Source organism: uncultured Nocardioides sp. (assembly GCF_947489365.1).
Lineage (GTDB): Bacteria > Actinomycetota > Actinomycetes > Propionibacteriales > Nocardioidaceae > Nocardioides.
This window is the reverse complement of sequence record NZ_CANLDB010000002.1, coordinates 167,822-225,492: the sequence shown is the minus strand read 5'-3', so window position 1 is coordinate 225,492 and position 57,671 is coordinate 167,822. Positions and strand designations below refer to the sequence as shown.

Sequence of the window (57,671 nt, the reverse complement as noted above, 5' to 3'; positions counted from 1 at the left end):
CGACCTCGAGAAGCGCGTCCGCGACGCCGTCGCGGCGCAGTTCCTGCTCGACGAGGTCGCCAAGAAGCAGGAGTTCGGGATCGAGCAGGCCGAGCTCTCCGAGCACCTCGTGCGCCGCGCGCAGCAGTCCGGGCAGGACCCGCAGGAGTTCGCGAACCACATGTTCGCGCACAACCACATCCCGGACCTCGTCCAGGAGATCCTGCGCGGCAAGGCCCTCGCCCTCATGGTCGAGTCCGCCACCATCACCGACGCCTCCGGCAACACCGTCGACGTCGTCAACCTGCAGCCCGACGGCACCGTCGCGGACCCGTCCGCGGTCGCCGACGACGCGGAGGGCGACGACGACGCCGTCTCCGAGTACGCCGTGGGCGGCTCCGCCGACGAGGCCGAGACCGCCGACGAGGCCACCGACGAGGCCACCGACGAGGCCACCGACGAGGCCACCGCCTCGGACGAGGACACCAAGGCCTGATCGTCCCCGGCATCCGGGTGGACACCTGTTCACCCGGATGCTGGGATGGGCGCGTGCCCACCCGCGAGCCCACCCTGCTCGAGGCCCTCTCCCTGGCCTCCGCGGTCGCCGACGAGCTCGTCGTCGGCACCGTCCGCGACACCCACCACGCCGTCGCCGACCGCCTGTACGGCGCGCTGCGGCGTCCGACCGGGGGTCTCGTGCGCGTGCCCGAGGCCGCTCACCGCGCCGTCTCGGCACCCGTGTACGCCGGCCTCGGCCTGGGTCTGCGCACCCTGGCCACGGGGCTCGGGGCCGTCGGTTCCCGCGGCATCGGGCCCCGCGTCGAGAGCGAGCGCTACGGCCGTCACCTGCGGGCCGCGGTCAACGGGCTGATCGGGGACCGTCTCCGGGCCGAGCGCCACCCGATGGCCATCACGATGTCGGTGCGCCGCTTCGGCCGCGACGTGGGCACGGGCCCCGAGGACCTGGCTGCGGCGTACCCGCGGGCGACCGGTCGGGTCGTCGTCCTGCTGCACGGGCTCTGCGAGGACGAGGAGCACTTCCGCCGCGGCCGGCACCGCCGCGGCACGACGTACGCCGAGGAGCTCGCCGAGCACGGGTGGACGCCCGTCCTCGTCCGGTACAACACCGGGTTGTCGCTGCGCGAGAACGGCGTGGAGCTCACCGCCCTGCTGCAGCGGCTCGTCGACCGCTGGCCCGTGCCGGTCGAGCGCGTCGCCCTGGTCGGGCACTCCATGGGCGGGCTCGTCGCCCGGGCCGCCTGCGCCGTGGCCACCGGCCTGGAGGCCGGATGGACCGCCCACCTCACCGACGTGGTCACGCTGGCGACGCCCCACCTGGGCGCCCCCCTCGCCGGCGGGGTCGGCCACGGCAGCCGGGCCCTGGCGCGCTACCCCGAGGCGGCCGCGTTCGCGCGCATCCTCGACCAGCGCTCCGTGGGGGTGCACGACCTCGTCAAGGGCCTGTCGGACGACGTCCCGCCGCTGCCGCGGGTCCGCTACCGGCTGGTCTCGGCGGCGCTGAGCACCTCCGAACGGGGCCTGCTGCGCAACGTCGTGGGCGACATGCTGGTGGGCCAGGAGTCGGCGTACGGGCGCCGCCACGGCCGCGAGCTCTTCCCCGGCGCGGAGGTCATGCACCTGTCCCGCGCGGGTCACTTCGACCTGCTCAACCACGCCGACGTCGCGGTGGCCCTGCGCCGGTGGCTCGCCTGAGCACGACCGCGGTGTCCGGGCCGCGATCCGCTGGCAGCGAACACGACCCCGGAGCCCGTGGGTAGCGGCGGGTCACGGGCTAGGGTCGGCGACGTGACGACGACATCCGAGACCACCGCACCGCGCATGGCGGGCGACGGCCTGAACATGCTGGACGACCACATCTACCAGCGGCTGCTCCGCGAGCGCATCGTGTTCCTCGGCTCCGAGGTCCGCGACCAGAACGCGAACGCGATCTGCGCCCAGCTGCTGCTGCTGTCCGCCGAGGACCCCGAGGCCGACATCTTCCTGCACATCAACTCGCCCGGCGGCTCGGTGGACTCCGGGATGGCCATCTACGACACGATGAACTACATCCCGAACGACGTCGCGACGGTCGGCATGGGCCTGGCCGCGTCGATGGGCCAGTTCCTGCTCTGCGCGGGGGCCAAGGGCAAGCGCTACGCGCTGCCGCACTCGCGGATCATGATGCACCAGCCGTCCTCCGGGATGGGTGGCTCCGCGTCGGACATCAAGATCCAGGCCGAGCAGTCGCTCCACATCAAGAAGGTGCTCCTCGAGCTCATCGCCGAGCACACCGGCCAGCAGGTCGAGCAGGTCATCAAGGACGCCGACCGCGACCGCTGGTTCACCGCCCAGGAGGCCCTGGAGTACGGCCTCGTCGACAAGGTCGTCACCAGCGCCCGTGAGGCCGCCGACGAGGGCCGCCCGGCCCGACAGGAGAGCTGAGGACATGAACTACTACATCCCGCAGTGGGAGGAGCGGACGTCGTACGGCGTCCGTCGGATCGACCCCTACGGCAAGCTGTTCGAGGAGCGCATCATCTTCCTCGGCACGCCGATCTCCGACGACATCGCGAACGCCGTCATGGCGCAGCTGATGTGCCTGGAGTCGATCAACCCCGACCAGGACATCTCCATCTACATCAACAGCCCCGGCGGCTCGTTCACGGCGCTGACGGCCATCTACGACACGATGCGCTTCATCAAGCCGGACGTGCAGACCGTGTGCCTCGGCCAGGCCGCCTCCGCGGCCGCGGTCCTGCTCGCGGCCGGCACCCCGGGCAAGCGCCTGGCGCTGCCCAACAGCCGGATCCTGATCCACCAGCCCTACACCGAGGGCACGTTCGGCCAGACCTCGGACATCGAGATCCAGGCCAACGAGATCATCCGCATGCGGACGATGCTCGAGGACATGCTCGCCGAGCACAGCGGCAAGGACCGCTCCGAGGTCAGCAGTGACATCGAGCGCGACAAGATCCTGACCGCCGAGCAGGCCAAGGAGTACGGCCTCATCGACGGCGTGCTCGAGTCCCGCAAGACCTCGATGGCGCTCGCCTGAGACTGGCCCGTCCAGGGCACGCTCCGGCCACGGTTGCTCCAGACCCCGTGTCGCCCGACGCAAGCGTCGGCGGCACGGGGTACGGTCGCCGGAGCGATTCGCACAGCCCCGGCGTCACGCGCGTCGGGCCGATTCGGAGGGTGACCACTCGTGGCGCGCATCGGTGACGGCGGGGACCTGCTCAAGTGTTCCTTCTGCGGGAAGAGCCAGAAGCAGGTCAAGAAGCTGATCGCTGGTCCAGGTGTCTACATCTGTGACGAGTGCATCGACCTGTGCAACGAGATCATCGAGGAGGAGCTCTCCGAGGGCAGCGAGGTCGGGCTCGACGAGCTCCCCAAGCCCCGCGAGATCTTCGAGTTCCTCAACTCCTACGTCATCGGCCAGGAGCAGGCGAAGAAGTCGCTCGCGGTGGCGGTCTACAACCACTACAAGCGGGTCCAGGCGACCGCGGCCGCGGCGGGCAAGCACAGCAAGGACGAGCCCGTCGAGGTGGCGAAGTCCAACATCCTCGTCATCGGCCCCACGGGCTGCGGCAAGACGTACCTCGCGCAGACGCTGGCGCGCATGCTGAACGTCCCGTTCGCCATCGCCGACGCCACCGCGCTCACCGAGGCGGGCTACGTCGGCGAGGACGTCGAGAACATCCTGCTCAAGCTGATCCAGGCGGCGGACTACGACGTCAAGAAGGCCGAGACCGGGATCATCTACATCGACGAGATCGACAAGGTCGCCCGCAAGGCGGAGAACCCCTCGATCACCCGTGACGTCTCCGGCGAGGGCGTGCAGCAGGCGCTGCTGAAGATCCTCGAGGGCACGACCGCGTCGGTCCCGCCGCAGGGCGGCCGCAAGCACCCGCACCAGGAGTTCATCCAGATCGACACCACGAACATCCTGTTCGTGGTCGGCGGCGCCTTCGCCGGCCTCGAGCAGATCGTGGAGCAGCGGGTCGGCCGCAAGTCGGTCGGCTTCACCGCCGCCATGCAGGGCCAGGCCGAGCGCGACGCCCAGGACCTGCTGTCGCAGGTGCGCCCGGAGGACCTCACCAAGTTCGGCCTCATCCCCGAGTTCATCGGCCGCCTGCCGCTGATCGCGAGCGTCAGCAAGCTGGACGAGGAGGCGCTCGTCGCGATCCTCACCGAGCCGCGCAACGCCCTGGTGAAGCAGTACCAGAAGCTCTTCGACCTCGACGGCGTCGAGCTCGAGTTCACCGACGAGGCCGTGCGGTCGATCGCGGAGAAGGCGATGGAGCGCGGCACCGGCGCCCGCGGTCTGCGCGCGATCATCGAGGAGACGCTGCTCCACGTGATGTACGACGTCCCGTCCCGTGGCGACATCGCCCGGGTGATCGTCAACCGCGACACCGTGATGGACGACGAGCCCCCGACGCTGGTCACCCGCGAGGTCGACACCAGCAAGAAGAAGAAGTCCGCGTAACCTGTCGAGACACCGGTGAGGTGGCCGACGGCCGCGACCACGACGCGGACAGACGAACGCCGCCCCTGCCTCAGGCAGGGGCGGCGTCGCCGCGTTCGGGGTCGCCCCGAGGGGCCGGGTCTCACTCGACGCCGATGGCGACCTCGGTCGACTTCACCAGCGCGGTGACCTTCGAGCCCTCGGCGAGGCCGAGGTCCTCGGCGGCGTCCTTGGTGATGGACGACGTGATGGTCTCGCCGCCGTCGAGGCGGATCTTGACGACGGCCATGGCCTCGCCGGTGGTCACCGAGACGACGGTGCCGGGGAGCTGGTTGCGGGTGGACAGCCTCATGCGGATCTCCTTCAGGGTGAGGGGCGGACGGCCCGAGAATCCGTCCCCGCTCAGGCGGGGTCGGCCAGGTGGGCCTCGACGACGATCTCGGTGAGCGAGTCGTCGACGTCGAAGGTGAGGTCGCCGGTGACGCGCCCGGAGGCGCGCAGGTCACGGGCGGCGGCCTCGGCGCCACGGACCAGGTTCTCGGGGCCGCGGACGGTCGCCGAGGCCAGCTCCGCGCGCATCGACGCCTTGGCCTGGGACTTGGCGCCCCGCATGCCGGCCAGCGCCGCGGCGGAGGCCTCGAGCACGCCCGGGGCCGCGGCGGCCGCCGAGCCCAGGTCGGTGCCCTTCGGCCAGGCGTGCTGGTGGATCGAGCCCTCCCGCCACCACGACCAGACCTCCTCGGTCACGTAGGGCAGGAACGGCGCGAGCAGCCGCAGGACCGCGTCCAGCGCCAGCGCGAGGGTGGCCCGGGCCGAGTCGGTCCCGGCAGCGGTGACGCTGTCGGCGTCGTCGCCGTACGAGCGCTCCTTGACGAGCTCGACGTAGTCGTCGCAGAACTCCCAGAAGAACCGCTCGGTGACCTCGAGGGCGGTGGTGTAGTCGTACGCGTCGAAGGCGTCGGTCGCCCGGCGGATCACCGTCTCGAGCCGTCCCAGCAGTGCGCAGTCGACGGGGTCGACCACGGCGAACGGGTCGGTCGTCGCACCGTCGACGCGGCCGAGGACGAACTTGGAGGCGTTCAGCACCTTCATCGCCAGCCGGCGGCCCACCTTCATCTGCGACTCGTCGAACGGCGAGTCGAGGCCCGGGCGGGCGGTCGCGGCGCGCCAGCGGACGGCGTCCGCGCCGAACTTCTCGAGGATGTCGGTGGGCACCACGACGTTGCCCTTGGACTTCGACATCTTCTTGCGGTCCGGGTCGACCACGAAGCCGGAGACGAGCGCGTGGCTCCACGGCGAGACGCCCTGCTCGTGGTGGGCGCGGACGACGCGGGAGAACAGCCAGGTGCGGATGATGTCGTGCGCCTGGGTGCAGAGGTCCATCGGGAAGACCCGCTCGAACAGGTCGGGGTCGGTCTCCCAGCCGCCGGCGATCTGGGGGGTCAGCGAGGACGTCGCCCAGGTGTCCATCACGTCCGGGTCGCCGAGGAACCCGCCCGGCTTGCCGCGCTGCGCCTCGTCGAACCCGCGCGGGGCGTCGGTCGACGGGTCGACCGGCAGCTCCGCCTCGGTCGGCATGAGCGGGTGCGCGTAGTCGGGCTGGCCCTCGTCGTCGAGGGGGTACCAGACCGGGAACGGGATGCCGAAGAAGCGCTGGCGCGAGATCAGCCAGTCGCCGTTCAGACCGCCGACCCAGTTGTCGTACCGGCTCTTCATGTACGGCGGGACCCAGGTGATCTCCTCGCCGCGGCCGACGAGCTCGGCGCGGAGGCCGCGGTCACGGCCACCGTTGCGGAGGTACCACTGGCGGGTGGCGACGACCTCGAGCGGCTTGTCGCCCTTCTCGTAGAAGTTCGCCATGCGCTGGGTCGGCTTCGGGTCGCCCTCCATCTCGGAGGTCTCCCGCAGCATGGTCACGGTCTCCTCGCGGGCGGAGAACACGGTCTTGCCCGCGACCCGCCCGTACGCCGCCGACGCCTTCTCGGAGGCCAGCCAGGCGGGGGTCTCGCGGGTGAAGCGGCCGTCGCGGCCGATGACCGTGCGGACCGGGAGGTCGAGCTCGCGCCACCAGGTGACGTCGGTGAGGTCGCCGAACGTGCAGCACATGGCGATGCCGGCGCCCTTGTCCATCTCGGCCGCGGGGTGGGCGAGGACGGGGACCTCGACGCCGTACACGGGCGAGGTGACGGTGGTGCCGAACAGGTCGGCGTACCGCTCGTCGTCGGGGTGGGCGATCAGCGCGACGACGCTGGCCACCAGCTCGGGGCGGGTGGTCTCGACGAAGACGGGCCCCTCGTCGGTGCCGGGGCGGCCGAAGCCGATGCGGTGGTAGGCGCCCGGGTAGTCACGGGCCTCGAGCTCGGCCTGCGCGACGGCGGTCTGGAAGGTGACGTCCCAGAGGGTGGGGGCCTCCTGCAGGTACGCCTCGCCGCGCGCGAAGTTGCGCAGGAACGCCCGCTGGCTGGCGGTCTGGGCCTTCTCGCCGATGGTCGTGTAGTGCTGCGCCCAGTCGACGGAGAGACCGAGGGTGCGCCACAGGTCCTCGAAGACCTTCTCGTCCTCGAGCACCAGCCGCTCGCACAGCTCGACGAAGTTGGGCCGGCTGATCGGCACCTGCTTCTTCGGGTCGGGCTTCTCGGGCGGGGTGAAGTCGGGGTCGTAGGCGAGCGAGGGGTCGCAGCGGACGCCGTAGTAGTTCTGCACCCGGCGCTCGGTCGGGAGGCCGTTGTCGTCCCAGCCCATCGGGTAGAAGACGGTCTTGCCGCGCATGCGCTGGTAGCGCGCGATGAGGTCGGTGTGGGTGTAGGAGAAGACGTGCCCGACGTGCAGGGAGCCGCTCACGGTCGGGGGAGGGGTGTCGATCGAGTAGACCTCGGCGCGCGGGCGGGTGCGGTCGAAGGCGTAGGTGCCGTCGGCGGCCCACTGCTCGGACCAGCGCTGCTCGAGCCCCTCGAGCACGGGCTTGTCCGGTACGGCGACGCCGCGGCTGGGCGGCGTCGTCGTGGACTGCTCGGGCTCGCGTGTGGCTGTCATGGGCACGATGCTACGCACCGGTTGACGTGTCCCGAAAATCAGTTCCCGCAGGTCGGGGGCGGTTTCTAGGCTCCGGGCATGGCCCGTTGGAGCTTCACCCGCGACCCGGTCGCCTTCCTCGACGCAGCCGGGGGAGTCCTGTCCGCCGACCCGCTGGTCGCGACCGTCGTCGCGACCGTCGCGGAGCGGTACGCCGCCCGGGCCGCGGACCCGGCCTGGACGCCGCCCGACGAGCTGCGGTGGTTCGCCACGGCGTTCGACGCGTCGGGCGCCGCGGTCGGCGCCGCCATGCGCACCCACCCCTCGCCGCCCCACCCGCCGTTCGTGCTGCCGTGCCCCGAGGAGGCCGCCGTGGCGCTCGCACGGACCCTGCACGACCGCGGGGAGGAGGTCGGCGGGGTCAACGGCGCCGCGCCGGCGGTGTCGGTCGTGGCCGAGGAGCTCGCCCGCCTGGGCGGGGCCCGCGTGGTCGAGGACATGGCCACGCGCATCTTCGAGGTCACCGACGTCGCCCCGATGGCGTCCCCACCGGGGCACCTGCGTCGGGCGCGGCCCGACGACGTGGCCGTCTGCTCGGACTGGTTCGACCGGTTCGACGCGGAGGCGGACGCCCAGGCGGGCCGGGAGCCGGGTCCGGCAGGTCGCGTCGACTCCCGACGGGTGCCGGAGCGTGTCGCCGCGGGCACGCTGTGGGTCTGGGAGGTGGACTCCGAGCCGGTGCACGCCTCGGTGCTGGAGCCCCCGGCGTACGGGATGTCGCGGGTGGCGCTGGTCTACACCCCGCCCGAGCACCGCGGCCACGGGTACGCCGCCCGGGCCGTCGCGGAGCTGGCCGCCGCGCGCCTCGGGGAGGGCTCGCGCGTCTGCCTGTTCGCCGACCGCGACAACCCCGTCTCCACCGGCGTCTACGAGCGGATCGGCTTCCGGGCCGCGGTCGACACCGCCGACCTCCTGCTGGTGCAGGACTGACGGGTCCTGGGGTCGAGGTGCGAGGGCCGCCAGGCCCGAGCCACGAGGTCCGGTGAGGGCATCGCGGTCGGGTGCGGGGGTCTCGTGGCTCCTCGCCGGGGCTCGGAGCACCTCGACCTCCGGTGGTGCCGGGGGCTCGGAGCACCTCGGCCTCCGGGGTGTCCGGAGATCGAGGTGTGAGGGCCGCCAGGCCCGAGCCACGAGATCCGGTGCGCGGACTGCGGCCCGGTGCGGCGGTCCTCCTAGACTCGGGGTGATGTCAGAGCAGCAGACGGCGCGGCCGGCCCAGACCCTCGGCGAGGCGTACGACGCCCTGCTCTCCCGCTGGCCCGAGACGCGGCTGGAGCCGTCGCTGGACCGCATCGCCGCGTTCGTCGAGCTGCTCGGCGACCCGCAGCGCGCCGCGCCGGTCGTGCACCTGACCGGCACCAACGGCAAGACCTCCACGGCGCGGATGATCGACGACCTCCTGCGTGCCGCCGGCCTGCGCACGGGACGCTTCACCAGCCCGCACGTCGAGAGCGTCACCGAACGCATCAGCCTCGACGGCGAGCCGCTGTCCGACGAGGAGTTCGTCCGGATCTTCAACGACGTCGCGCCGTACACGCACCTCGTGGACTCCCGGTCCGAGCACCCGCTGTCGTTCTTCGAGGCCGTCGTCGGCATGGCGTTCGCCGCGTTCGCCGACGCGCCCGTCGACGCCGCCGTCGTGGAGGTCGGCATGGGCGGGGCGTGGGACGCCACCAACGTCGCCGACGCCGACGTCGCCGTCCTCCTCCCCGTGGCGATCGACCACACCCAGTACCTCGGCACGACCACGGTCGACATCGCCCGCGAGAAGGTCGGCATCATCAAGCCGGGCTCGCTGGTCGTCAGCGCCACCCAGGACGAGGACGTCGCCGCCGTGATCGCCGAGCGGGTCGCCGAGGTCGGCGCCCGCCTCGTGCGCGAGGACGAGGGGTTCGGCGTCGTCGCCCGCACCCCGGCCGTCGGCGGCCAGGTCGTGACGATCGAGGGCCTCCACGCGACGTACGTCGACCTGTTCCTGCCCCTGTACGGCGAGCACCAGGCCCACAACGCCGCGGCGGCCCTCGCCGCGGTCGAGGCCCTGGTCGGCCGCACCGCCGACGGCGAGCCGCTGGCCGACGAGCTGGTGCGGGAGGCCTTCGCGACGTTCACCTCCCCAGGTCGTCTCGAGATCGTCCGGCGCAGCCCGACCATGCTGCTCGACGCCGCGCACAACCGCGCGGGCGCCGCCGCGGCGGCGGCCGCCCTCGACGACTCGTTCGCGTTCTCGCCCCTCATCGGCGTCGCCTCGGTCATGGCCGACAAGGACGTCGACGGCATGCTCGCCGAGCTGGAGCCCCACCTGGCCCACCTCGTCTGCACGCGGGCCTCGACCGACCGCGCGATGGACCCCGAGGCCCTCGCCGTGATCGCCCGCGAGCTGTTCGGCGACACCCGCGTCACGGTCGCGGACCGGCTGCCCGAGGCGATCGACCAGGCGGCCGCCCTCGCCGAGGCCGGGCAGGCCCTGGGGGAGGCCATGGGCTCCGGGGCGGTGCTCATCACCGGCTCCGTCGTCACCGTCGGCGAGGCCCGGGCGCTGCTGGGGCGGACCCGGTGAGCGACGCGACCGCCCCGGGCGACGAGGCCCGGACACCCCCGCAGGTCCCCCGCGCCGCCCAGCGCTCGCCGCGCCGCGGCATGTGCGCCGCCGTGCTGAGCCTGGAGTCCATCGCGCTCGCGCTGACCACCCCGGTGATGGTGACGCTGTCCGACGTCCCGCTCGGCACCGCCCTCGCCGTCGGCCTCGGGCTCGCCCTCGTGTGCATCCTGCTCGCGGGGGCGCTCCGCGCCGAGTGGGCGTACGGCGTCGGGTACGTCGTGCAGGCCGGCGCGCTGGCCCTGGGGCTCGTCGTCCCGGCCATGTTCTTCCTCGGGGCGGTCTTCGCCGCGCTGTGGACCGCCGCCGACCTGCTCGGTCGGAAGATCGAGCGCGAGCGCGCGGCAGCGTGGGCGGCGTACGAGGCCCGCGGTGGCGACGGCGCCTGAGTCGGTGTCGGGCCACGGGCCCGACCTGCCGGTCGCCGAGGCCCGCCTGGTGGCCCTGCTCGGGCGGGCCCGCGACCCCGCGGGCGGGTTCGGCTGGCTCGGCGACGACGGGCGGCTCCTGCCCGGCCGAGCGCCGGAGACCTGGATCACCGCCCGGATGACCCACGTCGCCGCGCTCGCCCACCTGCGCGGCCACGCCGGCGCCGACGACCTGCTCGACCACGGTGTGCGGGCCCTGCGCACCCTGCTGCGGGACCACGAGAACGACGGGTGGCTGCCGGCCGTCGGCGCGACGACGGCCGACAAGGAGGCCTACCAGCAGGCGTTCGTCGTCCTCGCGGGCGCCTCGGCGACCGGGGCCGGCCACCCGGACGGCCCGGTCCTCCTCGCCGACGCGCTGCGGGTCGCCGACGAGCGGTTCTGGGACGCGGACCAGCAGATGCCCCTCGACACCTGGGACGCGACGTTCACCCGCCTCGACGACTACCGCGGCGGCAACGCGGCGATGCACACCGTCGAGGCCCTCACCGCGGCGTACGACGTGACGGGGGAGGACCGCTGGCTCGACCGGGCGCTCGCCGTCGCGACCCGGCTCGTCGACGGCGTCGCGCGGGCGCACGCCTGGCGGTTGCCGGAGCACTTCGACCCGACGTGGGTCCCCGACCTCGACCACCACGTCGACGAGCCCGCCCACCCCTTCCGTCCGTACGGCGTCACCGTCGGTCACCTGCTGGAGTGGTCGCGGCTGCTGCTGGGGCTGCGGGCCGCGAGCGCCGCACGACCGGGCGGGGCCCCCGACTGGCTGCTGCCGGCCTCCCTCGCGCTGTATGACGCCGCGGTGGCGCGCGGGTGGGCGGTCGACGGCGCGAGCGGGTTCGTCTACACCACCGACTTCGCCGACCGGCCCGTCGTCCGGCTGCGGATGCACTGGGTGCTGGCCGAGGCGCTCGGCGCGGCCTGGGCCCGCCACGTCGCCACCGGCGAGGACGCCGCGCTGGCCGACCACCGCCGCTGGTGGGGCTGGGCCGTCGAGCACCTCGTCGCCCCCGCGGACGGGTCCTGGCGCCACGAGCTCGACGAGCACAACCGGCCCTCGGCGTACGTCTGGACGGGCCGACCGGACCTCTACCACGCCTACCAGGCCACCGTGCTGCCGCTGCTGCCCGCCGCGCCCAGCCTCGTCGGCGCCGTGCTCGCGTCGCGGCGCAGGTCGTGACGACACCGCGGAAATGCGTGCCTCCGGGGCTCCACCGGGCCTAGAGTCGCCGCCAGAGCCCCGCGAGCGGGCCCGCACGGGGGAGGTGCGACGTGGCGACGACCCGACTGCTGGGCTGCCTGCGGCTCGCGCTGGTGCTCGCGCTGACCGGGCTCGCGTCCGCCGCCGGCGTCGTCGGTGTGAGCGCCCCGGCCGCCGCCGACGTCTACGACCCGCTGACGCGCGTGCACACCGACCAGGTCGTCGGCGACGTGGTCACGGTCGGCAACGCCGTCCTCGTGTGCCCCCGGGACCCGGACGGCGCCCGCGAGGACTGCCTCGCGGCGAGCCGCCGCGACAACCAGCTCAACAACAACCGCTTCGCGATGCGGTACGCCGACGTCGACGGCGACGACTCGACGGTCAACTCGTCGAGCGCGGAGGTCCGGCTGCCGGCCGGATCGCGGGTCAGCTACGCGCGGCTGTCGTGGGCCGGCAACCGTGGGGGCCAGCAGTGCGGCGTCGGGGACCCGGGCGACTACCCGGAGGGATCGGCCGAGGAGAACGCGGTCCGTCTGAGGGTCGGCGACGCCGGTGGTGTCGACGTCGCGCCGCAGGACTACACCCGGGACACCTCGTCGGTCGGCTACTACAGCGCGGACGCGGTCGTGACCGACGCCTTCGCGGGCGTGCGCGCCGGGGACGACGGGCGCGACGTCCGGGTCACGGTCGGGGACGTGTTCGCCGCGGAGGGCCGCGGCTGCTTCGGCGGCTGGTCGCTGACGCTCGTCCACACCGCCGCCGACCCGGCCGGCCTCGGCTGCGACGTCCGTCGCCGGGAGGTCTTCGTGTACGACGGCCACGTCCGCCAGGGCGTCGGCGACGAGCCCCAGACGGTCACCGCGTCCGGGTTCCGCGTCGCGGGCGGCGGCGAGGTCCGCGCCGGCGTCACGGCGTACGAGGGGGACAACGGGCAGGTCGGTGACCGGCTCCGCGTGAACCGCACCGCCCTCGCCGACCCGGCCACCGACAAGGACGACAACTTCTTCGCCTCGACCGCCCAGGGCCGGGTCGAGCCCGACTACCCGAACAACTTCTCGGTCGACGCCAAGCGCGTCGAGGTGCCGCGCGGGGTGATCGAGCCCGGCGACACCGAGGCGACGCTGGGGGTCTCGACGGGGTCGGCCGGCGGCGCGGACGCGTTCCTGCTGCAGGGCCTGACCCTGTCGGTGCCCGTGCCCTCGCTGTGCCTCACCAAGACCGTCTCGCCCGCGGTGGCCAGGGCCGGGGACACCGTCACCTGGACCCTCGAGGTCAGCAACCCGAGCAGCGTCGACGTGACCGGCGTCGAGATCGACGACCCCGCCGTCGCCGACTGCGAGCAGACGGTGGGTGACCTGGCGGCCGGTGACTCCGAGACCGTCACCTGCACGTCCGTCGTGACCGAGGACCTCGTCAACGTCGCCTCGGTGACCGGTGCCGGCCCCGGCGGGTCCACGCTGACCGCCGTGGACCGCGCGGCGGTGGACGTCGTCGACCCCGCGGTGTCGCTCACCAAGACCGCCGTCGAGGACAGCGTCGTCGAGGGCGAGGAGGCGCGCTGGGCGATCACCGTCCGCAACGCGGGCGACACCGCCCTGGACGAGGTGGTCGTCGACGACCCGCTGGTGGCCGACTGCGACCGGGACCTCGGCCGCCTCGACCGGGGCGAGGAGCAGACCTACCGCTGCGCCGGCACGGTGACCGACGACCTCACCAACACCGCCACGGTCACGGCGTCCGCTCCCGGCGGCCCGGCGCTGAGCGCGTCCGACTCCGCCTCCGTCACCGTCGTGCCCGCCCCGATCGCTCCCGCCGTCGAGATCACCAAGACCGCCGTCGAGGACTCCGTCACCTCCGGGGACCGGGCGCGTTGGCGCATCACCGTCGCCAACACCGGCGCCGGGCCGCTGGAGGAGGTGACGGTCGACGACCCGCAGGTGGAGGCCTGCGACCGGACGCTCGGCACCCTTGCCGAGGGGGAGGAGCGGAGCCACACCTGCGGACGCACGATCCGCGAGGACGTCGAGAACGTCGCGACCGTCACCGCGACCGGCGACGGCGGCGCCCAGGTCACCGACACCGACTCGGCCACCGTGCGGGCCGAGGGTCCGTTCACGGTGACCGTCACCCCCGAGGCCGACCGCACCGTCCCGGAGGAGGAGGTCGACCTCACGGTCGAGCTCACCAACGGCGGCTCGGAGTCGGTGAGCGACCTGGTCGTGACCGCCGACGGCGCCACCGACTGCACCCGACGGCGCCCGATCGCCCTGCCGCCCGGGGCGTCACGCCGCTACGCCTGCACGGTCGAGGCGGGGGACGACGGCGACGACCTCGTCGTACGGACGACCGCCCTGGGGGAGATCGGCGGGTTCCCGACCCCCGCCCGGGACACGACACGCATCGAGGTCCTCGTCCCGGAGGTGTCCGTCGAGGTGGGTCGCGTCGCCGCGACCGACGGCACGGACGGCCGGACCGACGTGACGGTCTCCAACCCGGGCGAGACCCCGCTGCGCGGCGTACGCCTCGGGGTGGACGGCGCCACGCTCTGCCAGCTGCCGGGTGGCCGCCTCGCGGCGGGGGACACCGCCACGGTCACCTGCGGCGCCGCGAGCGGCGACGTGACCGCGCGCGTGAGCGCCCAGCCCGTCCTCGGCGACGTCGCGACGGGACCACGCGTCCGTGACACCGCCACCGCGGCCGCCCCCGGCACGCCCGGCTGGGAGGACGACGGCACCGGCGACCCCGCCGGCACCGACCCGTACGACCCGGTCGCGCCGTACGACCCCGAGGACCCGGGCTCCACCGCCCCCGCCGGCCTGCTGCCCGACACCGGCGCTCCCGGCCTCATGCTCCCCGTCCTCCTCCTCGGCAGCGCGATGCTCGGCGCCGGCCTGTGGCTCCTCCGCCGCCGTCGCCCCACCCGCTGACCCCCCACCGCCGAGTCGGCACGTCTGCGCAGCTGTACGGCGTCGAGTCGGCAGATCTGCGCAGCCGTACGTCGTCGAGTCGGCAGATCTGCGCAGCCGGGGGTGCGTAAACGTGCCGACTCGAGGTCTATGAGGTGCGCAGACGTGCCGACTCGAGGCCTGTGGGGTGCGCAGACGTGCCGACTCGGCCTACAGGGCGCGGTGGGGGACGGGGTCGTACAGGCCGGGGCGGGGGCCGGGGTCGACGGGGACCTCGCGGTCCTCGAGGCGGGACGCCGCCACGGCGGCGGCCGCGGTGGTGGCGACGTGCCAGTCCCAGGCGCTCGCGCCGAGCGCGCGTCCGGTGCGCACCGAGCGGACCCACGCCGTCAGGCCGATGCGGGTGGCGTCGGCGAAGCGGGCGGTCGCGTCGGCCGGGAGGCCCACCGAGGCCGACCCGCGGGCGAGGACCCGCACGGCCGGCGGCGCCCCGAGGGTGGTGACGCCGTCCGAGCCCAGTACCTCGCAGCGGATCTCGTGACCGCCCGGCGCGTGGTCGTCCACCTCGACCCGGGCGAGGGTCGCGCCCACGCGGACGGTGACGAGGGTCGGCTCCTCGGAGGTCAGGCGCACCGACGTCGGCGGCAGGCCGAGCAGCCAGGCCAGGGCGTCGAGCGCGGGCAGGAGCCCCGACCGCAGGCCCTGGCTCCGCTCCACGGACCGCACGAGCCGCACGCGGCCGACGTCCCCGTCGACGAGTGAGCGGCGCAGCGCCAGGTGGGCGGGGTCGTGGCGCCGGGTCAGCCCGACCTGCACGAGACGACGCCCCAGGGCCTCCTCCAGGCTCACCAGGGCGCGGACGTCGTCGGGGTCGAGCAACCGCCGGGGCTCGACGTACGCCGGCAACCCGCGCTCGAGGCAGGCGAACAGCACCGGCACGGGGTCCGTGCCAGCCACCACGACCGCGTCCAGGTCGGCGGCCACGACCTCGTTCGGATGACGGGCGACGGTCGCGCCGGCGTGCTCGGCCAGCTCCGCCAGACGCCGCTGGTCGCCGTCGTCCTGCACGAGCACGACGCGGGCGCCGGGTACGCCGCCCGCGAGGGCCCGCAGGTGCGGGACGCCGCCCGCGGCCGCGCCGAGCACGCCGACACGGAGGGGAGCAGCCGGCCCGTCGCGGGGGTCCGTGACGCCGCCGGTGAAGAGGGCATCGGTGCCACTCAGGGCGGTCACGGGCATCAACGTCCCCCCGGGACCTCGACTCAGCGAACAGTGTTCACTGTACGCGAGACGCGCGTGCGGCGGCGACGCCCAGAGCGGCCGCGCACCCGTCGGCGGACCTTGCGCCGCCCGGCACCCCGGAGCTGACCGACCGCACCCACGCGGTCAGGAGGATCCGGTGGGCCTCCGCCAGGTGGTCGGTCGTGGTCACCACCTCGGCCGAGCCCTCGCTGCCGTGCACCTCCCACCGCACGTCGGTCGGGTCGCCCGGCCCCCGCCGCAGCTCGAGGTCCACGACCGGGCCGTCCTCGGTCCGCGCGGACACCAGCAGGACGTCGTCCCCGCCCTCCGTGCCGGCGACCGTGACCGGCCGACCCACCAGCCACGCGACGGTGTCGAGCGCGTGCACGAGGCCCCCGTCCGGGTCGCGGCACGGTTCGACGCCGCGGACCAGACGCAGGCGGCCGAGGGCGCCCCCGGCGGCGTGGCCCCGCAGCTCACGGAACCGCGGGTCGTGACGGCGGGCGAAGCCCACCTGCACCAGCGAGCGCCCGGTCGTGTGCTCGGCCTCCCGGTCGGCGCGGAGGAGGGTCTCCGCCGCCCGGGGGTCCGTCGGGGGCTCGGCCACCAGGACCGGGAGACCCGAACGGAGCGCGGTGACGGCCACCTCGGTCGCGTCGACGCCGTCGCCGACCAGGACGCCGTCCACCCCCTGCAGGTCCTCGGGCAGCACAGCCCGCGCGGGCTGGGGCAGCCACACGCCCGGGACCGCGGACAGCAGGGCGTCGACGAGACCCGGCGTCCGCGGCCCGTCGCCGACCACGGCCACCGTGACGTCCGGGAGATCGGTGACGTGCGTCGGCTCGGTGACCCCCATCGGGTCATCATCACCCGGCTCCGGGCACGGCGATAGGGTGCGGCGCATGTCGCAGCGCACCCTCGTCCTGCTCAAGCCCGACACCGTGCGTCGCGGCCTGGTGGGGGAGGTGCTGTCGCGCTTCGAGGCCAAGGGCCTCTCCCTCGTCGCGATGGAGCTCCGCACCATCGACGCCGACCAGGCCGACCGCCACTACGCCGAGCACGTCGAGCGCGACTTCTACCCGCCGCTGCGCGACTTCGTCACCTCCGGCCCGCTCGTGGCGATGGTCGTCGAGGGCGACGAGGCGATCGAGGTCGTCCGCGCCCTCAACGGCGCCACCGACGGCCGCAAGGCCGCGCCCGGCACCATCCGCGGCGACCTCTCGCTGTCGAACCGCGAGAACCTCGTCCACGGCTCCGACTCCCCGGAGTCCGCCGAGCGCGAGATCGGGCTGTGGTTCCCCAGCCTGTGAGCTGACGCGGCTCCGGGCTCGGGGCACCTCGACCTCCGTCGTGGTCGGGGCCGTCACTCGCCCCGCCGGGTCTCGTGGCTCCTCGCTAGCGCTCGGAGCACCCCGACCTTCGGTCGGTGCTGGCGGCCGATGTCCGGCTCACCGGGTCTCGAGACGCCCGGTCGCGACCTCGTTCCTCGGTCGCGCGGGCTCGTCGACCTTCGGCTGCCACGGTCCTCGCTCGTTCCTCGCGCGGACCTGCAGCCTCCCGGCGCGCCTCCCGGGCCCGGCAGCCCCGCGTTCCTACTGTCAGGAGCGGACCCGTGCGCGCGGGTCCGACTTCCCCACTCCTGCACCCTGCGAGGCAGCCAGAACATGCCGAACAGCTTCATCGGCCGGGACATGGCCGTGGACCTCGGGACCGCCAACACGCTGGTCTACGTCCGCGGCAAGGGCGTGCTGCTCGACGAGCCGAGCGTCGTCGCGCTCAACGACACCACCGGCGAGATCCTCGCCGTCGGCCACGAGGCCAAGCGCATGATCGGCCGTACGCCGGACAACATCGCCGCCATCCGCCCCCTCAAGGACGGCGTCATCGCCGACTTCGAGGCGACCGAGCAGATGCTGCGCTACTTCATCCAGCAGGTGCACCGCCGTCGCTACTTCGCGAAGCCACGGATGGTCGTCTGCGTCCCCAGCGGCATCACCGCCGTCGAGCAGCGGGCCGTCAAGGAGGCCGGCTACCAGGCCGGCGCCCGCCGGGTCTACATCGTCGAGGAGCCCATGGCCGCCGCGATCGGCGCCGGGCTGCCCGTCCACGAGGCCACCGGCAACATGGTCGTGGACGTCGGCGGCGGGACCACCGAGGTCGCCGTCATCTCGCTCGGCGGCATCGTCACGTCCATCTCGGTCCGCACCGCCGGCGACGACCTCGACGCCGCCGTGATCGCGTGGATGAAGAAGGAGTACTCGCTCCTGCTGGGCGAGCGCACCGCCGAGGAGATCAAGACCACCCTGGGCTCGGCCTTCCCGCTCCCCGCCGAGCCGGAGGCCGAGATCCGCGGCCGCGACATGGTCTCCGGCCTGCCGAGGACGGTCACCGTGTCCTCCGCCGAGGTCCGTCAGGCCATGGAGGAGCCGCTCTCCGACATCGTGGACGCCGTCCGCGCGACGCTGGACTCCACGCCGCCCGAGCTGGCCGGCGACATCATGGACCGCGGCATCGTGCTCACGGGCGGCGGAGCGCTGCTCCGCGGCCTCGACGAGCGGCTGCGCCACGAGACCGGCATGCCCGTCCACGTCGCCGAGGACCCCCTCACCTCGGTGGCGCTCGGCGCCGGCCGCTGCGTGGAGGAGTTCGAGGCGCTGCAGCAGGTCCTGGTCTCCGAGCCGCGGCGGTTCGGATGACCTCGCCCCGTCAGGGCCACACCCGGCCCGCCCGTCCGTCCCGTGGCCGGGAGAAGCGCTGGCGCGGCCTCGAGCGTCTCGAGGGCGGCCGGCCCTCCCGCGCGCTGCTCGTCGCCCTGCTGCTCGGCAGCGTCAGCCTCATCACCCTCGACCAGCAGACCGACGACGGGCCCGTCGAGGCCGGCCGGTCCGTCGTGGGCGAGGCCCTCGGCCCGATGCAGGCCGGCGCCGCCGGCCTGGTGCGGCCCTTCGCCGCCGTTCCGTCGTGGCTGCGCACCCAGGACTCCCTGCGTCGCGAGGTCTCGACGCTGGAGGCCGAGAACTCCCGACTGCGCAGCGAGCAGGCGACGTCCGGCCTCGACCGCAACCGTCTCGCCGAGCTCGACGGCCTCACCACCGCGGCCGAGGAGGGCGGGTTCACCCTGGTCCCCGCCCGCGTCGTCGGCATGGGGCCGATGCAGTCCTTCTCCCGCACGGTCACCATCGACGCCGGCTCCCAGGCGGGCATCACCCCTGACATGACGGTCCTCGACAACGACGGCCTCGTCGGTCGCGTCCTGCGCACCACCCGGACGACGGCGACCGTGCTGCTGGTCATGGACCCCGAGTCGGTGGTCGGCGGCCGCCTCGGCGACAGCATGGAGATCGGCTTCCTGCGCGGTCGCGGCTCCATCGAGGACGCCGGCGAGCTGACCCTCGACCTGGTCGACGGCACCGTCGCCCCCGACGAGGGCGACACCGTCGTCACGTGGGGCAGCGACGGCGGCGCGCCGTACGTGCCGGGCGTCCCGATCGGCACCGTCTCGCAGGTGTGGAGCAGCCCGCGGGAGACCGCGAAGCTCGCGGTGATCGAGCCCTTCGTCGACTTCAGCTCCCTCGACCTCGTCGGGGTGGCCGTGCCCTCGGGCACCCGTAGCGACCGCGGCGTCCTCGAGGCCGACGGGAGCATCCGGTGAGCGTCCGATGAGCGCCCTGCGCGCGCTGGTCGCGGTCGTCCTCGTGACCGTGGCGCTGCTGCTGCAGGTCAGCGTGATGTCGCACCTGTCCTGGAACGGCGTCGTCCCCAACCTCTGCCTGCTGGTCGTCGTCGGCGCGGCGCTGGTCCGCGGACCGGAGTTCGGCGCCGTCCTCGGCTTCGTCGCCGGCGTCGCCCTGGACCTCGCCCCGCCCGCCGACCACGTCGCCGGCCGCTGGGCCCTCGCGCTGGTCGTGGTGGGCTGGCTGGTGGGTCGCCTCCGCGCCCAGAGCGGCCCCGAGTCCAAGCCCTCGGCGGGCTCCGTCGTCCTGACCGTCGCCGCCGCGTCCTTCGTCGGCGCCTCCGTCTTCGCGTTCACCGGGATGCTGCTGTCCGACCCCGCGATGGGGGTGCGCGACACGCTCGTCGTCATCGTCACCGCGCTCGTGTACGACGTCGTGGCGACCCCGTTCGTCCTGCCCGTCGTGCTGGCGCTGATGCGTCGCCTCGAGACCGAGCGCGGTCGGTCGACCGTGCGGCGGGACCCACGACCCGAGGCCCGCGCGGACGCGCGGGCGGCGCGGTGAGCCGCACCGCGGGCGCCTCGCGACGCAGCCGGCTGCGGCTGGTCGTCGTCCAGGCGCTGGTCTTCTCGCTGTTCGCGACGCTCCTAGCGCGCCTGTACTACCTGCAGGTGCTCGACGGCGAGGAGTACCAGGCGCGCGCCGCCTCCCAGTCCGTCCGCGAGGTCGTCGTGCAGCCCCCGCGGGGCCTCATCGTCGACGCCCAGGGCCGCCCGCTGGTCGCCAACCGCACCTCCTGGACCACCTCCGTCGACCGGTCCCTGCTGGAGCGCATGACCGGCTCGCAGCAGGAGCGCCTGCTGGAGCGGGTCTCCGAGGCCGTCGACGTCCCGCTGAAGCAGATCCGCGCGACGCTGCTGGACTGCGGCGACCCCGGCTCGGTGGAGGGGACCTGCTGGAACGGGTCGCCGTACCAGCCGGTGCCGATCGCCACCGACCTCGAGCCCGGCACCGCGCTGTCGCTCAAGGAGCAGGCCGAGGACTACCCGTCGGTGCTGGTCGAGAAGCAGCGGCTCCGCGCCTACCCCCAGCCGTACGGCGTCAACGCCGCCCATCTCCTCGGCTACCTGAGCCCGGTCACCGAGGACGAGCTCGACGACGCCGAGGAGGCCGAGGACCGGTCCGTCAACGGTGCCTCGTCGGTCGGCCGCGCCGGCGTCGAGAAGCAGTACGACGCCTGGTTGCGGGGGATGCCCGGCTACCGCCGGGTCGCGGTCGACTCGATGGGCCGCGTCCTGGGCGCCGGCGGGCAGGACCGGGCCCGCCCCGGCGACACCCTCGTCACCTCGATCGACGCCCGCGTCCAGGGGGTCGTGGAGCGCCAGCTCGCGCAGACCATCGAGACCGCCCGCGGCACCGTCGACGAGGTCACCGGCGTGCCCTACGTCGCCGACGCCGGCGCGGCCGTCGTCCTCGAGGCCGACACCGGTCGCGTGGTCGCGATGGCCAGCCAGCCGACGTACGACCCCGACGTGTGGACCGGCGGCATCAGCACCAGCCAGCTCGACCGCCTCTACTCCGAGGACGCCGGCACGCCGCTGCTGTCCCGGGCGACGCAGGGCCAGTTCGCGCCCGGCTCGACGTGGAAGCCGTTCATGACCCTCGGGGCCCTGCGCAACGGCTACTCCACCGACACCCGGCTCGACTGCTCGAGCTCGTTCGCCGTCGGCAACCGGGCGTTCAACAACTACGAGTCCGGCGCCTACGGCTACATCGGCTTCGACAAGGCGCTCGAGGTCTCCTGCAACACGTTCTTCTACCGGATCGGCTACGACTTCTGGAACCGGCTGGGCTCCGACCCGACCGATGTCGACGCCCCCGACCCCCTCGTCGACGAGGCCCAGGAGTTCGGCTTCGGCCGCCGCACCGGCATCGACGTCCCGGGCGAGGCCACCGGCCGGATCGCCGACCGCGAGTGGAAGCGCGAGTACTACCGCGCGCAGAAGGACTACTACTGCGAGATCGGCCAGGAGCCCGGCGAGGACTTCCTGCACCGCTTCGCCCGCGAGTTCTGCGTCGAGGGCTCCTGGTACCGCGCCGGCGACGCCGTGAACTTCTCCATCGGACAGGGCGACACCGTCGTCACCCCGCTCCAGCTCGCCCGCGCGTACGGCGCCATCGCCAACGGCGGGCGCCTCATGGCCCCGCGGGTCGGCAAGGCGATCGTCTCGCCGGGCGGTCGCGTCGTCCGGGAGATCGAGCCGCGGCAGAACGGCACCGTCCGGATGCCCGCCGAGTACCAGTCCTACATCGACGCCGCGCTCGGCAACGTCACCTCCGTCGGCACGATGGCCTGGCGCATGGGCGGCTTCCCGCTCGACCAGGTCCCGATCCGCTCGAAGACCGGCTCCGCGGAGGTCTACGGCAAGCAGTCGACCTCGTGGGTCGCGTCGTACTCCGACGACTACGTCGTCGTGATGATGGTCAGCCAGGGCGGCACCGGCTCCGGCACCTCGGGCCCGGCGATCCGCAAGATCTGGGAGTCGCTGTACGGCGTCGACGGCGAGACCGCCGACCCCGGCGACGCCGCGATCCCCGGGGTCGTGGCCCCCGACGCCCTGCCCACCTTCGCCGAGGACGGCTCGATCCTGCCGCCCCGGCCCCGGACGACCGGAGCAGCCGGATGACGATGCTGGGGGACCGGCCCGCCGTGCGGAGCGCCGCCCGCGGACCGCTGGCGCGCGCCCCGCGCCTGGACTGGTGGCTGCTCGGCGCGGTCGCCGCGCTCGTCGTCGTCGGCACCCTGCTCGTCTGGTCGGCCACGGTGGCCCGCGACGACCTCACCGGCGGCGACCCGCAGGCCTACCTGCGCCGCCAGCTCGTCAACATCGCCATCGGCGCCGTGCTCTTCGTCCTCGTGCTCGCCACCGACCACCGGTGGATCCGCATCGTCGCGCCGCTGGTCTACCTCGCCTCCGTCGTCGGTCTGGTCCTCGTGCTCGTCATGGGGTCGACCATCAACGGCTCGCGGTCGTGGATCGACCTCGGCCCGCTGTCGGTCCAGCCCAGCGAGTTCGCGAAGCTCGCCGTGGTCATCGGGATGGCGCTCCTGGTCGCCGAGCGCGCCGAGGGGTCGTGGCGCCGCGGCGTCGGCACCGTCGAGGTCGTCGGGATGCTGCTCATCGCCGGCCTGCCCGCCGCGCTGATCCTGCTCCAGCCCGACCTCGGCACGATGCTCGTCCTCACCGCCACCGTCTTCGGCGTGATCGCCCTGTCGGGGGCGCCCCGTCGCTGGCTCGTCGGCCTCACCCTCACCGGCGTGCTCGGCGCCGTCGGAGCGGTCGCGGCCGGCGTGCTCGCCGACTACCAGGTCGACCGCTTCCTGGCCTTCACCGACCCGGGTCTCGACCCCCGGGGCGCCGGCTACAACACCGAGCAGGCCCGCATCGCCGTCGGCAACGGCGGGCTGTTCGGGCAGGGCCTCTTCGACGGCTCGCAGACCCGCGCGGGGTTCGTCCCCGAGCAGCACACCGACTTCGTCTTCACCGTCGCCGGCGAGGAGCTCGGCCTGCTCGGCGCCGGGCTGCTGATCGCCCTGCTCGGTGTCGTCGTGTGGCGCGCGCTGGTCATCGCCGCCGAGACCGACGACGTCTTCGGTCGCATCGCCGCCGGCGGCATCGCCTGCTGGTTCGGCTTCCAGGCGTTCCAGAACGTCGGCATGTGCCTCGGGATCATGCCCGTCACCGGCGTCCCCCTGCCCTTCGTGTCGTACGGCGGGTCCTCGATGTTCGCGAACCTCCTCGCCGTGGGCCTGCTGATGAACATCCACCTGCGCACCCACGCCGTCGCGCCCTCCCGCTACACCGCCCCCCGCCGTACACCGGCGCGCTGAGACGGTCGGTCCCGGAGTCCGTACGCTGGGGGGCTGCACCACGCCGCCGTCCCGAGCCCGAGAGGTCCACCTCGTGTCACCCGAGCAGGAGCCCGCCAGCGTCTTCGAGCGTCTCGAGCCGTACCTCGAGAGCGTCAGCAAGCCGATCCAGTACGTCGGCGGCGAGCTGAACTCGGTCGTCAAGGAGTGGGGGACCACCGAGGTGCGGTGGGCGCTGATGTACCCCGACGCCTACGAGGTCGGCCTGCCCAACCAGGGCGTCCAGATCCTGTACGAGGTCCTCAACGAGCGAGACTGGATCGTCGCGGAGCGCACGTACGCCGTGTGGCCCGACATGGAGGCCGTCATGCGGTCCCACGACGTCCCGCAGTTCACCGTCGACGCCCACCGCCCGGTCCGGGACTTCGACGTCCTCGGCCTCAGCTTCTCCACCGAGCTGGGCTACACGAACATGCTCACCGCGCTGGACCTCGCCGGGATCCCGCTGCACGCCGTCGACCGCACGGACGCCGACCCGCTCGTCCTGGCCGGCGGGCACGCCGCGTTCAACCCCGAGCCCGTCGCCGACTTCCTCGACGCCGCCGTCCTCGGCGACGGCGAGGAGATCGTGCTCGCGATCTCGGACGTCGTCCGCGAGCACCGCGCGGAAGGCCGCCCCGGCGGCCGCCTCGAGCTGCTGCGCCGCCTCGCGGTGACCGGCAACGTCTACGTGCCGCGCTTCCACGAGGTCACCTACGGCGACGACCACGCCCTCGCCTCCGTCGTCCCCGCCGTCGAGGGCGTGCCGGAGCGGGTCCGCAAGCACACGCTGATGGACCTCGACGCCTGGCCCTACCCCTCCAAGCCGCTGGTGCCGGTCGCCGAGACGGTCCACGAGCGCTTCAGCGTCGAGATCTTCCGCGGCTGCACCCGCGGCTGCCGCTTCTGCCAGGCCGGGATGATCACCCGCCCCGTCCGCGAGCGGAGCATCGAGACCATCGGCGCGATGGTCGAGACCGGCGTGCGGAACACCGGGTTCGACGAGGTCGGCCTGCTCAGCCTCTCCAGCGCCGACCACACCGAGATCGGCGAGGTCGCCAAGGGCCTGGCCGACCGGTACGAGGACCGCAACGTCTCGCTCAGCCTGCCCAGCACCCGCGTCGACGCCTTCAACATCGCGCTGGCGAACGAGTTCAGCCGCAACGGCCGCCGCTCCGGGCTGACGTTCGCCCCCGAGGGCGGCAGCGAGCGGATGCGGAAGGTCATCAACAAGGCGGTGACGGAGGAGGACCTGATCCGCACCGTCGCCGCGGCGTACTCCCACGGCTGGCGCCAGGTGAAGCTCTACTTCATGTGCGGGCTGCCCACCGAGACCGACGAGGACGTCCTCGCCATCGCCGATCTCGCCACCCGGGTGATCGACACCGGCCGCGAGGTCTCGGGCCGCAACGACATCCGCTGCACGGTCTCGATCGGCGGGTTCGTGCCGAAGCCGCACACGCCGTTCCAGTGGGCCGCGCAGCTCGACCCCGAGACCACCGACGAGCGGCTGCGCAAGCTGCGGGAGGCGGTGCGGAGCCAGAAGAAGTACGCCCGCGCCATCGGCTTCCGCTACCACGACGGCCAACCGGGCATCGTCGAGGGACTGCTCTCCCGCGGCGACCGTCGGGTCGGCCGCGTCATCGAGGAGGCGTGGCGCAACGGCGCCCGCTTCGACGGCTGGAGCGAGCACTTCTCCTACGAGCGCTGGGCCGCCGCCGCCGAGACCGGCCTCGCTGGCACCGGTGTGGACCTCGACTGGTTCACGACCCGTGAGCGCACCGAGGACGAGGTCCTGCCCTGGGACCACCTCGACTCCGGCCTCGACAAGGACTGGCTCTGGGCCGACTGGGAGGACGCCCTCGACCCCGACTCCGTCGACGTCGAGGACTGCCGCTGGACGCCCTGCTACGACTGCGGCGTCTGTCCCGAGATGGGCACCGAGATCCAGGTCGGCCCCACCGGCCAGTCCTTGCTGCCGCTCTCCGTGGTCTGAGCGTGGCGGAGGGCGCCTCGTCGACCTCGACGCGCCCCCGCCGACCGGGCCGGGCTCGTCGTGGTGGACCGGTCGGCCGCGCTGGTCGGCGTGGTCACCCTCGTCCGCCGGTCCTCGCCAGGACGGACGTGCAGTAACGCCCGGAACCGGCCCGTCGGAGGCGTCGAGCGGTGCTTCTGCACGTTCTTCCTCGCGCGGGGAGCCCGCATCCCTAGGCTGACGCCGTGGAGGTCCCTCAACGTGCGCTGCACGGCGGCGCCGGACGGGTCACCGCCCTCGCGGCCCGGACGACCGGGTACGCCGACGCCCTCGCCTGCCTGGTCGAGCCGGGAGCCGGGGGTCGGCCGGGCCTGCGTGTCATCACCCATCACGGCAGACACCGCGAGGACCTGCTGGTGTCCGCCGCCGAGGTCCTCGCCGGCCGCGCCGCCGGTCCGTCGTACGTCGGGTCGCCGCTGTACGACGTCGCCGGCACGGTGGTCGGCGTCCTCTGCCTCGCGGGACCCCCGCCGGGTCGCGACACCGTCGCGGACCTCGAGCCCGTCGCCGCGTTCGCCGAGGTGCTCTCCGACCAGCTCGACCTGATCCGCACCCTCGGCCCGCCGCCGGACCCGACCGCCGTGGCGCGCCTGCGCGCCGGCCTGGCCGACGGGGAGGTCCAGGCGTGGTTCCAGCCCATCGTCGACCTCGCCGACCACCGCCTGGTCGGCCTGGAGGCGCTGGCCCGGTGGACGGGCGCGGACGGGCACGTCACGTCCCCGGGGGAGTTCGTCCCCCTCGCCGAGCAGAGCGGACTCGTGGCCGACCTCGACATGGCGATCCTGAGCGACGGCGTGCGCCACCTCGCGCGCTGGCAGCGCCACAGCCCCGACCTGCGGCTCAGCGTGAACGTCTCGGGCCGCCACCTCGACAGGCCGGGCTGGATGGAGGAGGTCGCCGCGGCCGTCGCCGACGCGGGCGTCGAGCCGCGCACCGTCGAGCTGGAGCTCACCGAGTCCGTGCGGCCCTCGGACGTCGTCCGCAACGCCGACGAGCTGTCGCGTGCCCGCGAGCTGGGCTTCGAGGTCTGGTTCGACGACTTCGGCACCGGCTGGGCCGAGCTGCGCCAGCTCGTCGAGCTGCCGGTGGACGGCGTGAAGGTGGACCGGTTCTTCACCGAGAAGCTCGGCGGCCGGGGCGACACCGTCGTGCGGGCCGTCGTCACGATGGCCGCCGAGCTCGGCCTCGACACCGTCATCGAGGGCATCTCGACCGCCCACCACGCGCAGCGCGCGCAGGAGCTGGGCTGCCGGCTGGGTCAGGGCTTCTGGTGGTCGCCCGCGGTCCCCGCGGCGGAGGTCGACGCCGTCCTGGCCGGCACCAGCGGGGCGTTCAGCGCAGCAGCCCGCTGAACCGGTCCGCCGGACCCACCTTGAGTCGCGCGCCGGCCTGCTCCGCCGGCATCGGGCGGGCGAGGTGGAAGCCCTGCACCATGGCGCAGTCCAGGGCGCGCAGGGTCGCGAGCTGGTTGGCCCGCTCGACACCCTCCGCCACGACGTCGAGCCCGACCGCGCGGGCGCCCTGGATGACGAGGTGCAGCAGCTTGACGTCCTCGCTGCTCTCGATGAGCAGGAAGTCGGCGCCGATCTTGACGTAGTCGACGGGCAGCGAGCCGAGGGCGCGCAGCGAGCGGAAGCCCGCGTCGAAGTCGGCGAGCGCCACCCGGACACCCGCACGCCGGGCCTCGGCGAGCCTCGACGCGATGCCGGGCTCGCCCGCGACCACCGCGTGGTCGACCTCGAGCACGAGCTGCCGGGGCTGCAGGCCGGTGGCCTCCAGGGTCTCGAGGAGGTCGGGGACGAGGCCCGCGCTGAGCAGGCGCCGGCGCGACGGGTTCACCGCGACCGACAGCTCCTCGCCGCGGTGGTCGGCGCACCACCGGGCGAGCTGCTCCAACGCGGTCCGCGCCACCCAGCGGTCGATGTCGACGATGAGCCCGGACCGCTCGGCGGTCGGCAGGAACGCTCCCGGCAGCAGCTGGCCCTCGCCGGGGCGGTTCCACCGCACCAGGGCCTCCCACCCGCGCACCTGGCCGCTGTGGACGTCCAGCACCGGCTGGTAGTGCAGCTCCAGCTGGTCGTCGGCGACGGCGCGCCGCAGGTCCGCCGTCAGCCGCTCCGCCTCCCGGGCCGCCGCCCGCATGTCGAGGTCGAACAGCTCGGCGCGACCGCGGCCGGCGTTCTTCGCCCGGTACGCCGCCATGTCGGCCTCGTCGAGCAGCGTCACCGCGTCCGTCGTCCCGTCGAAGCACTGCGACACCCCGACGCTGGCACCGACCCGAGCGGTGCCGAGGCCGCCGAGGGTCACCGGCTCCGAGACGGTGGCGATCAGCCGGCGGGCCAGGGCCACCGCGGTCTCGGGGTCGGGCACGGCGTGCAGGACGACGACGAACTCGTCACCGCCGAGCCGGATCGCGGTGTCGTCGCCGCGGGTGGCTCCGCGCAGCCGGTCGGCCACCTCGACCAGCAGCCGGTCGCCGGCGCGGTGACCGAAGGTGTCGTTGATCTTCTTGAAGCCGTCCAGGTCGATGAAGAGCACCGTGACGCTGCCGCCGGCGTGGTGCACGCGGTCGAGCGCGGCCTCCAGCAGGACCAGGCCGCGCGCACGGTTGGGCAGGCCGGTGAGGTGGTCGTGGGTGGCCTCGTGTGACAGCTGGTCGCGCAGGGTGGTGCTCTCGGTGTGGGCGGCGACGATCTCGGTGAACGCCATCCGCAGCCGCGCCAGGACCAGGCCGACGAGGCAGGCGGTGCCGATCACGACGGGCCACACCGACAGGCGGGCCCCGAGCAGCAGCTGCAGGGCGAGGCACCACGTGCCGCTGGTGGCCGCCAGCCCCAGGGCCGCCATGCGTCGGCGACCCAGGACGGCGGACCGCGGGCGGCTCGGCTCGGTCAGGACGAGCATCCGCGGGTGCAGCGCCGCGGCGCCCCACAGCAGGTACGACAGCAGGTAGGCCACGTCGGGCAGCACGGGCTCCGTGACGCCGCCGTACATGCGCAGGGACAGCGACACGACGTCCCCGACGACCACGAGCGCGATGGCGCTCGCCAGGGCGCGCATGGGCAGGTGCCAGCTCCCGGGGCTCGTCGCGATGCGGACCAGGCCGCCCAGGAGCAGGAGGTCGCCCGCGACGTACGCGAGCTCGACGACCGTCTGCGAGGTCGAGAACGACGGGGAGTCCAGCACCGGTCCGCCGAGCAGCACCCAGAAGGCCAGGGTCAGGGCGAGCGTCAGCATCGCGGCGTCGAGCACCCCGGCGAGGTCCGCGCCGCGCACGCGCACCCGCGCGAGCAGTGCGAGGCCGGCCCCGAGCGGAAGGTAGCCGAGGACGAACAGCGCGTCGGAGAGCGTCTCGGCGCCGAGGGCCAGCAGGGCGTCCGCCGAGACCCAGGCCCCGAGGCCCAGGGCGAAGGCCCACCAGGGCCCGGGGTGGCGCGGCTGGTTCAGCCGGGTCCCCACCACGAGGGCGAGGACGCCCAGGACCCCGGTCGCGACGTAGGCGACCTCGCCGGCCGGGCCGGGCGCGACGATCGCGGCGGCGGCCAGCAGGGACCCGATCCCGACGAGGAGACGCCACCAGACCGGGGGCACGGCCCCCAGACCGATCGGGCGGTTCCGCGAGGCGGCACCGGGGAGCAGGCTCGGCACAGTCGGACTCCTTCCAACACCGCGCCCCATGACCGGCGGGTCTCGCCGTGCCCCGATCCTAGGAACGACCAACGATCCGCGGGGCGCTTTGCCGGGATCCGCCCGGACGGGCGCTCAGCGCGAGCCGGCGGGCTGCGTCTGGCCGGACAGGGCGTCCTCGACGTGCCCGGGCCGGCCGGCGACGAACGTCGAGGCGCCGAGGGGGAGGGTGCAGGCGATGAGGAACAGCACGGGGAGGGTCCACCCACCCGTGCCGTCGTGCAGCGCGCCCACGGTCAGGGGCCCGGCCGCGGACAGGACGTACCCGCCGGACTGGGCCACCGCGGAGAGCCCCGACGTGCCGGCGGCGGTGCGGCTGCGCAGCCCGATGAGGACGAGCACGAGGGGGAACAGCGCGGCGCCGAGCCCGAGGAGCAGGGCTGCCGGGACGGCGAGCGTGTACGGCGCGACGAGGATCATCACGTAGCCCACCGGGTAGCAGGCCCACACCGCCAGGCAGAGCCGGACCTGGCTCTCCCGCTTGGCCGCGGCCCGGGGGAGCCAGATCGAGGTGGGGATGCTGACCGCGGCGAGGAGCCCGACCAGCGCGCCGGCGGCGGTGGGGGAGTAGCCGGCCTCGCGCCACAGCAGCGGGAACCAGCCGAACAGGGCGTACGCCTGGAGGGCCTGGAAGCCGAACATCACCGTCAGCGCGACCCCGATCGGGGTGCGCAGCACGCGCCACAGCGCGACCGGCTCCTCGTCGGGGTCGGGCGTGCCGTCGTCGTCCGCGTCCTGACGGTCCTCCCCGGTCAGGAACAGCCAGGGGACGGCGCTGAGCAGGGCCACGACCGCCCAGGCGCCGAGGCCCCAGCGCCACGACCCGCCGAGGTCGGCGATGGGGACGGTCAGCGTGAGGCTCGCGGTGAGGAAGACCGCCAGCGCCGTCGTGTACGCCGCGGTCACCGCGCCGACCCGGTCCGGGAAGTGGCGCTTCACCAGGGCCGGCAGCAGGACGTTGCCCGACGCCATGCCCGCCAGCGCGAGCAGCGACAGCAGCAGGAACGGGACGGCCGAGTCGACCAGGGCCCGCCCGGTGAGGCCGGCGACGAGCATGAGCAGGCTGACCAGCGTCAGCCGGTGCACCCCGAAGCGGCGCGCGGCCGCGGGGGAGGCCACCCCGAACGCGGCGAAGGCGATGACCGGCAGCGAGGTGAGCAGCCCGGCGACGAGGCCGGACAGGCCGAGGTCCTCGCGCACCTCGGCGAGCACCGGGCCGACGCTGACGGCCGCGGGGCGCAGGTTGACCGCGGCCGCGACGATCCCGGCGAGGACCAGCCACGGGGCCGCCGTACGGACTCCGGAGCGGGGCGACGGCACGGCTCCGAGCATGCCACCCGACCCCGTGCGCCGTCGTCGGCGGGCTCCTAGGGTGCTCGGGTGCACCGCCTCAGCGACGACGAGCGACGACGACGCATCGGACGCCGTCACGCCCTGTCGCCGGGGCACCGCCTCGACGACCCGGTCGCGGTCACCCGGGCGATGACGGTGCTGCACGCCACCGAGCCCCCGACCGTGCACCTCGCGGTGGCCGCCCGCACCACCGGCGTGTCCGTCGCCGACGTCGAGGCCGCCCTGTACGACGACCGCAGCCTGGTCAAGCAGCTGGCGATGCGCCGCACCCTGTTCGTCTTCCCCCGCGACCTGCTCCCGGCGGCCTGGGGGAGCGCCTCGGCCCGCGTCGCCGGCACCGAGCTGAAGAGGCTGGCCGGTGACGTCGAGCGCGCCGGGGTGGCCGCCGACGGCGTGGCGTGGCTCGAGGACGCGGCGCGCGCCGTGGTCGAGCACGTGGCCGCCCAGGGCGCCGGCGGTCGCGCGCTCGACGCCCGGACCCTGCGTCTGGAGGTCCCGGTCCTGCAGACCCCGGTGGGCCAGGGGGCCGGGGCGTGGTCGCAGACCGCGCCGGTCGCCTCCCGGGTGCTGACCCTGCTGGGCGCCCGGGGTGACCTGGTCCGTGGCCGCAACGGGGGGCACTGGCGCATCTCCCGGCCGCAGTGGACCGCGATGTCCGACTGGCTGGGGTCGCCGGCCGCCCCCGCCGACGAGCGGGAAGGCTACGCCGAGCTGGTGCGCCGCTGGCTGGCGACGTTCGGGCCCGGCACCGAGACCGACGTCGTGTGGTGGCTGGGCGCCACGAAGACCGCCGTACGGCGCGCGCTGGCCGACGTCGGGGCCGTCGAGGTGGCCCTGGACGACGGCGCCACGGGGTTCGTGCTGCCCGAGGACACCGACGAGACACCCGACCCCGGCCCCTGGGCGGCCCTGCTGCCCACCCTCGACCCGACCGTCATGGGGTGGAAGCAACGGGACTTCTACCTCGACCCCGCCGACGTGCCCTTCCTCTTCGACACCAACGGCAACGCCGGGACCACCGCGTGGGTCGACGGCCGGGTCGTCGGCTGCTGGGTCCAGGACGCCGACGGCACGGTCCGCGTCGTCCTCCGCCACGACGTCGGGGCCGAGGCCGCGGCGGCGCTGGACGCCGAGGCCGCCCGTCTCACCACCTGGCTCGCCGGCGAGGTCGTGGGCTCGGTGTACGCCTCACGCCTGATGAAGGGCGAGCGGCTGCCCTGAGACCCGCCCGCGGCGGTGGTGCGACAGACTCGACGCCGTGCGAGACCAGCCCGAGCAGCAGGCGCCCCCCGTGCAGCGGCTCCGCGTCCGCTACGCGAAGCGGGGCCGGCTGCGCTTCTCCAGCCACCGCGACTTCAGCCGGGTCTTCGAGCGCGCGATCGCCCGGGCGGCCGTCCCGATGGCGTACTCCTCCGGCTTCCACCCGCACCCCCGCATCTCCTACGCCGGAGCCGCACCCACGGGCGCCGCGAGCGAGGCCGAGTACCTCGAGATCGGGCTCGCCGAGGTCCGCACGCCCGACGAGGTCCGGGCCGCGCTCGACGACTCGCTCCCGGACGGCCTGGACGTCCTCGAGGTCGCCGAGTCGCCCGGCGGGGCCCTGGCGACCCTGCTCGAGGCCAGCGTCTGGGAGCTCCGCACCGGGTCCGGCACGGACCCCGCCGCGCTCGGCGCGGCGCTGCAGGCGTTCCTGGCGCAGCCGGAGGTGCCGGTCGAGCGGGTCACCAAGCGGGGACCCCGCACCTTCGACGCCCGGGGCGCCGTCGTCGCCCTGGACGCCCTGCCCGGGCCCGACGGGGAGGGGCCGCGGCTGCGCCTGGTGCTGCGCCACACCGAACCGGCGGTGCGGGCCACCGACGTCCTCACCGGGCTGGCGTCGGTCGCGGACCTGGTCGTGGAGCGGCCCCTGCTGACCCGTCTCGCGCAGGGTCCGCTCGGCGAGGACGGCACCGTCGGGGACCCGCTGGCGACCTGAGACTGCCGTCCGGGGGCGTCCGGTGTGCGATACTCGCCCGCAGGTCGCCGGGTCCGCCCGGCGCCCCGACGACGTTCTCGCCGGTGGTCGAAGGGCTGCCGGCACACGGAGACGGATCGTCACCGGACCGCGACGCGGCCGGGTGCGTCGGTGACAGCGACGCGACCGGTACGGCGACCGCGGCGGGTGCCGGACGTCGGCGTGACGCACCGCGGAGGGTGTCGTCGGCCACGAAGGCTTTGCGTCGCCCGGTCCACCCCCGGACGACGTCGGACAGGACCGGCCCGCACCACCGGCCGGTCGAGGAGAGCAGTGCCCCACGACAACCCCGACGAGACCACCGAGACCACCGCCCCCGACGGCGGAGGGACTCCCCCGGAGCAGGCTCCGGACGACGTCGCCGCCGCGGGCCCCGCGCCCGCCGCGGCACCGCCCAGGAAGCGGACCCGCAAGAGCACCAGGAAGGCCGCCCCGGCCGAGCCCGCCGAGGTGGCCGGGACGACCGACGCCGACCCGGCGACCGACACGCCGGCCGACGAGCCGGCGGCGCCCCGCAGGACCGCCAAGAAGGCCGCCAAGAAGGCGCCGGCCAAGAAGGCCGCGGCCCGGAAGACCACCGCGGGTGCCGCGAAGCGGACCAGCAGGAAGACCGCCGCCGCGCCCGAGACGCCCGACACGACCGGGACGCCCGACGCGGTGGTCGAGGACGCCCTGATCGACCTCGCCGCCGTCGAGGGCACGACCGCGCCCCAGACGCCCGCGGAGGCGCCGGCCGAGGGCCCCGCCGTGACCGCCGACGCGACCGACGCCGCGACCGACGGCACCGAGCCGTCCGCGGAGGCGCCCGCCGAGCCGCAGAAACGTGCTCGGCGGTCCCGCAAGAAGGCCGCGGCCGCGCCCCTCTTCCAGGCGCCGGCGCCGGTCACCGAGCCGGTCGCCGAGCCCGTCGTGGACGACGCCGAGCCGGCCGAGCCCACCGAGCCCACGGAGGCCACCGAGGCCCCTGAGCCCGCCGCGGAGAAGCCGGCCAAGGCCAAGAAGAAGAAGTCCGGCGGCAAGAAGAAGAGGGCCGAGCAGGCCGAGGCGCCCGCCGAGGACGACGCCGACGCCACCGCCGACGTCGTCCCCGCGGACGCCGCCGCGGACGCCGCGGACGACACCGCCGCGGACGCCGCCGACGACAGCACGGACGACACCACCGACGGCGCCGCGACCGGCGAGGCTCCCGAGGACGGCGCGGACGACGACTCCGACGACGAGTCCGGCGAGGGTGGCGGCGGCGGTCGTCGCCGTCGTCGTCGCCGTGGGGGCCGCCGCCGCCGCAAGGGCGGGGGAGACGGCCCGGACGGGGACTCCGGCGACACCGACGGCGCCCAGGGCGCCGACGACGCCCCCGGTGACGGCAACGACCAGAAGGCCACCGCCGCCGACGCCACCGCGGACGGCGAGGAGAAGACCTCCCGCGACGACGCGGGCGGCGGGAACACGCGCCGCCGGCGCCGTCGCCGCGCCGGCGAGGCCGGCGACACCGACGACAGCGCCGACGCCTCGACCGTCACGCGGGTCCGCCGGGCGCGCTCGGTCGAGGACGAGATCACCGCCGTGGCCGGCTCGACCCGGCTCGAGGCGAAGAAGCAGCGTCGTCGCGAGGGCCGCGAGGCCGGTCGCCGCCGCGCACCGATCGTCAGCGAGGCCGAGTTCCTGGCCCGCCGCGAGTCCGTCGACCGCTCGATGGTCGTCCGCCAGCGCGACGACCTCACCCAGATCGCCGTCCTCGAGGACGGCGTGCTCGTCGAGCACTACGTCGCCCGCGAGTCCCAGACCTCGTTGATCGGCAACGTCTACCTCGGCCGCGTCCAGAACGTCCTGCCCTCCATGGAGGCGGCGTTCGTCGACATCGGCAAGGGCCGCAACGCCGTGCTGTACGCCGGCGAGGTCAACTGGGCGGCCCTCGGGCACAAGGACGGGCAGCCCCGCAAGATCGAGTCGGTCCTCTCGAGCGGCCAGTCCGTGCTCGTGCAGGTGACCAAGGACCCGGTGGGTCACAAGGGCGCCCGGCTCACCAGCCAGGTCAGCCTCGCCGGCCGGTTCCTGGTCTACGTCCCCGACGGCACCACCAGCGGCATCTCCCGCAAGCTGCCCGACGTCGAGCGCTCCCGCCTGAAGTCGCTGCTGAAGGAGATCGTCCCCGAGGGCGCGAGCGTGATCGTGCGCACCGCCGCCGAGGGGGCGACCGAGGAGCAGCTCACCCACGACGTGGAGCGGCTGACCTCCCGCTGGGCCGAGATCGAGTCGAAGGCCAAGGGCGGCGCGCCCGCCATGCTGTACGGCGAGCCCGACCTGACGCTGAAGGTCGTCCGTGACCTGTTCACCGAGGACTTCGCCGAGCTGGTCGTCGACGGCGACGCGGCCTGGGAGACGGTGCACTCCTACGTCTCGCAGGTGGCGCCCGACCTCGAGGACCGCGTGGTCCGCCACCGCACCGGTGAGAACGGCAAGGACTCCTTCGCGCTCAAGCGCATCGACGAGCAGATCGCCAAGGGTCTCGACCGCAAGGTGTGGCTGCCCTCGGGCGGCTCGCTGATCATCGACCGCACCGAGGCCATGACGGTCGTCGACGTCAACACCGGCAAGTTCACCGGCTCCGGGGGCAACCTCGAGGAGACGGTGACGAAGAACAACCTCGAGGCCGCCGAGGAGATGGTCCGCCAGCTCCGGCTGCGCGACATCGGCGGCATCATCGTCATCGACTTCATCGACATGGTGCTCGAGAACAACCGCGACCTCGTGCTGCGCCGCCTGGTGGAGTGCCTCGGCCGCGACCGGACGCGCCACCAGGTCGCCGAGGTCACCAGCCTCGGCCTGGTGCAGCTCACCCGCAAGCGCATCGGCACCGGCCTCCTCGAGGCCTTCAGCGAGTCCTGCGACCACTGCGGCGGGCGCGGGCTGACCGTGCACGACATGCCGGTCGCCACCAGCGGCTCCGGTGGCGACCCGGACGAGGGCGAGGGCCGCCGCGGCGGCCGCCGCCGGGGCGGTCGCAACCGCAACGGTGAGAACGGCAACGGCAACGGCCACGGCCACACCGAGCCCGCGCCGCCGCGTCCCGCCCCGTCCCCGAGCTACGTCGCCGCCGTCGCGAAGCCCGAGAACGCCGACCGGGCGCCCCTCGACCTGCAGCCCGACGAGCAGCAGCCCGACGAGCAGCAGTCCGACGAGCAGCAGTCCGACGAGCAGCCCCCGGTGTCGCAGGACCCTGTGGACGTCACGGTCGACGAGCCGGTCGAGGACGTCGCCGAGGCCGCCCTGGTCTCCTCCGCCGAGGAGCCGGAGCAGCCCGTGGCTGAGGAGACGGCGCCCGAGCCGGAGCCCGAGCCGGCGCCCGAGCCGGAGCCCGAGCCGGTGGACACCGCCCCGCGGACCGTCACCCGGACCACCCGACGGCGCGCCGTCCGTCCCGCCGGCAGCCCGGAGGGGGCGACCGCCGCCGTGGTGGTGGCCGCCCCGGCGTCGGCGGCCCCGACGCCCGTCGCCGACGCGCCTCCGCCGCCCAAGGTCGTCACCACGACCCGCGCCCGCCGGGCCCGCCGTACGACGCCGACGGAGCTCGGCGACCGCGGCGACCACGGCGGCGCCTAGGCCGCACCACCCGGGTCGGGGCCCCGACTTTGCAGGTCGGGGGCCCGGCTCGGTACCATCGTCTGTCGGTGCGCCCGCGCACCGTGCGTCTGCAGCGATCCGGGACCCCACTGTCGTGGCCGGGCCCGTGCGAGGCGCTGTGGACCAGATCAGGACTCGAGTCGGAGGAGACCGCGGTGTACGCGATCGTGCGCGCAGGCGCCAAGCAGCAGAAGGTCGCCGTCGGCGACGTCATCGAGATCGACACAGTGACGACCGACGTCGGTGGGACGCTCACGCTGCCCGTCGTCCTCGCCGTCGACGGTGACGACGTCACCGCCACCGGTCTCGACAAGGCGGCCGTGACCGTCGAGGTCCTCGGCGCCACCAAGGGCCCGAAGATCGTCATCCAGAAGTACAAGAACAAGACCGGCTACAAGAAGCGCCAGGGTCACCGCCAGAAGTACACCCAGGTCAAGGTCACCGACATCTCCCTCTGAGGCCCGCCGCCTCAGCCCAGGGCTCCAGCAAGCGACGAAGGACACTGCGATGGCACACAAGAAGGGTGCGGCTTCCACCAAGAACGGCCGCGACTCCAACGCCCAGCGGCTGGGCGTCAAGCGCTTCGGCGGCCAGGCCGTCAACGCCGGCGAGATCCTCGTCCGGCAGCGCGGGACCCACTTCCACCCGGGCTCCGGCGTCGGCCGGGGCGGCGACGACACGCTCTTCGCCCTGCAGGCCGGTGCGGTGCAGTTCGGCACCCGCCGTGGCCGCAAGGTCGTCAACATCGTCCCGGGCGAGTGACCTGACGCTCCCCTAGACACCAGCACCGACGAAGGGCGTCCCGGATCCGGGACGCCCTTCGTCGTCTTCTCCCCCCGTCACGCCCCACCACGTCGCCACACGAAAGGGCCACCATGGCCGTCCCCAGCTTCGTCGACCGGGTGCGGCTGCACGTCTCCGCCGGCCGCGGCGGCAACGGAGTCGCCTCCGTCCACCGCGAGAAGTTCAAGCCCCTCGGCGGTCCCGACGGCGGCAACGGTGGTCCGGGCGGGTCCGTCACCCTGCGCGTCGACCCCGACCTGACCACGCTCGTCGACTACCACCACAACCCGCACCGCACGGCCACCCACGGCGGCCACGGCGCCGGCGCCCACAAGAACGGCTCCCACGGCGCCGACCTCGTGCTGCGCGTGCCGGACGGGACGGTGGTGAAGGACGGCGCGACCGGCGAGGTCCTCGCCGACCTCGTCGGCCCCGGCACCGAGATGGTCGTCGCCGAGGGCGGCCGGGGTGGCCTCGGCAACGCGGCCCTGGCCTCGAAGAACCGCAAGGCGCCCGGCTTCGCGCTGCTCGGCGAGCCCGGCGAGGAGGCCCTCCTCGTCCTCGAGATGAAGGTCGTCGCGGACGTCGGCCTCGTCGGCTTCCCGAGCGCCGGCAAGTCCAGCCTCATCGCCGCGATGTCCCGGGCCCGGCCCAAGATCGCCGACTACCCCTTCACGACGCTGGTCCCGAACCTCGGCGTCGTCACCGCCGGCGGGACGACGTTCACCGTCGCCGACGTCCCCGGGCTCATCGAGGGCGCCAGCGAGGGCCGCGGCCTGGGCCACGAGTTCCTGCGCCACGTCGAGCGCTGCGCCGCCCTGGTGCACGTCGTCGACGCCGCCAGCATCGAGCCCGGCCGCAACCCCGCGGACGACCTCGACGTCATCGAGCGCGAGCTCGAGCGCCACGGGGGCCTGGAAGACCGGCCGCGCCTGGTGGCGCTGAACAAGATCGACGTCCCGGACGGCCGCGACATCGCACAGATGACCGTCGGCGACCTGCGCGAGCGGGACCTGCCGGTGTTCGAGGTCTCGGCGGCGTCGGGCGAGGGCCTGCGCGAGCTGACCTTCGCCATGGCGGCGGTCGTGCGCGCCGCCCGGGAGGCGGCACCGCCCACCGGGCCCACCCGGATCGTGCTGCGTCCGCAGTCGGCCCCGACGTCCGGCGCCGAGTTCGAGGTCGTCGAGACCGACGTGGGCTGGCGCGTCCGCGGCACCAAGCCCGAGCGCTGGGTCCGCCAGACCGACTTCTCGAACGAGGAGGCCGTCGGGTTCCTCGCCGACCGCCTCGACCGGCTCGGCGTGGAGGCCCGTCTGCTCGAGCTGGGCGCGGAGGAGGGCGACGCCGTCCTCATCGGGCCCGAGTCCGACAGCGTCGTGTTCGACTTCAAGCCCGGCGTGGCCGCCGGTGCCGAGATGCTCGGTCGCCGCGGCGAGGACCAGCGCTTCACCGAGGAGCGACCCTCCGCCGTCCGACGACGCTCGATCCAGGAGGGCTACGAGGAGCGCGACGACGTCGAGACCCGCGCCGACGTCGCGCGACGCCTGGACGAGGAGACCCGCGCGGCCCGCGAGGCCCGTCGCGGCCGTGCCCTCGACCGGGAGAACCTGCCCCACCGCGGCCCCACGTCGTACGAGATCGGGTCGGCCGACGACCCGGACCGGGTCGAGGGCGACGAGTGAGCCAGGGGCCCACCACGGACCGGGGCGCCGGCCGTCCCGAGGTGGCCGGGGCCCGGCGGATCGTGGTCAAGGTCGGGTCGTCCTCGCTCACGACCGCCGCCGGCGGGCTCGACCCCGACCGGCTGGCGTCGCTCGTGGACGCCCTGGTGGACGCGCGCGCTCGCGGGGTCGAGGTCGTCCTGGTCTCCTCCGGGGCCATCGCCGCCGGTCTCGCGCCGCTCGGCCTGGCACGACGCCCCTCGCAGCTGGCCCTGCAGCAGGCGGCGGCCTCCGTCGGCCAGGGACTGCTGGTCCGGCACTACACCGAGGCGCTGGCGCGGCACGGCATCGTGGCCGGGCAGGTGCTGCTCACCGTCGACGACGTCGTCCGGCGCACCCAGTACCGCAACGCCCACCAGGCGCTCGAGAAGCTGCTCGCGCTGGGCGTGCTGCCGGTGGTCAACGAGAACGACACCGTCGCCACGACCGAGATCCGCTTCGGTGACAACGACCGGCTCGCCGCCCTCACCGCGCACCTCGTGCACGCGGACCTGCTCGTGCTGCTCTCCGACGTCGACGGCCTGTACGACGGCGACCCGGCGCTGGCGGGCACGTCGCTCGTGCCCCACGTCACCGGCGAGGCCGACCTCGCGGCGGTCCGCCTCGGCAGCACGGGTGCCGCCGGGCTCGGCACCGGTGGCATGGCGACGAAGGTGGAGGCCGCCCGGATCGCCACCGGTGCCGGCATCCCGGTCGTGCTGACCGCTGCCGACCGCGCCGCCGACGCCCTCGCCGGCGACGAGGTCGGCACGCTCTTCGCCGCCACCGACCGCCGTCGTCCGACGCGGCTGCTGTGGCTGCGCCACGCCACCGAGCCCGCCGGCACCCTCCACCTCGACGCCGGCGCCGTCCGTGCCGTGGTGGAGCGACGGGCGTCGCTGCTCCCCGTGGGCGTCACCGGCTGCACCGGCGACTTCGTGGCCGGCGACCCCGTCGACCTGCTGGCCCCCGACGGCACGCCCGTCGCGCGGGGCCTCGCGAGCTACGACGCCTCCGAGCTCCCCGCCCTCGTCGGTCGCTCGACCGGCGACCTGGCCGCCGCCCTGGGCTCGTCGTACGACCGCGAGGTCGTGCACCGCGACGACCTCGTCGTCCTGTAGGGGACCGCGCTCGGCCGGCACGGTGGTCGAGCAGCCGACGAGCGCAGCGAGTCCGCGGGCTTCAGGTGGTCGAGCAGCTGACGAGCGCAGCGAGTCCGCGTCGTCGAGACCTGTCGCACCGGTCCTGTGGTCCGTCACCGGGTCTCGACGACGCGCGCTCGGCGGGGGCTCGCGTGCTGCTCGACCACCTGTGGGGGAGCGGGGCTCGCGTGCTGCTCGACCACCCGTGGCTGCTGGACCGCTCGTGGGCCCGGGCTCCGACCAGCCACCGGGACGGTCCTTGTCCCGCCCCGGGCCCCGACGCAGGGTGGGGAGATGTCCGAGACGAGCATCTCCGTGAAGCGCACCATCGACGCGGGCACGCCTGCCGTGTTCGACGTGCTGTCCAACCCGAACCGTCACCCCCAGATCGACGGCAGCGGGTCCGTGGTGTCCGTGGACACCGGCGACCGCATCACCGCGGTCGGCCAGTCCTTCCGGATGAACATGAACCACTCGATCCAGGGTGGCGACTACCAGACCGACAACGTCGTGACCGGCTACCAGGAGAACCACCTGCTCGCCTGGCAGACGGCGACCGCCGACACCGAGCCCCCCGGCTGGGAGTGGGTCTGGCGGCTCGAGGCCGACGGGCCCGACTCCACCACGGTCACGCTGACCTACGACTGGAGCAAGGTCGACGACCCGGCCCTGGTCGAGAAGATCGGCTTCCCGCTCATCCCCGCCTCCGACCTCGAGTCCACCCTCGACGGCCTGGCGTCCGCCGTCGCCGGCTGAGCCGCCGGGACGACGCACGACGAGGGCCGGTGGGGGAGTCCCCACCGGCCCTCGTCGTGCGTCAGGTCGTGCTCACCAGGTGCGTGCGGATCCCTCGATCAGGGCGCCGGCACCGGGGTGGTGTTGTCCGGCAGCTCGATGGCGAGGTCGCCCACGCGGCGGTTCGACGGGAAGTCGCCCACCAGCGAGGACTGACCCGTGGTCAGGTTCACGCGCCACAGCAGCTGGCTCGTGCCACGGTCGGACACCGCGTAGCCCGCGTTGTCGACGGTCGCGCCGCGCGCGTTGGTCCGGCTGTAGACGTCGAACGAGGTGTCCGGGCCGAAGTTGCGGCGCAGGTTGCCCACCGGCGACAGCGAGCCCTGGTTGGCCGGGGCCTGGACCGACAGGTTGCGCGCGACCGGGTTGATGTCGAGCAGCGACGTCCCGGTCAGGGCCGAGTTGTCGTTGTTCGTGTACGCCGCGCCCGAGACGCCGGTGACGGGGACCGGCGGGACCGCGCCGCTGTTCAGGCTGCCGTCGGTGACCGTGGTGGCGACGGCGGGGCCGCTGAAGGTGACCCGCAGGTTCTGCGAGGCGTCCGAGACGATCCGCAGGGCGTCGGCGGCCGGGTTGAAGTCCACGCCGAACTGCTCGCCCGACAGCGGCACGCTCAGGGTGCCGACGTTCTCGGCGGTCTGGTCGGTCGGGTCGATGACGTAGACGCCGCCGCCGTCGCCCACGCCGTACAGGGCGCCGGAGGAGGGCCGGATGTCGATGCCAACGAGGGACGTGTCGCCCTCGGCGTACCCGGTGATCGGCCCGAGACGCTCGACGTCGCGCGGGTCGTCGAGGGAGAAGGACGCGAGCGCGCCGCCGAGCAGCAGCCCGTACGCGCGGGTCCCGGACGGGGCCTCGGAGCTCGCGGTGGTGCGGAAGTCCGCGCCGGGGGCGGCGGCGACTCCGGCGACTCCGGCGGCGCTGGCGCCGGGCGCGAACGCGGCGGCGCCCAGGGCGGCGGCCGCGAGACCGGTGGTGAGGCTGGTCAGACGATTCATGGATCATCCCTTCGGGTGCGAGACGGCCCCGGGAGGTCGCCCCTGCGTCGTCCGGCGGCCGCTCCGCCGGCGCTGACGAGGAGGGATACGTCCGGCGCGGCACGGACGTTCACCGGCCGGACCGACTTTTCTCACCGGCTCCTCAGGACCCCCCGCTACGGTCGGCGCCATGACGCGGAGGATCGGGCCCTGGCTGGTGCTGGCCCTGCTGGTCCTCCCGGCGCTCGGGCTGACCCTGGCCCGGCTGACCGACCCGTCCTGGGTGCTCGCGGTGCAGTACGTCGCGTTCACGCCCTTCGCGATCCTGCTGTACGCCGCCGCGCTCGTCGTCCTGCTCGTCGCCGCGGTCCGCACGGGCGCGGGACGCGCCCGGTGGGTCACCGGGACCGGTGCGGTGCTCGTGGCGGCCGCGCTCGCCCTCCACGTGACCTGGTTCTCCCCGCAGCTCCTGGGGGCCCAGGCGGACCCGCCCCGCGACGCCGCCCCGCTGCGCGTGATGACCTCCAACCTGCTCCGTGGCGAGGGCCGGGTCGTCGACGTCGTCGACGCCGCCCGTGAGAGCCGGGCGGACGTGATCGTGCTGCCCGAGGCCACCGGCGCCACTGAGCGAGCGCTCGAGCGGCTGGGGGCGGACGGGACCTGGCCGCACCGCGCGGGCCGTCCCGGCCGGGACATCGAGGGCACCCTCGTGCTGTCGCGCTACCCGGTGCGGGGCGCCCAGCAGCTGGGCACCCGCCTCGACTCGGTGTCCTTCACCGTCGCCGCCCCGCAACGTGCCGTCCGGGTCGTCGCGGTGCACCCGATCGCGCCGTACGAGGGGGCGCGCCGCTGGCGCGAGGACCACGCGCTGATCCTCGACGCGGTGCGGCGCACCGAGCCCGACGTCGTCCTCGGGGACTTCAACGCGACGATGGATCACGAGCCGATGCGCCGCCTGGCCGACGAGGGGCTGCGCACCGCGACCGAGGTCGCCAACGAGGGCTGGCGCCCCACGTGGCCCGTGAACGGTCTCTTCACGCTCGGGCCCGTCCCGCTGCCGCGCTCCGCCGAGATCGACCACGTCCTGGTCTCCGACCGGGTGGCTGTCGTCGCCACGGAGCGGTACGACGTCGCCGGCACCGACCACCTGGCGCTGACCGCGGACCTGCGCCTGCGCTGAGTCCCGGACGGGCGCGGTCGGTCGGGCACAGCCGACCGTCGTAGGCTGGCGGGCGTCATGAGCACCCACCGGACCGGCTCCGTCTACCTCGACCACGCGGCGTCGACGCCGATGGTCGCCGAGGCCGTCACCGTGATGACGGACCTCCTGGGCCGGCTCGGGAACCCCTCGTCGCTGCACGCCTCCGGACGACGCGCCCGTCGGGTCGTGGAGGAGTCCCGCGAGCAGCTCGCCGCCGCCGTCGGCTGCCGCCCGGCGGAGGTCGTCTTCACGTCCGGCGGCACCGAGGGGGACAACCTCGCGGTCAAGGGACTGACCTGGGCCCGCCGCGACGGGGACCCCCGCCGGCGCCGGGTGCTGACCAGCGCCATCGAGCACCACGCGGTGCTCGACCCGGCCGCCTGGCTGGCCGAGCACGACGGCGTCGCCCACGAGCTGCTCGCGGTCGACGGGCACGGGCGTCTCGACCTCGACGCGCTCGCCGCCCGGCTCGACCACGACCCGGACTCGGTGGCACTGGTCTCGGTGATGTGGGGCAACAACGAGGTCGGCACCGTGCAGCCCCTCGACGAGGTCGTCGCGCTCGCCCGCGCGCACGGCGTCCCGGTGCACACCGACGCCGTCCAGGCCCTCGGTGCGCTGGAGGTCGACCTCGCGCGCACCGGCGTGGACGCCGCCACCCTGTCCGCGCACAAGGTCGGCGGCCCCTACGGCGTCGGCGCGCTGGTCTGCCGCCGCGAGGTCGGCCTCGTGCCGCTCGTCCACGGCGGCGGGCAGGAGCAGGACCTGCGCAGCGGGACGGTCGACGCCCCCTCGATCGCCGCCTTCGCCACCGCCGCGGCGCTCGCGGTCGAGCGCCGCGGCGCCCACGCCGCGCGTCTGGCCGCCCTGCGCGACGACCTCGTCGCCGCGGTGCGGGCCGCGGTGCCGGACGTCGTCCTCAACGGCCCCGGCCCCGCGGGGGACCGCCTGCCCGGCGTGGCGCACCTGACCTTCCCCGGGTGCGAGGGCGACTCGCTGCTGATGCTGCTCGACGCCCGCGGGATCGAGTGCTCCACCGGCTCGGCCTGCTCCGCCGGCGTGCCGCAGGCCTCCCACGTGCTGCTCGCGATGGGGTGCGACGACGCCGCCGCGCGGGGCTCGCTCCGCTTCTCCCTCGGGCACGACTCCACCGCCGACGACGTCGCGAGCCTGGCCGCGGAGATCGGCCCCGTCGTCGACCGCGCGCGGGCCGCCGGACGGGCGGCCTCGTGAGGGTCCTCGCGGCCATGTCCGGCGGGGTCGACTCCGCCGTGGCGGCCGCCCGCGCCGTCGACGACGGCCACGACGTCACCGGCGTCCACCTCGCGCTGTCGCGGAACCCGGCGTCGTACCGCTCGGGGGCCCGGGGCTGCTGCACCATCGAGGACGCCAACGACGCCCGCCGCGCCGCCGACGTGATCGGCATCGGGTTCTACGTGTGGGACATGAGCGAGGAGTTCCACGCCGGGGTCGTCACCGACTTCCTCGACGAGTACGCCGCCGGCCGCACCCCGAACCCGTGCCTGCGGTGCAACGAGAAGGTGAAGTTCGCGGCGGTGCTCGACCGGGCGCTCGCCCTCGGCTTCGACGCGGTCGTCACCGGCCACTACGCCCGGCTCGTCGAGAAGCGCGACGCCACCGGAGACGTCGAGATGCACCGCGCCGTCGACCCCGGCAAGGACCAGTCCTACGTGCTGGGGGTGCTCGAGGCCCACCAGCTCGCCCACGCGCTGTTCCCCCTCGGCGGCTCGACCAAGACCGAGGTCCGCGCCGAGGCCGCCCGCCGGGGCCTGCTGGTCGCCGACAAGCCCGACAGCCACGACATCTGCTTCGTCGCCGACGGCGACACCCGAGGCTGGCTGTCGGAGAAGCTGGGCGACGCCGCCCCCCACCGCTCCGGCGACCTCGTCGACGACGTCACCGGCGAGGTGCTCGGCCGCCACGACGGGTCCTGGGGCTACACCGTCGGCCAGCGCCGCGGACTGCGCATCGGTCGCCCCGCCCCGGACGGCCGGCCCCGCTTCGTCCTCGACATCGAGCCCGTCGACGGGACCGTCCGCGTCGGCTCCCGCGAGCGGCTGCGCGTCACGCGCCTGTCCTGCGACCGGCCCCGATGGTGCGGCCCGCCGCCGTCCGGACCGCTGCGCGGCAGCGTGCAGCTGCGGGCGCACGGACGCGACCACGCGGCGACCGTCACCGTCGACGGCGACCGGGTCGACGTCGTCCTCCACGACCCCGCGGAGGGGATCGCGCCCGGCCAGGCCGCGGTCGTGTACGACGGCACGCGGGTCGTCGGGTCCGCGACCATCGTCGCGACCGACCGCGCCGAGCAGGCCGCGCTCCTCGACGCCGCTCCTGCCGCTCCTGCCGGGCCCGCCGGCGTGGGTGGCACCGCGTGACCCGCGCGACCGGGATCGGGTCGTGGCCCGGCGACGACGCCACGCGCGACGGCTCGGACTTCGCCGAGGCCCTCAAGGCGGTCCTCGGCAGCCTGGACCTGCCGCACCTGCCCGAGCTGCCGGGACGCGGGGCGCACGCCGCGACGACGGGCCGCGGCCTCGCCGTCCTGGCCGACCTGGGTGCCGACCTCCAGCCGTCGGGCTGGCGGCTGACCGGGGGAGGGCGGGGCACCTCCGGCGTCGACCACCGCCGCGCCCGCAGCCTCCTCGCGCAGGACCTCGACGCGCTCGAGGAGCAGGCCCAGGGCCTCACCGGCACCGTCAAGGTGCAGGTCGCCGGTCCCTGGACCCTCGCCGCGACCGTGGAGCGACCGCGCGGCGACGCGCTGCTCGCCGACCACGGCGCGCGCCGCGAGCTGGCGCAGGCGCTCGCCGACGGCGTCGGAACCCACGTCGCCGACGTCCGCCGCCGGGTCCCCGACGCCACGGAGGTCGTCGTCCAGCTCGACGAGCCCGCCCTGCCCTCCGTCATGGCCGGACGGGTGCCCACCGCGTCCGGGTTCGGCCGCCACCGGGTCGTCCACCCGCCCGAGGCCTCCGCGCTGCTCGAGGAGGTCCTGGGCGCGGTGAGCGCCGCCGGGGCGACGCCCTGGGTGCACTCCTGCGCCGCGGACGCGCCGCTCGGCCTCCTGCTCGGTGCGGGCGCCCGGGGCCTCCTGGTCGACCTCGACCTGCTGGACGCCGGGGCGCACGACGCCCTCGCCGCGGCCCTCGAGGACGGCGCGAGCGTCGTGCTCGGGGTGCTGCCCGGCACCGGTGCCGCGCCGGGGACCTCGCACACCGCGGTCGTGGAGCGGGTGGAGCGCTGGTTCGACATGGTCGGGCTCGACCTGGGCTCGCTGGGCGAGCAGGTGGCCCTCAGCCCCGCCTGCGGCCTGGCCGGGGCGTCCGTGGCCGCGGCCCGGCGTGCCTGCGAGGTCCTGGCCACCGCCGCTCGGTCCCTCTAGGGGCGGCCCGGAGGTCGGGCGCTCGGCCCCGGAGGACGACGAACGGGCCGCCCCCGAGGGGACGGCCCGTTCTGGTGCGACGCTCGTGCGGTGGGGCTCAGCCCTCCTGGGCGAAGCCGGACTCGAGGAGGTAGTCGGTCGCGATCTGGGTCTCCGACTCACCGTCCGCGGACTTGCGGGTGTTGAGGTCCTGCATGACCTCGGTGGTCAGCGACTCGGCCAGCGGCTGCAGCGCCTCGAGGACCTCGGGGTGCTCCTCGTTGTACTCCACCGACGTGACGGGCACGCCGTTGTAGAGCGGGAAGAACGACTTGTCGTCCTCGAGCACGACGAGGTCGTTCGCCGCGATGCGGCCGTCGGTGGTGAAGATCTCGCCGAAGTCGCAGTTGCCCTGGGCGATCTGCGTGTAGATGACGCCGGTGCCGAGGCTCTGCTCGTCGCCGCCGGTGACGTCGTAGGCCTTCTTGAAGCCCGGGTAGCCGTCGGGACGGTTGGCGAACTCGGCCTCGACGCAGACGGTCGCGTCGGGGTTCTCCGCGATGTAGGCCGCCATGTCGGAGTGCGTGGCGATGCTGTTCTCCTCCGCGAAGTCCGCGGTGGTGGCGAACGCGTAGGTGTTGTTGAAGGGCGACAGCGGGCCCCAGACGACGCCGTTCTCGACGTCGGCCTCCTTGACCGCGTCGTACTGCTCGACGGGGTCGAAGATCGGCTTGTCGTTGCCCAGGTAGTTGATCCACCCGGTGCCGGTGTACTCCCACATGATGTTGTTGTCGCCGCGGATGATCTTCTCGCGCGCCGCGGTGGAGCCCTGGGTGTTGAGGTCGGTCGAGTTGTCCGCGCCCCACAGGCAGAGGTACTGCGAGGTGAGCTCGCCCAGGATCAGCTGCTCGTCGAAGTCCTTCGAGCCCACGACGACGGGGACGTCGGTGAGGCCCTCGGGGTCGATGTCGTCGCCGGCCACGAGGCCGCCGCACTCACCGCCGGCGGCGGTCTGGTTGCCGACGGAGGACTCCTCGTCCAGGCCGCAGCCGGCGAGCCCGGCCGCGAGCACGGTGGCACCGAGGCCGGCGACGACGCGACGCGTGCGGCGCGAGGTGAGGTGGATGGTCATGAGGGTGGTTCCCTTCGAGGTGGTGACGCGGTGACGGTGTCGGGCGGTGCGGGAGGGCTCAGCGGACGCCGCGCGGGGTCGCCGCGCGCTGCAGGATGCTGGCCAGCCAGTCCAGGAACAGGGCCAGAACGGCGATGATCACGGCGATGGCCAGCGTGGCCGCGGCGCGGTCGGTCTTGATGCTGGCGATCAGCTGCTGACCGAGCCCGCCGGCGTTCAGGAAGGCACCCAGCGGCACGGTGGCGACCGCCAGGATGAGCGCGGTCCGGGCCCCCGCGCCGATGATCGGGACCGCGAGCGGTAGCTCGACCCGCAGGAGCACGGCCACGGGCGACATGCCCATGCCCTTGGCGGCGTCGAGGACGCCCTTGTCGACCTGCTGCAGGCCCGCGATGGTGTTGCGGAGCACGGACAGCAGGGCGTAGCCGGTCAGGATGAGGACGACGGCCCAGAAACCGGTGTAGTAGATGCCGACCAGGGCCAGCAGCCCGAGGCTGGGCGCCGCCTGGCCGAAGTTGGCGATGCCCAGCACGATCGGGGCCAGGAACTTGGTCCTGTCCCGGGTGACCAGGACCCCCATCGGCACCGCGATCAGCACCACCAGGACGGCGATGGTGAACGCGATGTAGATGTGCTCGACGGTGGCGCTGATGATCGCGCCGGTGTCGAGGATGTTGACCGAGATGTTGTCCAGCGTCTGGCCCTGGACCCAGGTGTAGAGGGCGACCAGGGTCAGGACGAGCACGATCGGCAGGACGGCGTCCCGGGGCGTGACGATCCGCTGCGCTTGCGTCGGACGCGGCCCACCGCCCGTGCCCTCGTAGGTGTCGACGTCGTCGGCGGTCGCCTCGGCCTGGGCGGCGGGGGGCGGACCCAAGGTGTCGGTCATCAGCGGGCCTGTCCGGCCTCGCTGCGACCGACACGGGCCAGGATCGCCTGCACCGACACCGAGCCGGTGACCCGGCCGCCCTCGACGACGGGGATGGACGACAGACCCTTGCCGACCATCGTGTCGAGCGCGTGGTGCAGGTTGTCCGACGGCGTCACCGACACGTCGCTGGGCGTGCCGGTGGCGGGCTCGAGGGTCACGCTGGAGACCGGCTCGAAGTACAGCCGCTTGAGCGCCGCCCCCTCGCCGATGAAGCCCGAGACGAAGTCGTCGGCGGGGTTCGCCAGGATGTTCTCGGGGGTGTCGTACTGCGCGATCTGCGAGCCCTCGCGGAGGACGGCGATGCGGTCGCCCAGCTTGAGCGCCTCGTCGAAGTCGTGCGTGACGAAGACGATGGTCTTCTTCAGGGTCTTCTGCAGGGTGCGGAACTCCTCCTGCAGGCGACCGCGGGTGATCGGGTCGACGGCGCCGAAGGGCTCGTCCATCAGCATGATGGGCGGGTCCGCCGCCAGCGCCCGGGCGACCCCGACGCGCTGCTGCTGGCCGCCGGAGAGCTGGCGGGGGTAGCGGTCGCGGTACTGCTCGGGGTCGAGCCCGACCACGGTCAGCATCTCGTCGACCCGCTTGGTGATGCGCTTCTTGTCCCAGCCCAGGAGCTTCGGCACCAGCGCGACGTTGGAGGCGATCGTGAGGTGCGGGATCAGGCCGATCTGCTGGATGACGTAGCCGATGCGCCGGCGCAGCGTCGTGTCGTTGAGGGACGCGACGTCCTCGCCGTCGATCTCCACGACCCCGTCGCTGGGGGCGATCATCCGGTTGATCATCCGCATGGTCGTCGTCTTGCCGCAGCCCGACGGACCGACGAACACGACGATCTCCCCGGCGGGGATCTCCATGTCGACGGCGTCGACGGCCGCCCGGTCGGTGCCGGGGTAGCGCTTGGTCAGCTTCTTGAGGGAGATCGGGACCCCGTACGTCGACTCGGCCGACGACCCGGAGCTGGACTTCTCGATGGTCTGCTCAGACACGGACACCTCTCGGGGTGGTGAAGCGGCGGACGAGGACGAAGACGGCGTCGAAGAAGAGCGCGACGGCGGCGACGAAGAGCACGCAGGCGAGGGCCTGGTTGCCGGTGTTGACCGACCCCAGGTTGTTGAGGGCGTTGAACCCGAAGATGCCGAGCCCGAAGTCGGTGACGTAGGCGGCGATCGCCAGGATGCCGATGGTCAGCTGGGTCGAGACCCGCAGGCCGGCGAGGATCACGGGCCACGCGATCGGGAAGCGGATCTGCCACAGCATCCGCAGCGACCCGACCCCCATGCCCTTGGCGGCGTCGATGACGGCGGGGTCGGCGGCCTGCAGCCCGACGATCGCGTTGCGCGTGATCGGGAGGAGGCCGTACATCACCACCACCGGGATGAGCGTCAGCAGGGCGTTGCCCGTCAGGGAGAAGACGAAGCCGAACATCGCCACCGACGGGATGGTGAAGAGGATCGCGATGACGGCGATCGAGATGTTGGGGATCGTCACGTAGCGGTAGGTCAGCAGGGCGATCGTGAGGCCGACCGCGGCCGCGAGACCGACGCAGTAGATGGACAGCAGGAAGTGCTGCTGGACGCGGAAGATGATCTCGAGCTGGTTCTGGGACAGCCACTCGCCGAACGGGAGCCCGGTCACGGTGTCACCTCACGAACGGGTCGGTGGCCACGCAGGTCGCCGGGCCTGAGGTGGGGGCGATGAACGGTCACGGTCCTCCAGGTGACTCGACAACAGCGGGGCTGGATGGATGAACGTCGTGCGAGTCCAACGATCGGCCGGACGGAGGGAAAGATAAACCACGATCGGTGCCTCGCCAGGGAGGCGAACCCATCCGTGACGCGTTCGTGACGATGCGGTCTAGACCACGGGGTACTCCCACGGTGACCACCGGAGGGCGTCGGGACGACTCCCCGCACCACTCCCCGCACCACCGAGAGAGGACAGCCATGGCAGACCTGACCGGCAAGAAGATCGCCATCATCGCCACCAGCCACTTCGAGGAGGCCGAGCTCGTCCGGCCCCGTGACGAGCTGCGGGGGATGGGTGCCGAGGTGAAGGTCTACTCGACCTCCACCGACCCGATCCAGGCCGTCGAGGGCGACACCGAGCCGACGCAGAAGGTTGACGTCGACGGCACCTTCGCCGACCTCGACGTGGCCTCCGTCGACGCCGTCGTCGTCCCCGGCGGCACCGTCAACGCGGACACCATCCGCACCGACGCGACCGCGCAGAAGATCGTGCAGGACGCGACCGCGGCCGGGAAGCCGCTCGCGGTGATCTGCCACGCCCCGTGGCTGCTGGTCTCGGCTGGCCTCGCGAAGGGCCGTCGTCTCACGAGCTTCGGCTCCCTGGCCGACGACCTGCGCAACGCGGGCGCCGAGTGGGTCGACGAGGAGGTCGTCGTCGACGGCACCCTCATCACGAGCCGGAACCCGGACGACATCCCGGCCTTCATCGACGCCATCGCGCGCTCGGTGAGCGCCTGAGCCACCCACCCGTGCCCCTCCCCGCCACCCCGGGCGCGGAGGGGCACGAGTGTGTCGGGGCGATGTCGGCGGGGCACGGCAGGATGTGGGCATGAGCGAGGTGCAGGACGCCGGGTCCGACGAGCGCGGGGAGCACCGCGACCTGGTCGAGCAGGTCGAGGACGCCCGGTGGCGCTACTACGTGCTCGACAGCCCGACGCTGGACGACGCCGCGTTCGACCGGATGATGCGACGGCTGGAGGAGCTCGAGGAGGCCCACCCCGAGCTGCGGACCCCCGACTCGCCGACCCAGCGCGTCGGCGGGGCCGTCTCGACCGAGTTCACGGCGGTCGACCACCTCGAGCCGATGATGAGCCTCGACAACGCCTTCACCGACGACGAGCTGCTGACCTGGCACGACCGTCTGCGTCGCGAGGGGGTGGACGACCCGGCGCTGCTGTGCGAGCTGAAGGTCGACGGGCTCGCCATCAACCTGCTCTACACGGACGGGCGGCTCACGCGGGCGCTCACCCGGGGCGACGGCCGCACCGGCGAGGACGTCACGCCGAACGTGAAGACCCTCGCCACGGTCCCGCACCGGTTGAGCGGCACCGACGAGTTCCCCGTCCCGGCCCTCGTCGAGGTCCGGGGGGAGATCTTCCTGCCCACCGCCGCCTTCGAGCAGCTCAACGAGACGATGGCGGACGCCGGTCGCCCGCCGTTCGCGAACCCGCGCAACGCCGCCGCGGGCTCCCTGCGGCAGAAGGACCCGCGGGTGACCGCGACCCGTCCGCTCGACATGGTCTGCCACGGTCTCGGGGCCCGCGAGGGCTTCGGCGCGGTGTCGCAGTCCACGGCGTACGACGCCCTGGCCGCCTGGGGCCTGCCGGTCTCCGCGCGGGCCAAGGTCGTCGAGGGGCTGGCGGGCGCGCGCGAGATGATCGCCTTCTACGCCGAGCACCGGCACGACGTCGAGCACGAGATCGACGGCATCGTCATCAAGGTCGACGACGTCTCCGCCCAGCGGCGGCTGGGGTCCACGAGCCGGGCGCCCCGGTGGGCGATCGCGTTCAAGTACCCGCCCGAGGAGGTCAACGCGAAGCTGCTCGCGATCGACGTCCAGGTCGGGCGGACGGGGCGCGTGTCGCCGTTCGGGCGGATGGAGCCGACGAAGGTCGCCGGCTCCACGGTCGAGAAGGCGACGCTGCACAACGGCTACGAGGTCAGGCGCAAGGACGTCCGCCCCGGCGACACCGTGGTGCTCCGCAAGGCCGGCGACGTCATCCCCGAGATCGTCGGCCCGGTGCTCGACCTGCGGCCCGAGGGCCTGCCCGAGTGGGTGATGCCCACCGAGTGCCCCGCGTGCGGCAGCGAGCTGTACGAGCAGAAGGAGGGCGACCGCGACCGACGGTGCCCCAACCACGAGCACTGCCCGGCGCAGGTGCGCGAGCGCGTCTTCCACGTCTCCAGCCGCGGCGCCTTCGACATCGAGGGCCTCGGCTACGAGGCGGCGGTGGCGCTGCTCGACGCCGGCGTCATCGCCAACGAGGGCGACGTCTTCGACCTCGACGAGGCCGCCCTGCTGCGCACCGGGCTGTTCACCCGGGCGGCAAGGAGGACCGAGACCGACCGGGCGGTGGACGGCCGTGTGGTGTCGGCCAACGGTGAGCGCCTGCTCGCCAACCTGGCGAAGGCCACGCAGGTGCCGCTGTGGCGGGTCCTGGTCGCGCTGTCGATCCGCCACGTCGGGCCGACGGCGGCCCGCGCGCTGGCCCAGGAGTTCGGCTCGATGGCCGCGATCCGCGGCGCCACCGAGCAGCAGCTCGCCGACGCCGAGGGCGTCGGGCCGACCATCGCCGAGGCCGTCATCGAGTGGTTCTCGGTGCCGTGGCACACCCGGATCGTCGACTCCTGGGCCACCGCCGGGGTGTCGATGGCCGACGAGCGGGACGACTCCGTCGAGCGCACGCTCGAGGGGCTGACCGTCGTGGTCACCGGCTCGCTCGAGGGCTTCAGCCGCGACTCCGCCAAGGAGGCGATCCTGGCCCGTGGCGGCAAGGCCTCGGGCTCGGTGTCGAAGAAGACCGACTTCGTCGTGGTCGGCGACAACGCCGGCTCCAAGGCCGACAAGGCCGAGCAGCTCGGCGTCCCGGTGCTCGATGAGGCCGGGTTCGTGTCCCTGCTGGAGGACGGACCGCCCGCGGCCCCCGCCGACACCGACGCCGCCGACGACGACGACGAGGCCGCCGAGTAGGTCGCTCCGCTCGCACCCCGACCGGACACTCCTGCCCGGTCGGAGGGGTGCGTCGTCACGGCTGCCGGTTAGGGTCCTTGTTGCACATTGGTGGCAACAGCGGACGAGGGGCGGATCGGCGTGAGGCTCGGTGGACTGACGGCGACGGCCGTGCTGGGGATGGCGGTCCTGACCGCGTGCGGCGGTGAGACGGCGGTGGGCGGCGGCGCCGCGGCGCCGGGGGAGACCCCCACCGAGCTGCGGCTCGCCCTGGGCGGGGAGTCCGAGGAGGGCTACGACCCCACGCTCGGCTGGGGGCGCTACGGCTCACCGCTCTTCCAGTCGACCCTCCTGCGGCGCGACGCCGAGCTCGCGGTCGAGGGTGACCTCGCCACCGACTGGTCGGTCAGCGACGACGGCCTGACCTGGACGGTCGAGATCCGTGACGACGTCGTCTTCAGCGACGGCGAGCCCCTCACCGCCGACGACGTCGCCTACACCTTCGAGACCGCCTCCGAGCAGGGCGGGCTCACGGACGTCACCGCCCTCGAAGGGGCGAGGGCGGTCGACGACACCACCGTCGAGCTCACCCTCACCGAGCCCCGCAGCACCTTCGTGAACCGCCTCGTGAGCCTCGGCATCGTCCCGGAGCACGCACACGGCGACGACTACGCCACGAACCCGGTCGGCTCCGGGCCGTTCACCTTCGTCGACTGGCAGCGCGGCCAGCAGCTCGTGGTCGAGCGCAACGTCGACTACTACGGCGAGGCTCCCGCGTTCGATCGCGTGGTGTTCTCCTTCGCCGACGAGGACGGCGCGCTGGCCGCCGCCCGGGCGGGCGAGGTCGCCATGGCCGGGCTGCCGTCGACCCTGGCCACCCAGGACGTCGAGGGCATGGACTGGACGGTGGTCGAGTCCGTGGACAACCGGGGGCTGGTGTTCCCGACCGTCCCCGACACCGGCGAGGAGACCGAGGACGGGCTGGCGATCGGCAACGACGTCACCGCGGACCTCGCCGTACGCCGGGCCGTCAACGTCGCGGTCGACCGGGAGGCCCTGGTCGACGGCATCCTCGAGGGCTACGGCTCGCCCGCCATCGGGCCCGCGGACTCCACGCCGTGGGCGAACCCCGACGCCGGCATCGAGGACGCGGACCCCGAGGAGGCCGCCCGCCTGCTCGAGGAGGCCGGCTGGACCGACTCCGACGGCGACGGCGTCCGCGAGAAGGACGGCGTCCGGGCCTCGTTCCCGCTGCTGTACTCCGCCGACGACTCGCTGCGGCAGGGCCTGGCGCTCGCCGTGGCCGACATGGTCGAGCCCGCCGGTGTCGAGATCGTCCCCGAGGGCGTGTCGTGGGAGGAGATCGACCGCCGGCTGCACACCGACCCGGTCCTCTTCGGGTGGGGCAGCCACGACCCGACGGAGATGTACAACCTGTACCACTCGTCGCAGGCGGGGGTGGAGTACTACAACCCCGGCTTCTACTCCTCCGCGGCGGTCGACGAGCACCTCGACGCCGCCATGGCGGCCACCGACGAGGGCGAGGCGAACGAGGAGTGGCGGGCCGCACAGCTCGACGCCCAGGGCGACGGCTTCACGGCCCCGGCCGACGCGGCCTGGGCGTGGCTCGTGAACCTCGAGCACACCTACCTCACCGACGACTGCCTCGACGTCGGCACCCCGCAGGTCGAGCCCCACGGCCACGGCTGGCCGATCACGGCGAACATCACGGAGTGGGCCTGGCGGTGCTGAGCGCGCCCGCCCGGATCGCCCTGCGCACGGCCCGGGTCCTCTCGCTGCTCTTCGCGGTCGTCGTCGGGTCCTTCTGGCTGATGACCGCCTCACCGGTCGACCCGGTCCAGGCGTACGTCGGCGCCGACGTCGCCGCGATCGGACCGGAGCAGCGCGAGCAGATCGTCGACCGGTGGGGCCTCGACGACCCGCCCCTGGAGCGGTTCGGGGCCTGGGCGGGCAACGTCGTGACCGGGGACCTGGGGCAGTCCCAGATCTTCGGCGAGCCGGTCGCCGTGGTGCTCGCCGACCGGGCCGCCGCGAGCCTGGCGCTGATGGCCACCGCCTGGGTCCTGTCGGGCGTCCTCGGATTCTCGATGGGGGTCCTGGCCGGGGTCCGCGCGGGCACGTGGGTCGACCGGGTCCTCAGCTGGTGGGCCTACCTGCTCGCCTCCGCGCCGACCTTCTGGGTCGGTCTGCTGCTGCTCTACCTCTTCTCCGTGTCGCTGGGCTGGACGCCGGTCGGTGGCGCGGTCCCGGCGGGGTCCCTGCCCGGCGAGGCGACCATGCTCGAGCGTCTGCACCACCTGCTGCTGCCCGCGGCCACGCTGAGCCTGGTCGGCGTCTCGCCGGTGCTGCTGCACACCCGCCAGGCCGTGGTCGAGGCCCTGGGCAGCGACCACGTCGCGTTCGCGCGGGCCCAGGGCGAGACGCCGTGGGGACTGGTCCTGCACCGGGTGCTGCGCAACGCCGCCGGACCGGCCGTCGTGCTGCAGTTCGCCACCATCGGTGAGCTGTTCGGCGGCTCCCTGCTCGCCGAGCAGGTGTTCACCTACCCCGGCCTGGGGGAGGCGACCACCCAGGCGGCGCTGCGGCAGGACGTGCCGCTGCTGCTCGGGATCGCGGCGGTCACCGCACTGATCGTGCTGGCGGGCAACGCGGTCGGGCGGGTGCTCGGCCGGGTCGTCGACCCCCGGGCGGCGGTGCTCGCCGCATGAGCCTCCTCGTCCGCACCACCGACGACCTCGCCCTCGACACCGGGCACGAGGACGCCGTCCTGCCGGGGCGCGGGCGCCGTACGCGGACCCTGGCGTGGCTGGGCCTGGCACTCCTCGTGGTCCTCGGGGTGGTCGTGGCCGCCGCGATCGTCTCGGGGACCGCCGGCGACACCGACCTGCCCGGGCGGAACGCCGGGCCGTCGCTCGACCACCCCTTCGGCACCGACCGGCTCGGCCGCGACGTGCTGGAGAGGACCCTCGTCGGGCTCCGGCTCAGCCTGGTCGTCGGGACGTCGGCCGCGCTCGGCTCCGGTGCGATCGCGCTGCTGCTCGCGCTCGTCGCGGTGGCCGGCGGCCGGGTCGGCGAGGCGGTCGTGACCTGGCTCGTCGACCTGTTCCTCGCCCTCCCGCACCTCGTGCTGCTGATCCTCATCACGTTCGCGCTGGGCGGCGGGACGGCCGCGGTCGTCCTCGCGATCGCGGTCACCCACTGGCCGCGGCTGACGCTGGTGCTGACCGCGGTGGCCCGGGAGGTGGCAGGCTCGGACCACGTCGCGATCTCGCGCGGTCTCGGCCACGGCCGGGCCTACGTCGCCCGCCGTCACCTCGTGCCGCACCTGCTGCCGCAGCTGTCGGTCGGGACGGTCCTGATGTTCCCCCACGCGATCCTCCACGAGGCGTCGCTGTCGTTCCTGGGCCTCGGGATCGACCCGAGCCTGCCGGCGATCGGCGTGATGCTGTCGGAGTCCATGCGCTCCCTCTCGGCGGGCCACTGGTGGCTCGCGCTGCTGCCGGGCCTCGCGCTGCTGGTCGTCGTGAAGCTCATCGACACGATCGGCACGTCCGCGCGTGCCCTCGTCGACCCGAGGAGCCACCACCTGTGAGCGTCGAGCCCGAGCACCCCGTCCTGCAGGTCGAGGACCTGCGCGTCAGCTTCGTCCAGTACGAGCGCGGCCTGCGCCGCCGCGTCGTCGACGCGGTGCTCGGCATGGATCTCGACGTGCACGCCGGCGAGGTCGTCGCCCTCATCGGCGCGAGCGGGGCGGGCAAGAGCCTGCTGGGCCAGGCCGTCCTCGGGATCCTGCCGCCGAACGCCGTCGCGAGCGGCGTCGTGCGCCACCACGGCCGCGACCTGGACCAGGCCGCCCGGCGTGGGCTGGCGGGCCGGGAGGTCGTGCTGCTGCCGCAGGGGGCCTCCGCGCTCGACCCGACGGCCACCGTCGGCGCGCAGGTCCGGCGGGCCGCCGTCCTCGCCGGACGGGCGGACCCGGCGGCGGCGGCCGCCCAGGCGCTGGCGGCGCGCGACCTCGACCCCTCCGTCGTACGACGGCACCCGCACGAGCTCTCCGGGGGGATGGCCCGCCGGGTGATCGGCGCGATCGCCGGGATGGGCCGGCCGTCGGTCGTCATCGCGGACGAGCCCACCCCGGGCCTGCACCCGGCGGCCGTCGCCGAGGCCCTCGGCGGGCTGCGGCGCCTCGCCGACGACGGGGCGGGCGTCCTGCTGATCACCCACGAGCTGCGCGGGGCACTCACGGTGGCCGACCGGGTGGTGGTGTGCGAGCGCGGCCGCACGGTCGACGAGGCCGCCGTCGAGGACTTCGCCGGGGAGGGCGCGCGGCTCGGGCACCCCTACACACGGGCCCTGTGGCAGGCGCTGCCCGGCCACGGGTTCCGGGCACCGGCCCCCGGCCGGACCGGTCGTGCGGTCGGCTGATGCTGGAGCTGGAGGACGTCTGGTTCGCTCATCCCCGCGCCGACTGGCTGCTGCAGGGTGCCTCGCTGGCCGTGGGCCCGGGCGAGGTGGTCGGTCTCGTCGGGCCCAGCGGGTGCGGGAAGACCACGCTCGGCCGCATCGCCTGCGGGATCGTGCGTCCGGCGCGCGGCCGGGTGCTCGTGGACCGGCGGGACCTCGCCACCCACCGGGGCGGCCCCCGACCGGTGCAGCTGGTCGCGCAGGACCCGTTCGCGGCGATGAACCCCCGCTGGCGGGTCGGGCAGGTCCTGGCCGAGGCCGG

48 protein-coding genes (2 of these 48 running past the window's edge) are annotated in these 57,671 nt (G+C 74.1%); 37 read left to right on the top strand and 11 right to left on the bottom strand.

What is annotated here, in order from left to right:
• The 5 genes from tig to clpX all read left to right on the top strand — a co-directional run.
• On the top strand, positions 1–475 hold the 3' end of the coding sequence (tig, locus tag Q0858_RS06305; RefSeq protein ID WP_299052009.1) for a trigger factor. The gene continues 1,019 nt to the left of window position 1, outside the view; 475 of the gene's 1,494 nt are visible here — the last part of the coding sequence; the start codon falls outside the window, past its left edge; the stop codon is at positions 473–475.
• Between the two features lie 53 nt (positions 476–528).
• Positions 529–1,692 (top strand): alpha/beta fold hydrolase, encoded by a 1,164-nt coding sequence (locus tag Q0858_RS06300; RefSeq protein ID WP_299052008.1) that lies wholly within the window; start codon positions 529–531, stop codon positions 1,690–1,692.
• Positions 1,693–1,818: 126 nt separating this feature from the next.
• Positions 1,819–2,421, top strand: a complete 603-nt coding sequence (locus tag Q0858_RS06295) for an ATP-dependent Clp protease proteolytic subunit (RefSeq protein WP_299052955.1) — start codon at positions 1,819–1,821, stop codon at positions 2,419–2,421.
• A gap of 4 nt (positions 2,422–2,425) precedes the next feature.
• A complete protein-coding gene (locus Q0858_RS06290) occupies positions 2,426–3,034 on the top strand; it encodes an ATP-dependent Clp protease proteolytic subunit (protein WP_299052007.1) in 609 nt (202 codons plus the stop codon).
• Positions 3,035–3,184: 150 nt separating this feature from the next.
• Positions 3,185–4,468 (top strand): ATP-dependent Clp protease ATP-binding subunit ClpX, encoded by a 1,284-nt coding sequence (gene clpX / locus Q0858_RS06285; RefSeq protein ID WP_299052006.1) that lies wholly within the window; start codon positions 3,185–3,187, stop codon positions 4,466–4,468.
• Positions 4,469–4,589: 121 nt separating this feature from the next.
• Here clpX and Q0858_RS06280 read toward each other — a convergent pair whose 3' ends face one another.
• Complete coding sequence (locus tag Q0858_RS06280) at positions 4,590–4,799, bottom strand: TOBE domain-containing protein (RefSeq protein WP_299052005.1); 210 nt, start codon at positions 4,797–4,799, stop codon at positions 4,590–4,592.
• Positions 4,800–4,849: 50 nt separating this feature from the next.
• A complete protein-coding gene (gene valS, locus Q0858_RS06275) occupies positions 4,850–7,480 on the bottom strand; it encodes a valine--tRNA ligase (RefSeq protein ID WP_299052004.1) in 2,631 nt (876 codons plus the stop codon).
• 78 nt (positions 7,481–7,558) lie between these two features.
• Between valS and Q0858_RS06270 the strand changes: the two genes are divergently transcribed.
• The 5 genes from Q0858_RS06270 (at position 7,559) to Q0858_RS06250 (ending at position 14,668) form a co-directional block, all read left to right on the top strand.
• Positions 7,559–8,449, top strand: a complete 891-nt coding sequence (locus Q0858_RS06270; RefSeq protein WP_299052003.1) for a GNAT family N-acetyltransferase — start codon at positions 7,559–7,561, stop codon at positions 8,447–8,449.
• A 256-nt stretch (positions 8,450–8,705) separates the two neighbouring features.
• Positions 8,706–10,076 (top strand): Mur ligase family protein, encoded by a 1,371-nt coding sequence (locus Q0858_RS06265; protein WP_299052002.1) that lies wholly within the window; start codon positions 8,706–8,708, stop codon positions 10,074–10,076.
• On the top strand, positions 10,073–10,504 hold the full coding sequence (locus tag Q0858_RS06260; RefSeq protein ID WP_299052001.1) for a DUF4233 domain-containing protein: 432 nt from the start codon (positions 10,073–10,075) through the stop codon (positions 10,502–10,504). The genes Q0858_RS06265 and Q0858_RS06260 overlap by 4 nt, the downstream gene beginning before the upstream one ends.
• A complete protein-coding gene (locus Q0858_RS06255) occupies positions 10,488–11,720 on the top strand; it encodes an AGE family epimerase/isomerase (protein WP_299052000.1) in 1,233 nt (410 codons plus the stop codon). The genes Q0858_RS06260 and Q0858_RS06255 overlap by 17 nt, the downstream gene beginning before the upstream one ends.
• Positions 11,721–11,812: 92 nt before the next feature.
• Positions 11,813–14,668, top strand: coding sequence for a hypothetical protein (locus Q0858_RS06250; protein ID WP_299051999.1), 2,856 nt, complete (start codon positions 11,813–11,815; stop codon positions 14,666–14,668).
• Positions 14,669–14,857: 189 nt separating this feature from the next.
• Here Q0858_RS06250 and Q0858_RS06245 read toward each other — a convergent pair whose 3' ends face one another.
• Together Q0858_RS06245 and Q0858_RS06240 are read right to left on the bottom strand one after the other, a co-directional pair.
• Positions 14,858–15,880, bottom strand: a complete 1,023-nt coding sequence (locus Q0858_RS06245) for a hypothetical protein (RefSeq protein ID WP_299051998.1) — start codon at positions 15,878–15,880, stop codon at positions 14,858–14,860.
• A gap of 43 nt (positions 15,881–15,923) precedes the next feature.
• Entirely contained in the window at positions 15,924–16,745 is an 822-nt protein-coding gene (locus Q0858_RS06240) for a hypothetical protein (RefSeq protein WP_299051997.1), read from the bottom strand.
• 46 nt (positions 16,746–16,791) lie between these two features.
• Here Q0858_RS06240 and ndk point away from each other — a divergent pair, with 46 nt between their 5' ends.
• The 8 genes from ndk to Q0858_RS06200 all read left to right on the top strand — a co-directional run bounded on the left by ndk (position 16,792) and on the right by Q0858_RS06200 (position 26,860).
• Entirely contained in the window at positions 16,792–17,199 is a 408-nt protein-coding gene (gene ndk / locus Q0858_RS06235; RefSeq protein ID WP_299051996.1) for a nucleoside-diphosphate kinase, read from the top strand.
• A gap of 354 nt (positions 17,200–17,553) precedes the next feature.
• Positions 17,554–18,585, top strand: coding sequence for a rod shape-determining protein (locus Q0858_RS06230; protein WP_299051995.1), 1,032 nt, complete (start codon positions 17,554–17,556; stop codon positions 18,583–18,585).
• A complete protein-coding gene (gene mreC, locus Q0858_RS06225; RefSeq protein WP_299051994.1) occupies positions 18,582–19,541 on the top strand; it encodes a rod shape-determining protein MreC in 960 nt (319 codons plus the stop codon). The genes Q0858_RS06230 and mreC overlap by 4 nt, the downstream gene beginning before the upstream one ends.
• 7 nt (positions 19,542–19,548) lie before the next feature.
• Positions 19,549–20,127, top strand: a complete 579-nt coding sequence (mreD, locus tag Q0858_RS06220; protein ID WP_299051993.1) for a rod shape-determining protein MreD — start codon at positions 19,549–19,551, stop codon at positions 20,125–20,127.
• Entirely contained in the window at positions 20,124–22,250 is a 2,127-nt protein-coding gene (mrdA, locus tag Q0858_RS06215; RefSeq protein ID WP_299051992.1) for a penicillin-binding protein 2, read from the top strand. Before mreD ends, mrdA begins: the two co-directional genes overlap by 4 nt.
• Positions 22,247–23,455, top strand: coding sequence for a rod shape-determining protein RodA (gene rodA / locus Q0858_RS06210; protein WP_299051991.1), 1,209 nt, complete (start codon positions 22,247–22,249; stop codon positions 23,453–23,455). The genes mrdA and rodA overlap by 4 nt, the downstream gene beginning before the upstream one ends.
• A gap of 73 nt (positions 23,456–23,528) precedes the next feature.
• A complete protein-coding gene (locus Q0858_RS06205) occupies positions 23,529–25,469 on the top strand; it encodes a TIGR03960 family B12-binding radical SAM protein (RefSeq protein ID WP_299051990.1) in 1,941 nt (646 codons plus the stop codon).
• Positions 25,470–25,693: 224 nt separating this feature from the next.
• Positions 25,694–26,860 (top strand): EAL domain-containing protein, encoded by a 1,167-nt coding sequence (locus Q0858_RS06200; protein WP_299051989.1) that lies wholly within the window; start codon positions 25,694–25,696, stop codon positions 26,858–26,860.
• On the opposite strand, the gene Q0858_RS06195 is transcribed toward Q0858_RS06200, so the two are convergent.
• Together Q0858_RS06195 and Q0858_RS06190 are read right to left on the bottom strand one after the other, a co-directional pair.
• Positions 26,841–29,156 (bottom strand): EAL domain-containing protein, encoded by a 2,316-nt coding sequence (locus Q0858_RS06195; RefSeq protein ID WP_299051988.1) that lies wholly within the window; start codon positions 29,154–29,156, stop codon positions 26,841–26,843. The two genes, Q0858_RS06200 and Q0858_RS06195, sit on opposite strands and share 20 nt — an antisense overlap.
• Before the next feature lie 114 nt (positions 29,157–29,270).
• Positions 29,271–30,515, bottom strand: coding sequence for an MFS transporter (locus Q0858_RS06190; protein WP_299051987.1), 1,245 nt, complete (start codon positions 30,513–30,515; stop codon positions 29,271–29,273).
• A 60-nt stretch (positions 30,516–30,575) separates the two neighbouring features.
• On the opposite strand from Q0858_RS06190, the gene Q0858_RS06185 reads away from it, so the two are divergent.
• The 8 genes from Q0858_RS06185 to Q0858_RS06150 all read left to right on the top strand — a co-directional run bounded on the left by Q0858_RS06185 (position 30,576) and on the right by Q0858_RS06150 (position 40,564).
• Positions 30,576–31,769, top strand: coding sequence for a winged helix DNA-binding domain-containing protein (locus tag Q0858_RS06185; RefSeq protein WP_299051986.1), 1,194 nt, complete (start codon positions 30,576–30,578; stop codon positions 31,767–31,769).
• 37 nt (positions 31,770–31,806) lie between these two features.
• Complete coding sequence (locus Q0858_RS06180) at positions 31,807–32,523, top strand: TIGR03936 family radical SAM-associated protein (RefSeq protein ID WP_299051985.1); 717 nt, start codon at positions 31,807–31,809, stop codon at positions 32,521–32,523.
• A 312-nt stretch (positions 32,524–32,835) separates the two neighbouring features.
• The gene (locus Q0858_RS06175) at positions 32,836–36,162 is read left to right on the top strand and encodes an Rne/Rng family ribonuclease (protein ID WP_299051984.1); all 3,327 of its coding nucleotides are present in this window, start codon (positions 32,836–32,838) and stop codon (positions 36,160–36,162) included.
• Between the two features lie 176 nt (positions 36,163–36,338).
• The gene (rplU, locus tag Q0858_RS06170) at positions 36,339–36,641 is read left to right on the top strand and encodes a 50S ribosomal protein L21 (protein ID WP_299051983.1); all 303 of its coding nucleotides are present in this window, start codon (positions 36,339–36,341) and stop codon (positions 36,639–36,641) included.
• A 49-nt stretch (positions 36,642–36,690) separates the two neighbouring features.
• Entirely contained in the window at positions 36,691–36,945 is a 255-nt protein-coding gene (gene rpmA / locus Q0858_RS06165; protein ID WP_299051982.1) for a 50S ribosomal protein L27, read from the top strand.
• Between the two features lie 113 nt (positions 36,946–37,058).
• A complete protein-coding gene (gene obgE / locus Q0858_RS06160; protein WP_299051981.1) occupies positions 37,059–38,648 on the top strand; it encodes a GTPase ObgE in 1,590 nt (529 codons plus the stop codon).
• Complete coding sequence (gene proB, locus Q0858_RS06155) at positions 38,645–39,787, top strand: glutamate 5-kinase (RefSeq protein WP_299051980.1); 1,143 nt, start codon at positions 38,645–38,647, stop codon at positions 39,785–39,787. The genes obgE and proB overlap by 4 nt, the downstream gene beginning before the upstream one ends.
• Positions 39,788–40,102: 315 nt before the next feature.
• Complete coding sequence (locus Q0858_RS06150; RefSeq protein WP_299051979.1) at positions 40,103–40,564, top strand: SRPBCC family protein; 462 nt, start codon at positions 40,103–40,105, stop codon at positions 40,562–40,564.
• Positions 40,565–40,662: 98 nt separating this feature from the next.
• On the opposite strand, the gene Q0858_RS06145 is transcribed toward Q0858_RS06150, so the two are convergent.
• Positions 40,663–41,601, bottom strand: coding sequence for a DUF4394 domain-containing protein (locus Q0858_RS06145; RefSeq protein ID WP_299051978.1), 939 nt, complete (start codon positions 41,599–41,601; stop codon positions 40,663–40,665).
• A gap of 169 nt (positions 41,602–41,770) precedes the next feature.
• On the opposite strand from Q0858_RS06145, the gene Q0858_RS06140 reads away from it, so the two are divergent.
• From Q0858_RS06140 to Q0858_RS06125, 4 genes are read left to right on the top strand one after another with little or no spacing between them, the layout of a single operon-like run.
• Positions 41,771–42,760, top strand: a complete 990-nt coding sequence (locus Q0858_RS06140; RefSeq protein WP_299051977.1) for an endonuclease/exonuclease/phosphatase family protein — start codon at positions 41,771–41,773, stop codon at positions 42,758–42,760.
• A gap of 57 nt (positions 42,761–42,817) precedes the next feature.
• On the top strand, positions 42,818–44,014 hold the full coding sequence (locus tag Q0858_RS06135; RefSeq protein WP_299051976.1) for a cysteine desulfurase family protein: 1,197 nt from the start codon (positions 42,818–42,820) through the stop codon (positions 44,012–44,014).
• Positions 44,011–45,180 carry a tRNA 2-thiouridine(34) synthase MnmA gene (mnmA, locus tag Q0858_RS06130; protein ID WP_299051975.1) on the top strand — a complete coding sequence of 390 codons (1,170 nt, stop codon included), beginning with the start codon at positions 44,011–44,013 and terminating at the stop codon, positions 45,178–45,180. Before Q0858_RS06135 ends, mnmA begins: the two co-directional genes overlap by 4 nt.
• Positions 45,177–46,187 (top strand): methionine synthase, encoded by a 1,011-nt coding sequence (locus tag Q0858_RS06125; RefSeq protein ID WP_299051974.1) that lies wholly within the window; start codon positions 45,177–45,179, stop codon positions 46,185–46,187. The genes mnmA and Q0858_RS06125 overlap by 4 nt, the downstream gene beginning before the upstream one ends.
• A gap of 97 nt (positions 46,188–46,284) precedes the next feature.
• On the opposite strand, the gene Q0858_RS06120 is transcribed toward Q0858_RS06125, so the two are convergent.
• The 4 genes from Q0858_RS06120 to Q0858_RS06105 are packed head-to-tail and all read right to left on the bottom strand — an operon-like array spanning position 46,285 to position 49,864.
• Entirely contained in the window at positions 46,285–47,298 is a 1,014-nt protein-coding gene (locus tag Q0858_RS06120; RefSeq protein ID WP_299051973.1) for a glycine betaine ABC transporter substrate-binding protein, read from the bottom strand.
• A gap of 58 nt (positions 47,299–47,356) precedes the next feature.
• Positions 47,357–48,187, bottom strand: coding sequence for an ABC transporter permease (locus Q0858_RS06115; RefSeq protein ID WP_299051972.1), 831 nt, complete (start codon positions 48,185–48,187; stop codon positions 47,357–47,359).
• The gene (locus tag Q0858_RS06110) at positions 48,187–49,215 is read right to left on the bottom strand and encodes an ABC transporter ATP-binding protein (RefSeq protein ID WP_299051971.1); all 1,029 of its coding nucleotides are present in this window, start codon (positions 49,213–49,215) and stop codon (positions 48,187–48,189) included. The genes Q0858_RS06115 and Q0858_RS06110 overlap by 1 nt, the downstream gene beginning before the upstream one ends.
• The gene (locus Q0858_RS06105) at positions 49,208–49,864 is read right to left on the bottom strand and encodes an ABC transporter permease (protein WP_299051970.1); all 657 of its coding nucleotides are present in this window, start codon (positions 49,862–49,864) and stop codon (positions 49,208–49,210) included. Before Q0858_RS06105 ends, Q0858_RS06110 begins: the two co-directional genes overlap by 8 nt.
• A 308-nt stretch (positions 49,865–50,172) precedes the next feature.
• On the opposite strand from Q0858_RS06105, the gene Q0858_RS06100 reads away from it, so the two are divergent.
• The 7 genes from Q0858_RS06100 to Q0858_RS06070 all read left to right on the top strand — a co-directional run.
• Positions 50,173–50,712: a type 1 glutamine amidotransferase domain-containing protein gene (locus tag Q0858_RS06100; protein WP_299051969.1), complete on the top strand. Its 540-nt coding sequence runs from the start codon at positions 50,173–50,175 to the stop codon at positions 50,710–50,712.
• A 91-nt stretch (positions 50,713–50,803) separates the two neighbouring features.
• Entirely contained in the window at positions 50,804–52,945 is a 2,142-nt protein-coding gene (gene ligA, locus Q0858_RS06095) for an NAD-dependent DNA ligase LigA (protein ID WP_299051968.1), read from the top strand.
• Positions 52,946–53,065: 120 nt separating this feature from the next.
• Complete coding sequence (locus Q0858_RS06090; protein WP_299051967.1) at positions 53,066–54,676, top strand: ABC transporter substrate-binding protein; 1,611 nt, start codon at positions 53,066–53,068, stop codon at positions 54,674–54,676.
• Positions 54,658–55,653 (top strand): ABC transporter permease, encoded by a 996-nt coding sequence (locus Q0858_RS06085; protein WP_299051966.1) that lies wholly within the window; start codon positions 54,658–54,660, stop codon positions 55,651–55,653. Before Q0858_RS06090 ends, Q0858_RS06085 begins: the two co-directional genes overlap by 19 nt.
• Positions 55,650–56,537, top strand: a complete 888-nt coding sequence (locus Q0858_RS06080; RefSeq protein ID WP_299051965.1) for an ABC transporter permease — start codon at positions 55,650–55,652, stop codon at positions 56,535–56,537. The genes Q0858_RS06085 and Q0858_RS06080 overlap by 4 nt, the downstream gene beginning before the upstream one ends.
• Positions 56,534–57,370, top strand: a complete 837-nt coding sequence (locus tag Q0858_RS06075) for an ATP-binding cassette domain-containing protein (RefSeq protein WP_299051964.1) — start codon at positions 56,534–56,536, stop codon at positions 57,368–57,370. The genes Q0858_RS06080 and Q0858_RS06075 overlap by 4 nt, the downstream gene beginning before the upstream one ends.
• Positions 57,370–57,671, top strand: the start of a protein-coding gene (locus Q0858_RS06070) for an ATP-binding cassette domain-containing protein (RefSeq protein ID WP_299051963.1). 337 nt of this gene lie beyond the right edge of the window; only the first 302 of its 639 coding nucleotides appear in the window; the start codon lies at positions 57,370–57,372; its stop codon lies off the right edge, out of view. The genes Q0858_RS06075 and Q0858_RS06070 overlap by 1 nt, the downstream gene beginning before the upstream one ends.

Coding starts and splice junctions, on each gene's coding strand:
- Q0858_RS06230 (WP_299051995.1), top strand. CDS start 17,554: ATGCCGAACAGCTTCATCGGCCGGGACATGGCCGTGGACCTCGGGACC.
- Q0858_RS06135 (WP_299051976.1), top strand. CDS start 42,818: ATGAGCACCCACCGGACCGGCTCCGTCTACCTCGACCACGCGGCGTCG.
- obgE (WP_299051981.1), top strand. CDS start 37,059: ATGGCCGTCCCCAGCTTCGTCGACCGGGTGCGGCTGCACGTCTCCGCC.
- Q0858_RS06145 (WP_299051978.1), bottom strand. CDS start 41,601: ATGAATCGTCTGACCAGCCTCACCACCGGTCTCGCGGCCGCCGCCCTG.
- Q0858_RS06295 (WP_299052955.1), top strand. CDS start 1,819: ATGGCGGGCGACGGCCTGAACATGCTGGACGACCACATCTACCAGCGG.
- Q0858_RS06270 (WP_299052003.1), top strand. CDS start 7,559: ATGGCCCGTTGGAGCTTCACCCGCGACCCGGTCGCCTTCCTCGACGCA.
- mreC (WP_299051994.1), top strand. CDS start 18,582: ATGACCTCGCCCCGTCAGGGCCACACCCGGCCCGCCCGTCCGTCCCGT.
- Q0858_RS06140 (WP_299051977.1), top strand. CDS start 41,771: ATGACGCGGAGGATCGGGCCCTGGCTGGTGCTGGCCCTGCTGGTCCTC.
- Q0858_RS06120 (WP_299051973.1), bottom strand. CDS start 47,298: ATGACCATCCACCTCACCTCGCGCCGCACGCGTCGCGTCGTCGCCGGC.
- Q0858_RS06080 (WP_299051965.1), top strand. CDS start 55,650: ATGAGCCTCCTCGTCCGCACCACCGACGACCTCGCCCTCGACACCGGG.
- rpmA (WP_299051982.1), top strand. CDS start 36,691: ATGGCACACAAGAAGGGTGCGGCTTCCACCAAGAACGGCCGCGACTCC.
- Q0858_RS06115 (WP_299051972.1), bottom strand. CDS start 48,187: ATGACCGACACCTTGGGTCCGCCCCCCGCCGCCCAGGCCGAGGCGACC.
- Q0858_RS06150 (WP_299051979.1), top strand. CDS start 40,103: ATGTCCGAGACGAGCATCTCCGTGAAGCGCACCATCGACGCGGGCACG.
- rodA (WP_299051991.1), top strand. CDS start 22,247: ATGACGATGCTGGGGGACCGGCCCGCCGTGCGGAGCGCCGCCCGCGGA.
- valS (WP_299052004.1), bottom strand. CDS start 7,480: ATGACAGCCACACGCGAGCCCGAGCAGTCCACGACGACGCCGCCCAGC.
- ligA (WP_299051968.1), top strand. CDS start 50,804: ATGAGCGAGGTGCAGGACGCCGGGTCCGACGAGCGCGGGGAGCACCGC.
- Q0858_RS06100 (WP_299051969.1), top strand. CDS start 50,173: ATGGCAGACCTGACCGGCAAGAAGATCGCCATCATCGCCACCAGCCAC.
- mreD (WP_299051993.1), top strand. CDS start 19,549: ATGAGCGCCCTGCGCGCGCTGGTCGCGGTCGTCCTCGTGACCGTGGCG.
- Q0858_RS06290 (WP_299052007.1), top strand. CDS start 2,426: ATGAACTACTACATCCCGCAGTGGGAGGAGCGGACGTCGTACGGCGTC.
- Q0858_RS06240 (WP_299051997.1), bottom strand. CDS start 16,745: ATGGGGGTCACCGAGCCGACGCACGTCACCGATCTCCCGGACGTCACG.
- ndk (WP_299051996.1), top strand. CDS start 16,792: ATGTCGCAGCGCACCCTCGTCCTGCTCAAGCCCGACACCGTGCGTCGC.
- Q0858_RS06280 (WP_299052005.1), bottom strand. CDS start 4,799: ATGAGGCTGTCCACCCGCAACCAGCTCCCCGGCACCGTCGTCTCGGTG.
- Q0858_RS06265 (WP_299052002.1), top strand. CDS start 8,706: ATGTCAGAGCAGCAGACGGCGCGGCCGGCCCAGACCCTCGGCGAGGCG.